Origin of the sequence: Lysinibacillus telephonicus (genome assembly GCF_039654155.1) — a bacterium.
Lineage (GTDB): Bacteria > Bacillota > Bacilli > Bacillales_A > Planococcaceae > Ureibacillus > Ureibacillus telephonicus.
The window spans coordinates 2999118-3056788 of the sequence record NZ_CP155468.1 but is presented as its reverse complement, the minus strand read 5'-3'; the positions used below and the strand labels follow the sequence as shown (position 1 = coordinate 3056788).

Here is a 57671-nt window from a genome sequence, read left to right as displayed (position 1 = left end):
ATATTGACAGCATTGCAGCATGAAATAAATGATTGCATTGATGATAACGGAGCAGTATTGGATTCGGCAAGTACAGTATTACGATCAATTCGACAATCTCTAAGATCTGAAGAAGCTAAAGTGCGTCAAAAGTTAGAAAGCTTAACCCGCGGCTCCAATGCTTCGAAAATGCTTTCAGATGCAATCGTTACCATTCGTAATGACCGCTTTGTTATTCCAGTTAAGCAAGAATATCGAGGTTATTATGGTGGCATCGTTCACGACCAATCTTCATCAGGCCAGACGCTTTTCATTGAACCGGAATCTGTTGTACAGGCGAATAATGAAATTGGTCGATTAAAAGTAAAAGAAAAAGCTGAAATTGAAAGAATTTTAGTAGAGCTTTCAACAAAAGTACAGGAAGTTAGCCACGACTTATTTGTGTTAGTACAAATATTAGGCGATATTGATGTCATTTTAGCAAAAGGAAAGTATGGCCAGGCAAACAAGTGCACGAAGCCAAAGATGAATGAGGAAGGCTATATTCGTCTTGTACGAGCTAGACATCCACTTATTCCGATTGATGAAGCTGTACCTAATACAATCGAATTTGGACGTGATATTACAGCAATTGTTATTACAGGACCAAATACTGGCGGTAAGACGGTTACACTTAAAACTGTTGGACTTTGCACATTGATGGCACAGGCTGGTTTACCAGTTCCAGCATTAGATGGCTCTGAATTAGCTGTGTTTAATCAATTGTTTGCTGATATTGGAGACGAGCAATCAATTGAACAGTCGTTATCAACCTTCTCTTCTCATATGGTGAACATTGTTGATATTTTAAGTAAATTTGATTCGCGTTCACTTGTATTATTTGACGAACTAGGTGCTGGAACAGACCCTCAAGAAGGTGCTGCACTTGCCATATCCATCTTAGACGAGGTAGTTGGTCGTGGTGCACGAGTTATGGCAACTACTCATTATCCTGAGTTAAAAGCTTATGGCTATAATCGGCCTGGAGTTGTGAACGCAAGTGTGGAATTTGATGTTGAAACTTTAAGTCCAACTTATCGCTTATTAATTGGTGTTCCAGGTCGGTCTAATGCGTTTGAAATTTCTAAGCGCCTTGGTTTAAAATCATCTATCATTGACCAGGCAAAATCATTTACCGGCTCTGATCGTCATGAGGTAGAAGCAATGATTGCTTCACTTGAGGAAAGCAGACGCCGTTCGGAACGTGAGGCGGAAGAGGCACATCTTCTTTTAGAGGAAGCTCAGCTATTGCGTGAAGAACTTGCAGAACGTCTGAAAACATATGACGATAAAAAGGAAAATCTTGAGAAAAAAGCAAAAGAAAAAGCTCGGAAAATTATAGATGAAGCAAAACAAGAAGCTGAAAAAATTATTACAGAGCTTCGAGAAATGCGAGAAAATGCGAGTAAAGTTGTTAAAGAGCATGAATTAATTGATGCTAAAAAACGATTAGAGGAAGCTGCTCCTCAGGAAAATCCAGTGTTAAAGAAACAAGCCCAAATTCGCGAACGTGCTCAAAATTTAAAAATTGGCGATGAAGTAAAAGTTTTAAGCTATGGTCAAAAAGGTTCGTTAATTGAAAAAGCATCTGATAATGAATGGGTTGTACAAATCGGTATTTTGAAAATGAAACTAGAAGAATCGGATTTACAATATATAAAACCGGAAAAAGAAAAGCAAACTGTCACAATGACCAATGTGAAAAATCGTAATAGTCATGTTAAATTAGAATTGGATTTACGTGGCGAACGATATGAAGATGCCATTCTTAGAACCGAGAAATATATTGATGATGCACTCCTAGCTAATTACCCCCGTGTATCGATTATTCATGGTAAAGGAACTGGAGCATTAAGACAAGGAATCCAAAACTTTTTAAAAGGTCACAAGCGTGTGAAGTCATTCCGCTATGGAGAGGCTGGCGAAGGTGGATTTGGAGTCACTGTAGTCGAGTTGAAATAAGAATAGTTTTTCTAACAATATAATGTAATCAGATGGACTAGAGAAAATAGAGGAGCTTTTTATATAAAGCTTTATAAGTATAGAGGGGATGACTGTGATGCTGGGTTCAAGTTTTTGGCAACATCCTTTAGTTGAAACAGCAGGTTACTTTAGTGTGGTAGTACTTTGTTTAATCGTGTCAATGATTTTATTCGAAATTGTAACAAAGTATAAAAACTGGGAAGAAATAAAAAATGGAAACCTAGCTGTAGCACTGGCAACTGGCGGTAAAATATTAGGGGTATGTAATATTTTTAGGTATTCGATCGAACGCCACTCAACCCTTCTAGAGATGCTTGGTTGGGGATTGTTTGGATTTGTATTATTAATTTTTGCTTATTTGTTATTTGAATTTTTAACGCCTCGCTTTAAAGTGGATGATGAAATTGCAGAAGATAATCGTTCGGTCGGTTTTATATCGTTTACTATTTCATTGGGGTTATCATTTGTAATCGGCGCAAGTATTACGTAGGAGCGATTGTATGAAAACTTTAGCTAAAATATTAGTGGGTGTTTGTGTAATATTTTTAATTATAGGGATTTATTATTTAGCGACAGTGTAAGATGACGGTGAAGCTAGTAGAGGGATTTACTTCTACTAGCTTCAAATATTTTGAATAAGTTTATTGTTTGTATCCTCATGCTGCTGACCTAAAGTAAAGCAAGATAAACGTCATCGCTTTTAGTACACTAGACGGCTGCACATGTGAATACACAATTAGTAAAACTTAATACATTATAAGAAGCTAGTAGAATCCATTTTCTGCTAGCTTTTTATATTACTAAATTAAATAAAGAATTCTATAGACATTTTTCTACAAAGTTCAACTCTGGAAAATATACATAAATGAAAGAAAAAATAACATTAAATAGCTAAAATGTGAAAGTTTTATAAAAATAGTTTGAAAGCGCTTTTCTTTTCAACTATAATAATTGTAAGAAAATTTAAAACTTTGAAACGAAGGGGAGTTGTTAATGACTGAGAAGGTTTGGCTTTCAAAATACCCGAAAGAAATACCTCACAGCTTGACTTATGAAAAAGTACCTGTTCAAAGATTTTTAACAAGGGCATATGAAAAATACCCGAGCAAAGTGGCGATTCATTTTACTGGGAGAGATGTTACTTATAAAGAATTGTATGAATCTTCACTAAAATTTGCGAATTATTTGCTTCGGTTAGGGGTGGAAAAAGGTGATCGAGTAGCAATAATGCTGCCAAACTGTCCGCAGGCAGTCATTGCATACTACGGTATTTTATATGCTGGAGGAATCGTCGTTCAAACGAATCCACTTTATACTGAGCGTGAGTTGCAATATCAAATGGCTGATTCGGGGTCAAAAATTATTGTATCAATGGATATTTTATATCCGCGTATTACCAAAGTATTAAAAGAAACGAATATTGAAAACGTTATTATAACAGCAATAAAAGATTATTTGCCATTCCCTAAAAACCTGGTTTATCCATTTATTCAAAAGAAACAATATGGGGTTAGTGTAAAGGTAGAGCATAAGGGGCTGACACATTTATTTACTGAAATTTTGCGGACTAGTGAGGCGCTGCCAATTGAAGTGCCATTTGATTTTGAAGAAGATTTAGCATTAATTCAATATACTGGTGGAACTACTGGTTCGCCTAAAGGGGTAATGCTGACACATAAAAATTTAATTGCAAATACAATGATGTGTGATGCGTGGATGTACCAATGCAAAAATGGTGAAGAAGTGATTCTAGGAGCATTGCCATTTTTCCATGTCTATGGAATGACAACGGTACTCTTATTGTCAGTAATGGCATGCAACAAAATGGTGCTGCTTCCGAAATTTGATACAGAACAAGTATTGAAAATGATTGAAAAGCAGAAACCAACTCTCTTTCCAGGTGCTCCGACAATGTACATTGGATTATTAAATCATCCTGATATAGGGAAATACGATTTATCTTCAATAAAGGCTTGTTTAAGTGGTTCTGCACCTCTGCCTGTTGAAGTACAAGATAAATTTGAAGCACTAACGGGTGGGAAACTTGTAGAAGGCTATGGTTTGACTGAAACATCTCCTGTAACACATGCCAATTTTATATGGGGCAACCGTGTAAAAGGATCAATTGGAGTACCTTGGCCAGATACGGAAGCGGTCATTATGCGTTCAGCAGACGGCGAAATTTTACCTCGCGGAGAAATTGGTGAAATTGCTATTAAAGGTCCACAGGTGATGAAAGGCTATTGGAAGAGACCGGAAGAAACTGCAATGTCTTTTGTTGATGGGTGGTTTTTAACCGGCGACTTGGGTTATATGGATGAAGAAGGATACTTTTATGTTGTAGATCGTAAAAAAGATATGATTATTGCTGGCGGTTTCAATATTTACCCTCGTGAAGTTGAAGAGGTACTTTATGAGCATGAGGCGATTCAAGAATGTGTTGTTGCCGGCATACCTGATCCATACCGCGGTGAAACTGTTAAAGCATATATCGTGGTTCGAGAAGGAAAAAATGTTTCTGAAGAAGAATTAAATAAATATTGCCGTCAACATCTAGCTGCATATAAAGTACCGCGTATTTATGAGTTCCGAAATGAATTGCCAAAAACTGCAGTTGGAAAAATTTTAAGACGTACTTTAGTAGAAGAAGAAAAACAAAAAATGAATGAACTGCAAGTAAAATAATAAGGGTGATATTTATTGACAGAATGTTTAATAAATAATAATATGAAAATATGAATGAATGGTCATTCATGTTTTCATATTTTTTTGGTGGTGAGCAGCATGAAACGGGATAAACCCAAATACAAACAAATAATAGATGCAGCTGTAATCGCAATTGCAGAAAACGGCTATCATCAAGCACAAGTATCGAAAATTGCAAAACAAGCAGGAGTTGCAGACGGTACTATCTATTTGTATTTCAAAAATAAAGAGGATATTTTAATATCTGTTTTTCAAGAAAAGATGGGTGTCTTCGTTGAAAATTTACAACTGATTATTCAAAAGGGCGAAACTTCAACAGAGAAGCTATCCCAAATGATAGATAACCATTTTAACGTATTAGCAAATGATCGCCACCTTGCAACTGTTACTCAGCTAGAATTAAGACAATCAAACAAAGAAATAAGACTAAAAATTAATTCAATCCTAAAAGAGTATTTAAAACTACTTGATGAAATTTTAGTAGAAGGCATGGTTAAGGGAGAATTTCATTCAGGCATGGATGTAAGGGTTGCACGTCAAATGGTTTTCGGAACAATCGATGAAACGATTACATCTTGGGTAATGAATGATTTTCGATATGATTTACTCGCAACTGCACCAAAGGTTAGACAACTATTGTTGAATGGCTTAAAAGGTTAAATTGCAATAAAGGGGAGTGGGAGAATGCAATACTTAAGATTGAATATTGAAGATGGAGTAGCAATTGCCACAATTCAGAGACCACCTGCAAATGCATTATCGCGCGAGTTAATTTCTGAAGTGGATGAATTGTTAACGACTGTTGAACATAATGATTCAGTACGCGTTATCCTTATACATGGTGAAGGACGTTTCTTCTCAGCTGGTGCAGACATAAAAGAATTTACTGAACTAGCGTCAGGCGAAGAGTTTTCTAAATTAGCAAGCAACGGACAACAAGTATTTGAACGTTTAGAGTCTTTCCCCAAACCAGTAATCGCAGCCATTCATGGCGCTGCATTAGGTGGGGGTCTAGAGCTTGCTATGGCATGTCATATCCGCTTAGTAGCTGAAGATGCAAAATTGGGATTGCCGGAATTACAGCTTGGTTTAATTCCAGGATTTGCAGGTACACAACGCTTGCCTCGTTATGTTGGTATAGCAAAAGCGGCAGAGATGCTCTTTACAAGCGAGCCATTAACTGGCAGCGACGCAGTACAATGGGGTCTTGCAAACAAAGCATTTCCTATAGATGAACTTTTGCCAAATGCACTTGAAATGGCGAAAAAGATTGCTCTAAAGAGTCCAATCGTATTAAAAGCTGCAATAGACATGCTGCAATATAGTAAACATCAAGCTTACTATGATGGTGTAAAAGCTGAGTCGCTTAGTTTTGGTACAGTATTTGAGTCTGAGGATGCAAAAGAAGGCATTCAAGCATTTATCGAAAAACGTCAGCCATCATTTACAGGTAAGTAATCTATTAAGTAAGAAGCTTCATCAAAATTAAAAGATTGGCTGCATACATTATGTAGTCCATTAGCTTATAGGAGGTTAGGGATATGAACATTTATGTTTTAGTAAAACGCACATTTGATACTGAAGAAAAAATAGTGATCGCAAATGGCAAGATTCAAGACGACGGGGCTGAATTCATTATTAATCCATATGATGAATACGCGATTGAAGAAGCAATTCAAGTGCGAGATGCAAAAGGTGGAAAAGTAACTGTAGTTACAATCGGTGGAGAAGATGCTGAGAAACAGCTTCGCACAGCTTTAGCAATGGGTGCTGATGAAGCAGTGCTTATCAATACAGAAGATGATTTAGATGAGCTTGACCAATACTCTACAGCATATATTCTAGCAGAATATTTAAAAGATAAAGAGGCAGACTTAATTTTAGCGGGAAATGTTGCAATTGATGGCGGGACTGGTCAAGTGGGTCCCCGTGTAGCAGACTTACTTGGAATTAACTATGTAACAACAATTACTAAGCTTGAAATTGATGGTACAAACGTAAAAATTGTACGTGATATTGAGGGAGATTCAGAGATTATTGAAACTTCTTTACCGTTGCTAGTTACTGCTCAGCAAGGATTAAACGAGCCGCGCTATCCTTCTTTGCCAGGTATTATGAAAGCAAAGAAAAAGCCGCTTGAAGAGCTTGAGCTGGACGATTTAGATATCGATGAAGATGATGTAGAAGTGAAAATCGAAACAGTGGAAATTTTCTTGCCAGCTCAAAAATCTGCTGGACGAATTTTACAAGGTGAGCTTTCAGACCAAGTAAAAGAGCTTGTTAACTTATTGCACTCAGAAGCAAAGGTAGTCTAAAACTATACGGTAACGGAGGGGTCTTATATGGCAAAGAAAGTTTTAGTGTTAGGTGAAGTTCGTGATGGAGCATTACGTAACGTTTCATATGAAGCAATTGCTGCTGCAAAAAAAATTGCGGATGGCGGTGAAATTGTAGGCGCACTAATTGGAGATGGAATCTCTCAATTAGCAAATAGTCTTATAGCTTATGGAGCAGACCGGGTGGTGACGGTTGAGCATCCTCATCTAAAATCATATACTTCAGACGGCTTTAGCCAGGCTTTATTAGCAGTACTAGATCAAGAAAATCCACAAGCAATTGTTTTTGGACATACATCTTTAGGTAAAGATTTATCGCCTAAAATTGCTTCAAGATTACAATCTGGCTTAATTTCAGATGTTACAGAAATTGAAGGTTCTGGGGATAGCGCATTATTCATCCGTCCTATTTACTCTGGAAAAGCATTTGAAAAAGTAAAAATAAAAGATGGTGTTGTTTTTGTGACAATTCGTCCAAACAACATTGCACCTCTTGAAAAAGATGAGAGTCGTTCAGGTGATGTTTCTTCAATTACAGTAGATATTCAAAATCTGCGTACAATTATTAAAGAAGTGGTACGCAAAGCATCTACTGGTGTCGACCTATCAGAAGCGAAGGTTGTTGTAGCGGGAGGTCGAGGTGTTAAATCAGAAGAAGGCTTTGAACCATTAAGAGAATTAGCTAACTTACTTGGTGGTGCAGTAGGAGCTTCTCGTGGGGCTTGCGACGCTGAATACTGCGATTATTCATTGCAAATTGGTCAAACAGGCAAGGTTGTAACACCAGATCTTTATATTGCTGCTGGTATTTCTGGAGCAATTCAACATTTAGCAGGTATGTCGAATTCAAAAGTGATTGTAGCAATTAATAAAGATCCAGAGGCAAATATTTTTAAGGTTGCAGATTATGGAATAGTTGGTGACTTATTCGAAGTAATTCCAATGTTAATTCAAGAATTTAAAGCGTTAAAAGTAAATTCATAATTCCATACTAAATAGTTCGATAAAGTCGATTTGCTCTATATTTTTAAGGCAAATCGGCTTTTTTTATGCTCTTCAAACTGTGAATTGACAATTGTGAAGCTATTTTTAATATTTCATTTTAACTAAGATTTTGTAAATTTTATGTTTTAATTTCAGTTCACTTTACTGTCACTCAATTTGCTATCATGCTATACTACATTCAGATGTTAGATTTAAGGAGGCTATAAAAATGGCAATTGTACATGCAACAGATCAAGACTTTTCACAACAAATCGCTTCAGGCGTTGTACTTGTAGACTTTTGGGCAACATGGTGTGGACCATGTAAAATGATTGCACCAGTTTTAGAAGAAATTGATGCAGAAATGAGCGATCAAGTAAAAATCGTTAAATTAGATGTTGATAACAACCAAGCAACTGCTGCAGAATATCAAGTAATGTCAATCCCATCTTTATTATTATTTAAAGACGGCGAGCTAGTTGCTAAAACTGTTGGATTCCAACCAAAAGAAGCTTTAGTAGAGTTCATTAACAACAATAAATAATGCTATTGCGATGTCCCAAAGGTGGCTTTAAGCTGCTTTTGGGTTTTTTTGCTTTATAAACAACCTCTTTTTTCTCGCATTTGTTCTTCTAATCGCCGTATAATAGTATAAAAGGTAAATTAAATTTAGGTGATAATAATGAATGATAACATTCAAAATAAATTAGCGATTTTGCCCGAGGAACCTGGCTGTTATTTAATGAAAGATCGTCAGGGGACAATTATTTATGTCGGCAAAGCAAAAATATTAAAAAATCGAGTTCGTTCGTATTTTACGGGCTCCCATGATGGGAAAACCCAGCGGCTAGTAAGTGAAATTGAAGATTTTGAATATATTGTTACTTCAAGTGATTTAGAAGCATTAATTTTAGAGCTAAACCTAATTAAGAAACATGATCCGAAATATAACGTAATGCTGACGGATGATAAAACATATCCTTATATAAAAATAACGAATGAAAAATATCCGCGTATTTTAACAACACGAAAAGTTAAAAAAGATAAAGCAAAATATTTTGGACCATATCCAAATGCATTTGCGGCAAATGAAACAAGAAAATTACTAGACCGCATTTACCCATTAAGAAAATGTGCAAGATTGCCTGATCGCGTCTGCTTATATTATCACCTTGGCCAATGCCTTGCTCCTTGTGTAAAGGAAATTGAGCCAAAAGTATATGATGACATGATAGAAGAAATAACAAAATTTCTTAATGGCGGCTATGAGGAAGTAAAAGAAGACTTGCAAAAGAAAATGATGGAAGCCGCAGAAAATCTTGAATTTGAACGTGCTAAAGATTTTCGTGATCAGATTGCACATATTGAAACGATTATGCAAAAGCAAAAAATCGTTTCAGCAGACTTATCAAATCGTGATGTATTTGGATTTACTGTCGAAAAAGGTTGGATGTGTGTACAAGTATTTTTTGTGCGTCAAGGGAAGCTGATTGAACGTGATGTTTCTATTTTCCCAATTTATCGTGATCCTGAGGAAGAGTTTTTAACCTTTATTGGTCGTTTTTATGATATTCCGGAACATATAAAACCAAAAGAAATTTTTATTCCAAATAATATAGAGACGGGTATTTTAGAAAAACTGCTTGATGTAAAAGTGATAATCCCAAAGCGAGGACCTAAGAAAGAGCTCGTTGAATTGGCAATGAAAAATGCACAAATTGCTCTTCATGAGAAATTTCAGCTAATTGAACGTCAAGAGGAAAGAACTATCGGTGCTTGTGAGGAGCTTGGAGATGCGATGAATATCGCTGCACCTCTTCGCATCGAAGCGTTTGATAATAGCCATATGCACGGTGCAGATGCTGTTTCGGCTATGGTCGTTTTTATTGACGGAAAACCAGCAAAAAAGGAATATCGCAAATATAAACTTCGAGAAACGGCGAAACATGATGATTACGGTGCAATGCAAGAAGTTATTCGCCGCAGATACACAAGAGTATTAAAAGAAAATTTACCTCTCCCTGATTTAATTATTATCGATGGTGGGAAGGGACAAATGGAAGTGGCACGCGAAGTAGTAGAGGATGAGCTAGGTCTTTACATTCCCATTGCGGGACTGGCAAAAGATGAAAAGCATAATACTTCCCAACTGCTATTTGGCGACCCGCCAGTACCTGTCGAAATGAAAAGAACAAGTGATGGCTTTTATTTATTGCAGCGTATTCAAGATGAAGTGCACCGATTTGCCATTACGTTTTTACGTCAACAACACCAGACACATGCGATTCAATCTGTTTTAGATGGAATTGAAGGTGTAGGCCCAAAACGAAAACAACAATTGTTAAAGCATTTTGGATCAATAAAGAAAATAAAAGAATCAACTATTGAACAACTAATAGAAGCTCATATTCCAAGTGCTACAGCAACCGCCATTTATAATTATTTCCATAAAGATACATTGTCAAAGGAATAATTGTATGATATTGTAAGCACATAACATCTAGTATATTTATGATAGAGGTGCAAGGTTTAATAGTAACTGATTGGAGGATGAACAATTCCTGAGATAGTTAGTGAAAGGAAAACTTGCCGAAGCGGTAAATCAATTGTTCAGGTTTACTTGCTGGTTTTACATTTAAGAAATGTAAGACTGTCAGAATCAAAATCAAGGTTCTGGAGGGCTATCTCGCAAAACGTTCCAATCTTGAGGTATGTTTAGAGGCAGCTTTTCACTTTTTCTGTGAGAAGTTGCTTTTTTATTTATAGCTAAACGAAATTCATCCTTGTTTGATGTAGAAAAGGTCAGCATCGATGTTAAAAAGGAGTGTGTGCCTATGACGAACATTGTTGTAAAAATCGACAGTTCTTCACTATCAACACCTGAAAAAATAGAGCAAATTGCTAAAAGAATAGTTGAAGAAAAAAAGCTTGGGCGAAATGTAATTGCCGTCGTACCATCTATGGAATTAATTGACGATATGTTCCTTCAACAAGCATATTTACTTTCAGATAAGCCCTCAAAACGAGAGCTTCATGTACTTGACTCAATTAATGCGCAGATTGCAAGCAGCTTATTAGCAATTGCAGTTCAAAAAAATGGATTTAAAGCAATCTCATTAACAGGCTGGCAAGCAGGAATTCAAACTGTAGAATCAAATAATAATGTACTCATTGACAATATAAATCAGAAATTCATTTTCGAGCGCATAAAAAAGGGAGAAATAGTCATTATTGCAGGGTCCCAAGGAATCGATAAGAAAAATGATATTTTGACATTAGGTGACGGTGGTCCAGAAACAATTGCGGTCGCAATCGGAGCAGCAATTCAAGCACAACGTATAGAAATTTATACAAATCAGGATGGCATTTACACAGCAGATCCCAATATAGTAAAAGAAGCTAGAAAGTTAAAGCAGATTTCTTATGATGAAATGCTTGAGCTGGCAAACCTTGGTTCACAAATTATCCATCCGCGAGCTGTCGAATTAGCCAAAAGATATAAAATGCCATTAATAGTTCGATCTAGTACAGAAAATGCCAAAGGGACTATGATAAAGGGAGAGGTTGACATGGAGAAAAATTTAGTTGTACGTGGTGTTGCTTATGAAGCAGACATTATTCGCTTAACAGTAGGGTATGATTCTTATGAGTATTCATCACTTGCTACTATTTTTTCTACACTGGCTCAGCATAACATCGATGTTGATATAATCGTACAAGCAGTAATTGATGGAGTTAAACCGACTGTCTCCTTTTCAATCGCTAAAGGAGATTTTGCAGAAGCAATTAAGGTATTGGAGAAAAATAAAGCAGCTTTAGGGTTTAGTTTTGCAGATTTCGAGGTAGGTTTAGCAAAAGTATCAATTGTAGGCTCAGGGATGGTTTCAAACCCTGGTGTAGCTGCACGCATGTTTGACCGACTACGAAAAGAAAACATATTAGTGAAAATGGTAAGTACATCGGAAATAAAAGTATCTGTTGTTGTGCCGCAAGATGAAATGGTTAAAGCAGCAAATGCTTTGCATGACGAGTTTAATTTAGTAGAGGAATTAGTTAATTAATAATAAAAGCCGTCCAAAAATAATTTTCGGATGGCCTTTTTATATTTAATGGAAGAAACTACAAATTTATTCAATCGTTTCTTTTTTATCCCATTTAACAGTAAATATAACTTGGTGCTGTTTTTCTCGTTTTTCATCATGGCATTCAGTTAAGCAGCCTTTGATTCCTTGTATCTGCTGTGCGATAAAGCCAGCCTCGAGTCGAAATGAACGTTCCTCGATATTTAGTAAATCAATATCATTTGTCAGATGAAAAATACAGCCGTCCTTTTCTTCTTTATCTAGTGTCAAAAAACCCCATCCTGCATCTTGGAAAAATGAGATAATAAGCTGAGTATCAGTACATGGAAATTTTCTTGCCAAGTCTTTACCTGCCCAATATAGAACTTCTTTCTCGTGTTTTCCTAATATTGTAGGAAGCAAGTAATCTCTTATTAAATCATAACCAAATGCTGGAACAGTTTTGTTCTGAAATGATGTCATCTAAAAATACCTCTTTCGTGAATTTTCTTATTTTTACTTAAAAAGAACATAAAAATTTCGTAAAGTAGAAAAAAACCTCTTGTGAGAGCAAATTCTTTATTTATTTGTATGTATAAAAAACTGGAAGCTACCTTGACGCTAATAGTTCTTGAGAGTACAATGGACATGTCATAATATTGTACCATGATGAAATCCGCAGTCAATGTAATATCGTTTACAAAATAGTGACGATATTGGCTCGCTTTTCAAAAGTACTAAGGGGGGTAACAGTCTTGTCGAAAAATCGAGAGTTTTACTGGCGCCGCTTACATTCCTTACTAGGTATTATCCCTGTAGGTCTGTTTTTGGTGTTCCACTTATCTTTGAACTTCACTGCGACAGGTGGAGAAGAGGCTTACAACAATGCTACTGGAGTAATGGATTTAGTTCCACATTCTCTACTACTAATTGTTGAATGGATCGTAATTTACATACCAATCCTATTCCACGGATTATATGGTGTGTATATTGCATTTACGGCTACTAACAATGTGAAACGCTTCGGCACATTCCGTAACTGGATGTTCGCACTACAACGTTTTACAGGAGTATTCCTTGTAATTTTCATTGCGTGGCACATCTTCCAAACTCGTATTCAAAAAGCACTTGGTGCAGAAGTTGAATTCAGTATGATGGAAGAAATCGTTCGTAATCCATGGATGCTTGCATTCTATATTGTAGGTATTTTATCAGCTACATTCCACTTATCTAATGGAATTTGGTCATTCCTAGTAAGCTGGGGGATTACACAATCGCCTAAATCACAAAAAATCGCATCGTATGTTACAATGGTATTCTTCGTATTGTTAAGTATTGTTGGTGTTGCGGCAATCTTAGCATTCGTGTAATTAACACAATAGAACATCCGCTATGTTTTTAGCAAATAAAGAGGAGTGAGGAGTAATCATGGCGAAAAGCAAAATCATCGTCGTAGGTGGCGGTTTAGCTGGCTTAATGGCTACGATGAAAGCTGCCGAAGAAGGCACTGAAGTTGAATTATTCTCATTAGTTCCCGTAAAACGTTCACACTCTGTATGTGCGCAAGGTGGAATTAATGGTGCTGTTAATACAAAAGGTGAAGGGGATTCTCCTTGGATTCACTTTGATGATACAGTTTACGGTGGGGACTTCTTAGCAAACCAACCACCAGTTAAAGCAATGTGTGATGCTGCACCTGGCATTATTCACTTATTTGACCGTATGGGAGTTATGTTCAACCGTACTCCAGAAGGTTTATTAGATTTCCGTCGTTTCGGTGGAACACTACATCACCGTACAGCATTCTCTGGTGCGACAACTGGTCAACAATTGCTATATGCACTTGATGAGCAAGTTCGCCGCTATGAAGTTGACGGTTTAGTTACAAAATACGAACACTGGGAATTCCTTGGCGTTGTTTTAGACGACGAAGGTCATTGCCGTGGTATCGTAGCTCAAAACATGCAAACTGAAGAAATTCAATCATTCCGTGCTGATGCTGTAATTATGGCAACAGGTGGTCCTGGTATTATCTTCGGTAAATCTACAAACTCAATTATTAACACTGGTTCTGCAGCATCTATCGTTTACCAACAAGGTGCTTCATATGCAAACGGTGAGTTCATTCAAATTCACCCTACAGCGATTCCTGGTGACGACAAAAACCGTTTAATGTCAGAATCTGCTCGTGGTGAAGGTGGACGTATTTGGACATACAAAGACGGTAAACCATGGTACTTCCTAGAAGAAAAATACCCTGCATACGGTAACTTAGTTCCTCGTGATATCGCTACTCGCGAAATCTTCGATGTATGTGTAAACCAAAAATTGGGTGTTAATGGTGAAAACGTTGTATATCTAGACCTTTCTCATAAAGATCCACATGAATTAGACGTTAAACTTGGTGGTATTATTGAAATCTATGAAAAATTCGTAGGTGACGATCCACGTAAATTACCAATGAAAATCTTCCCAGCAGTTCACTACTCAATGGGTGGTTTATGGGTAGATTACGACCAAATGACTGAAATTCCTGGTTTATTTGCAGCAGGTGAATGTGATTATTCACAACACGGTGCTAACCGTCTAGGAGCAAACTCATTATTATCAGCTATTTATGGTGGTTCAGTTGCTGGACCAAACGCTGTTAAATATGTAAAAGGCTTAAAGAAACATGCAGAAGATCTTCCTCAATCAATCTATGATGCTCGCGTTCAAGAAGAGCAAGAGAAATGGGACGCAATTCTTAAAATGGATGGTAATGAAAACGCATACTTACTGCATAAAGAGCTTGGTGAGATGATGACTGATAATGTAACAGTTGTTCGTTATAATGACCGATTAGAAGCTACTTATAATAAACTTGGTGAAATGTTAGAACGTTGGGAAAACATTAACATCAACGACACACAAAAATGGAGTAACCAAGGGGCTCACTTCACTCGTCAGTTGAAAAACATGTTATATCTTGCTCGCGTAATTACTAAAGGAGCACTTTTACGTAACGAATCTCGTGGAGCTCACTACAAACCAGAATATCCTAACCGTGATGACGAGAACTTCTTAAAAACAACAATGGCGAAGTTCAATCCACAAACTGGTGAACCGGAAATTACTTATCAAGAAGTTGACGTTTCTCTAATTCCGCCACGTAAACGTGACTATTCTTCATAAAACATAAGGGGGGTCATTAATCATGACAACAGCAGTAGGAACTGGAAGAACAATTAAACTTGAAATCCTTCGTCAAGACACTCAAGGTGGAGCAACACGTTGGGAGAAATTCGAAGTTCCTTACCGTCCAGGTATGAACGTTATTTCTGCTTTAATGTTCATTCAACAAAACCCTGTTACAGCTGATGGTCAAAAAACATCTCCAGTAACTTGGGACATGAACTGTCTTGAAGAAGTATGTGGTGCTTGTTCTATGGTAATTAATGGTCGTCCACGTCAATCATGTTCTACATTAATTGACCAATTAGAACAACCAATTCGTCTTGAACCAATGAAAACTTTCCCAGTTGTCCGCGACTTACAAGTAGACCGTAGCCGTATGTTCAACGCTCTTAAGAAAGTTAAAGCATGGGTTCCAATCGACGGAAGTTATGATTTAGGTGAAGGTCCACGTATGCCAGAACGCAAACGTCAATGGGCTTATGAATTATCTAAATGTATGACTTGTGGTGTTTGCTTGGAAGCATGTCCAAACGTGTCTGAAAAATCTTCATTCATCGGACCAGCTCCACTTTCACAAGTACGTTTATTCAACACTCACCCAACAGGTGCAATGAATAAAGATGAACGTCTTGAAGCAATTATGGGAGATGGTGGCCTTGCAAACTGCGGTAACTCACAAAACTGTGTTGCTGCATGTCCAAAAGGTATTCCACTAACTACTTCAATTGCAGCACTTAACCGTGCAACAACTGTACAAATGTTCCGTAACTTCTTCGGTTCAGATCATATGGTTGATTAATAGTAAAAGATAAATGTATTAGTATAATAAAAGGGTATCTAAGTCATAATTTATGACTTTTAGATACCCTTTTTATTTTACTTGCATAATATAGAATGGCAGCCAGTTTGGGCTGTTGCGTTCAAGCTTAAGGAAGCTTCTTCTTTCACTTTTCCTATAAACTATTTTAACAATAATTTGTAAGCTTTATCTTCACAGCATCTAAGATTTACCTTGCGAATCAATAACAAAACACTTATGCCATGGCTTTCATTTTTGTTATAATAAATGAACCACTATTCATTTTATCTTCTTTCAGTACTGAATGAAGATATAGCCTTCGGTGAGTCATGCAATTTCGTGATGGGTTTGGGGAGGGAAGTTAACCTAAGTGAGTTTCTGCCATAAGACAATGGTTAACTGGTTAAGCATTATGCTTGATCCTACACGAATCCGCAACTTGAATGCTTATTAGCCAAGGCGTAAATTGACAAAAGGGGATAGGGGAAATAGGAAAGGGGTTATGAAGATGAAAGCAAATTATATTGCAGATCCACAAGCTTGGGCAGAAGAATTTGAGTTTTATGTAGAAGTGAAGGTAAGATTTTCTGAAACGGATATGTTTGGACATCTTAACAATACCGTACCTTTTACTTATTTCGAGTATGCGCGTATTGAATTTTTAAAGCATATCGGGTTTTCAACAAAATGGTCTGCAGATGAAGTAACGAAAATTACTGTAGTGGCAGACCTGCAATGCGACTATTTAAAACAAGTATTTTTTGATGAAACACTTCGAATCTATGTAAAGGCAGCACGAATCGGTACTACATCAATTGATATTCATTATTTAGCAAAAAACGAACATGATGAGGCATGTTTTACTGGTCGAGGAACAATTGTTCAAATTGATAAACAAACTGGAAAAGCAATTCCATGGGATGAAAAAGAAATATTAATATTACATGGGAAATAGTAAAAATGCCCTCACAGCCTTTCAACTCTTATCATACTTTACATAGAAGAGGAGATAGGAGGGTGTTGCCTTATGAATAGCCCGCAGCATCGTTCGCTTTTGACGAAAAGAGAACGGGAAATATTCCAGTTATTAATCTTAGATTACTCTACAAAAGATATTTCGCAAAAGTTGGGCATTAGCGAAAAAACGGTGCGTAATCATATTTCAAACACGATTCAGAAACTGGGCGTATCCAGTAGATCACAAGCATTAATCGAATTACTGAGGCTAGACGAATTATCACTACATTAGAATGGATGCTTGCTATTTCGCTTAAAACACTTCAAAATAGAATTAACTTCATTTCAGCAAAAATTTTTTGTCCCTAAGTGTACACACAAGTTCAAAAGTAGCTGAGACGGATTTGATTCTTGAGGAGTGAATGCACTTAATGAGTAACAACGAAATGCGCAGCCATGGTACAGTAGCATTTTTAGAAAAAGAACTACGCTATATATCACATTTAATTAAACAAAAAGGCAGAGAAATATTAAGCAATTACACGATTACACCTCCACAATTTATTGCGCTTCAATGGTTACATGAATCGGGCGATATGACAATTGGGGAATTATCGAATAAAATGTATTTGGCTTTTAGTACGACAACTGATTTAGTTGATCGTATGGAAAAAAGTGAATTAGTAGTGCGCATTCGTGATGATCAAGACCGCCGAGTTGTACACATACATTTGCTTGAAGAGGGAGAAAGAATCATTCAAGAAGTTATCGAAAAAAGGCAGAACTACTTACATGAACTTTTAGTAGATTTTGATAATCAGGAAATAGAAATGTTATCAAAATTACTATATAAACTACATTTACAAATGGTAGAGGATTGAGGCGGTTTTTGTGAATGCACCGATTGGCGTTATTGATTCAGGTGTTGGCGGCTTAACAGTTGCAAAGCGAATGATGGAAGTTTTACCATATGAAACTATTTATTATATTGGTGATACTGCAAGATGTCCATATGGACCAAGAAACAGGCAAGAAGTATTAAAATTCACATGGCAAATGGCAAATGTATTACAAAAGATGAATATTAAAATGCTTGTCATTGCATGCAATACAGCAACCGCAGTAGCGTTAGATAGCTTGCAAAAAAATTTATCGATTCCTGTAATTGGAGTTATAAATGCTGGTGCACGTGCTGCTGAGAAAAAAACAAAACGAAACGAAATCGTCGTACTTGCAACAGAAGGTACAATTAAAAGTGGTGCATATGAAAATGCGCTGCTTTCTTTAAGTACGAAGGCGAAAATAATTCCTCTTGCATGTCCGACGTTCGTCCCACTTGTAGAAAGTGGAGAATATGAAGGACAATTTGCATTCGACTTAGTAGCAAAAGGTTTAAAGCCGCTAGCCAATAAAAAATTTGATACAGTTATATTAGGATGTACACATTATCCAATTATCCAGCATCATATCGAAAAAGTGGTTGGACCCGATGTTGTGGTCCTATCCTCAGCAGAGGAAACTGCAAGGGATGTAAAAGACTTATTAGAGTATAATGATCAGCTCTGTACTTCTACAAAAGAGCCGCATCATATTTTCTATTCAACAGGGTCAGTACCAATTTTTCGCTCAATCGCTGAAAATTGGCTTAAAAAATCAAATTTAGACATACGTCGTATAAAACTATAATCTACTAGGTATTCAAACTTTTTGAGTTTGAATACCTAGTTTTATTTTTTTATTCGAAAATAATAAAATCATTTGAGTGTGAGTGCAACAATTTTTTCCCAAACAAATCGTCTAGCGGAAGAGGCAAAAGGAACAAAAATACAATTATATTAGTGATGGTGGGCACAGTAAAATTTCCTGGGCAATTGAAGATTAAATGATTATTGGATTAGCTCCAGTTAATATTCAGATGATGCGAGGTTCGAGGGTGTAGGTGATTATGGCTAAACAAAAAATATATAGTTATTGGGAAATATTAACTAAACCAACCGATTTATTACATGTACAAGTGGTATTAGCTAATATTGTTATGTAGAAACAATATTATATAATAAGGATACCTCAATTAAGCGGTGTGTAGAAACTCTATATATCGTTTTTAATTGTGAAACAAGCTTGTGTTGGCGTTTTCGAAATAGTTTCAAATTAATGGTGTGTATGGTACTTTAATTTAAATTATGTTAATATGGGGGCGCGAAACAACGAGGAGGACAATTATGACAAGACATGATGGACGAGAGGTTGACCAATTAAGACCAGTAAACATCGAAAAAAATTATTTAATGCATCCAGAAGGATCTGTACTTATAAAAGTAGGGAATACAAAGGTTATATGTACTGCAACAATTGAAGATAGAGTGCCTGGGTTTTTACGAGGTCAGGGTAAAGGATGGATCACTGCAGAATATTCTATGCTGCCAAGAGCGACAGCTGAACGTACACAACGTGATTCTTCGCGTGGTAAAGTGAATGGCCGTACGATGGAAATTCAGCGTTTAATTGGCCGAGCTTTGCGCGCCATTGTTGATTTAGAAGCGCTGGGTGAAAAAACAGTATGGATTGATTGTGATGTTATTCAAGCAGATGGCGGCACTCGTACTGCATCAATAACAGGTGCATTTGTCGCTTTAACAATTGCCATTGCAAAAATCCATGAAATAAAACCGTTTGCAAAATTCCCCATTGTAGACTTTTTAGCTGCAACAAGTGTCGGGATCATTGATGAATTAGGCCCTATTTTAGATTTGAACTATGTTGAGGATGTTGCAGCAGCTGTTGATATGAATCTTGTCATGACAGGTGCAGGACGCTTTGTAGAAATACAAGGGACAGGGGAAGAGGCAACTTTCTCTCGTGATGAACTTAACACATTACTGGACTTGGGTGAGAAAGGTATTTCTGAACTAATTGCCATTCAAAAAGAGGTACTTGGAGAAGCAGCAAACCTTGTAGGTTCTTTGAAGGAGGAAGCATAAATGAAACAGGTAGTAATCGCAACGAAAAATAAAGGAAAAGCAAAAGATTTTGAAGCTCTTTTTGGTCCTCTAGGCTATGAAGTCGTAACAATGTTCGATGTGGCGCCAGATATGGAAATTGAAGAAACAGGGACAACCTTCGAAGAAAATGCCGTTTTAAAGGCTGAGACGCTTTCACGTGAGCTTAATAAGCTTGTTATTGCAGACGATAGTGGTTTAGCAATTGATGCATTAGGGGGGGAACCAGGCGTATATTCTGCCCGCTATGCAGGCGACCATGATGATGAAGCAAATATCGTAAAGGTACTAGAGAAAATGCAGGAGGTCCCAGATGATAAACGTACAGCTCGTTTTTGCTGTGCATTAGCCATTGCAGGACCTGGCATTGAAACATACACGGTTTTTGGAACATGTGAGGGCGTCATCTTACATGAGAAGCGCGGTACAAATGGTTTTGGTTACGACCCAATTTTTTACGTTCCAGAACTAGGGCGCGCAATGGCTGAATTGTCTCCTGAAGAAAAAGGAGCCATTTCACACCGTGGCAATGCTATTCGTAAACTTGCTGAAGAATTGCCGAATTTGTTAAAATAAACTAGTTGCACGGAATTTTACTCATTATTTAGCGAGAAATACCTGAAAGTTTAATAATTATTTGGTAAAATGAAATTAGCCCGGTACTTTTTGGTATCGGGTGGTTTTGATTCATTTAAAAGGTGCTAAGTTTTTGGAAGAAGTATTTGTTTAAGACATCAAGCTGCTTAAGAATGAGTGTATACTTGTAACAAGTGTCTATTTCACTGGTATAGGCGAAGAATGCTTCTTATTGGTAAACCATTTATTAAAGGAGACCTAAGTGTGAAATTATTAGTAATGAGTGATACACATGGGGATGCTGAGGTAATAAAGCGTGTACGGGATGCACATTTAGATGTCGATGCAATCATCCACTGTGGGGATAGTGAGCTGCCATTTGATCATCCTTATTTAGAAGGTGCAAAACGGGTGCGCGGCAATTGCGACCACGATTCCCGCTATCCTGAAAAGGAACTGTTCAATGTAGAGGGCTTAAAGATATTTGTTGCTCATGGTCATTTGCTAAATGTAAAGTCAACAACAATGAACTTGCTATATCGTGCCAAAGAGGTTGAAGCTGATGCAGCATTTTTCGGCCATTCACATGTATTAGGAACAGAATTAGTGGATAATATATTATTTGTGAATCCAGGAAGCCTCCTAAAGCCCCGAGGCATTGATGAAAAAAGCTATGCTATAGTTGAGTTTGCCGATCAATCTTGGAAAGTTACAGGGTATACGGATACAGGAGAAGAGATCTTTACGAAACGATTTCCTTTAGATGAGTAACAAAGATTAATGCTTTCAGAAAAAAATAAGAAAAATTTTCATTTATTTTTAAAATACCGTTGACATTCTCCTGTAATGCACATATAATAATAATTGTCTTTAATGGTTATTACCATGTTTGACCAATGTCTCAGTAGCTCAGCTGGATAGAGCATACGCCTTCTAAGCGTACGGTCGGGGGTTCGAATCCCTCCTGGGACGTCATAAGGTAGTTTTAGAAAAAGAAACTATCATTCGAAAACAGCCTTAAATCCTTTTATATAGGCTGTACAATTTATAACGTTGGTGAATGAAAATCACCTTCTCCCGAAAGTTGGAGAAGGTGATGGAATATCACTAGCGTTATTTTCTTTTATTTTAATAATAGAAAACAAGTGAGGTTCCCTGTAGAATTAAAGTCGACCAAAACCATCATTCAGGAGGGAATTCACTTGTCATATTCTAATAGTATTAAATCCTTGATTGATATTCAAGACTTGAATATTACATTCGATGAAGATTGTGTAAAACAAGGGACTTTTAAAGGAAAAGCTTGTAAATACATCACTGGAACATTAACCTACAACCCTACTCATTGCGTAAAGTGTGGTATTGAAAACAAAAATTTTACAGTTTTTAAGAACGGAACTCAATTATCGCGAATTACTTTACCTCTTACCGGGGTAAGTCCAACCTATTTACTACTAAGAAAGCAACGCTTTATGTGTACAGAATGCAACACTAGCTTTACTGCCAAAACACCAATCGTTGAACGTAATTGTTATATTTCTAAGAATGTTAAAGTTCAAGTAATGATTAAATCTGCAGAAGCTCAATCCTTAAAATCGATCGCTAAAGATTGTTCGATTTCACCTACAACGGTTCAACGAGTCATTAATGAAGTTGCAGTGCATCTTAAACCCCATCATACTAAGCTTCCGAAGCATCTTTCTTTTGACGAATTTAAATACGCAAAAGGGGCAATGGCTTTTGAATATATCAATGTGTTGAATGGTGATATCTTGGACATTCTTAATCGTCGCGATAACTTCGCAATTAAAAATCATTTCATTGTGAATTACAGCCTAAATGACCGACGAAATGTGGAAACGGTAACGATTGATATGAATGCAGGTTATGTAAGCGTCATTAAAGAGCTGTTTCCAAAAGCGAAAATAATTATTGACCGATTTCACTTAGTTCAATTAATCAATCGATCTATGAATAAGTGCCGAATCAGTGTGATGAATCAACTAAGAACTTCAGATAACGAAGACATGAAAAAGTACCGTCGATTGAAGCGTTACTGGAAGCTAATTCTCAAAAGGAAATCGGCTCTCTCTAGCGTTGAATACAAATATTATTCGCTATTCGGACAACGTCTTGAAACAAGCATCGTTGAAGAGATTTTAGCGTATGATCCAGTGCTAAAAGCGAATTATGAGCTTTATCAAGCCCTTTTGAAAGCAATGGAAGAGAAGGACTTTAAAATGTTAGAATCTTGTTTAATAAATCCTGTTCATCCTTTAATCTCTAGCTATATGAAGACTAGTATAAAAACGTTGAAAGAGCATCTTCCGTATATACATAACAGCTTTAATTATCCTTATAACAACGGCAAAATTGAAGGGATTAACAATAAAATTAAAGTATTAAATCGTGTAGCTTATGGATATAGAAATTTTATGAATTACAAAAAGCGAATTATTTTACACTTCAAACTCAAAACAACAGAACAAAAACAACCACGCTCCCAAACAGCCTAAGGCTAGTTAAGAGCATGGTAATAATCGATTAATATCCTTCACCAACGTTATTTGACAAAGAACCTTTATATAAAGGGTTTAAGGCTGTTTTGTTTATTTAAGAAAAAGATAAAAATAGTTAAAAAATAAATAGTAGGTACCTATTTGGTACCCAATTATTTGTTATTTGTACTTATACAGCTTGACTTTCATCTCGTTCCTGTATAGCAAGTGAGCGTAATGAACCAGTGTTGTTTGAAGATCCACTTGTGTAAGATTTTTGTAAAATTAGATTAAATCAAGCTATCCAGATCGATTAAATTTTTAGTATAGCTCAGGAATTAGTAATAACTGATGTATTTTGCAAGAAAAAAGTGCAGAGATTTGCAATTAATTATACAGAGTGTTGCCACCCAGTATTTTTACAATTTCTTCGATAAAGCATTTGTTAAACGGAAGCTTTGCCCCGTGTATGAAATAATGTGGGCATGGTGAATCAAACGATCCACCAGTGCTGCTGTTAAACGTGAATCTGCGAATATTCGATTCCACTGACTAAATTCTAGATTTGATGTAATTATCAAACTTTTTTGCTCATAACACTCTGAGATAATTTGAAATAGCAGCTCTGCACCATCTTTTCCAAATGGTACATATCCCATTTCATCTAAAATAATGACATCCACTTTTTCTAATTTTTTTCTAAAGCTTGTTAAACGACCACTACTTAAAGCATCCTCTAACTCTTCAACTAAATGAGAAACTCGATAGAATCGAACCTCAAACCCCATCTCACAGGCTCTTCGGCCTAAAGCGGAGGCTAAATGAGTTTTACCGGTTCCAGGTGCTCCGACTAAAATTATGTTCTCATGGCGATGTATAAAATCTAGGTTCATCAATTCCTCTTTCGTTAAATGTGAGGGGAGACAAATATCTTTATGCCATTCATAGTTTTCTAGTACTTTGTAATCTAAAAATCGTGCTTTTTTAATGTTTCTAGATGCTTTCGCCTGTTCACGGCCATCTCGTTCTTTTAGTAATAATTTATAGACAAATTCATCTGGTGTTGTAAATGGAATTTCCTCGAACCCCTCAGCGATATGAGCTAATCTAAGTTGCTTACATAAATGTTCGATCGTTTCATTCATTTTCACTCACCCCCGATGTTACTGGCTGTAGAGCATCATACTGTGACCACTCTACATCATAAGGATGAGAAGAAAGCTTATCATTATTGGCTATTAACTCATAAAATTGGCTATCAATTTCCTTCATATCATGCTGAAGTAGTAGGGTAATAACTTCTTCGATTCTCCGTTTCCGTAAAGATAAGGATGGGACTAATAAATATTCCCTTATACGTACCGGTAGGTACTCTGTATATCTTGAATGGCCAACTACTCTCGGTTTAAGTAGCCAGTCTTTGAATATATCAATCCAAGGTATAAACCTACGCTTTTTCATATATGGTCTTGAATCACTTAAAATTACTTCACCATTATTTGTTATGACCTTAAACTGATCCCAAAAAGTAACGCAATATAACTGCGAATAGTTCTTCGCCTTTGGCACATGAATGAGATGTTGATCCAATTTGAATTCGTTATATTTATTAAATTTGATTGGCATTTGTTTAAAAACTGGATAATCATTTTCAGGTAACTTTAATAATTGCTTCTGTTCACTCTCCCATAAAATTTCTATCATTTCACCCTTGCGATAGTGCATGCGTTTACGGTCTTCTACTAATCTCTCAGATAACTGATTTTCTAAATCTTCAAAGTCCTTCATTACAGGAGGGACACTAAAGAAGTTGTATCGAATATAACCAACTTTCCGTTCCACATTTCCTTTTTCATGACCGCTTCGGGGATTACAAACTTGAACTTTAAAGCCATAATGATTTTGAAAAGCAATGAATTCATCAGTTAACTGTGCTTCTCCTTCGGAACCACGCACTTTTTTCACCGCAGGTGTTAGATTATCGATTCTAATACTAAGTGGTACGCCTTCAGCTTGTTTAAAAAGTTTCTTCAGCCCACTTAAAAAGCACTCTTGGTTTTCAGAAGGAAGGGGGATTCCTAATGCGACATTACTTGCTGGAAATGACATTACTAGTGCATGTACATCTACTATTTCCCCTTCATGAACAGCTTCCATTATCCCAAAATCAACTTGAGCTTCTCCTTCAGGATGTGTTAATCGTTCAAATCCCTTGGAAATTTCATCATCTCTATTAGCTCTCCATTCCTCTATAAAGTTACAGACTGTTCGATAAGAACCTTTGAAGTCCATTTTTCCCAAGGCTTCATACATTTGCTTATTAGTTCTTCTTAATTTCTTCTTTACTTTTGAGTCCTCTTCAAGCCAATCACTTACGATTTCTCCCCATTTTTCGTCATACATCATTCCTTTCTTTATTTGTGTTTTTACTTGAGGTAGTTGATCCTTATCACCATATTTTTTTGCTGTTCTCCAATTGATGGATAAAGTTTCCGCAATTGTAGATATCGATAATCCTTTTTCATTTCTTAATGTTTTGATACAATTAATTTCAGACATTGCTAGCATCCTTTCATTCCTCCACTGCTAAAATTCGACACTTTAACAGTAGAATGACTTGGGGTGGCTGGCAAGTCTATTTTTTTGCACTAAAAAAGTGCTAGACTCTGTACAAATTCTTTGCACAAGTCTGCACTTTTATTTTGCAATAAACAACTGATTCAAAATAGCTTTTATTGGAAAATATGATTTTCTAATCAACAATAATTACTGGGTCAAATAACCAATCTTTTGATTTGTAATTATTATCGTACATATTTCTTACATCACGAGTGATTCCATTATCAATAAGTAGGTCTCGGAATCTTTTACTAAAAAAAATTGAATGATATGCCCATTGTCCATTAGACTTCCATTCTTGAAGGATATTTATATCTTTGATTGGATTCTTCTCAATATCAGTTTTATTATAGTGATAAGGGTAATCAATCCGACCTCTTATATTACATATAGAACATTGATCATCTGTTTCTGTAATAAAATAATAGTGCTTCATTACGGAGCTCCATGATGGGAGAATGTTAGTTGGAAGTATTTGAAATGCTGTTTGAGCTGTCTTTTTACCGCTATGTATCACTTCTTGTAATTTATAACCCGTTATATCCCACTTTTCCATTAGAAGGGCCATTTTCTCCGAAACAACCCAATAATCAACACCGACATTTACCATATATCTGTCTCTAATTTTAGAAGTATCTATAACTAAAGCAGATGTTTGAACTTTTGCTTGAAGTCCGCAATATTTACATAATGTAATCCATTCAACCCCATCTTTTTTATGTTCTAGAAAAACTTTTGGAGAATTACCGGTTGATCTTAACTCAAAAAAAGGAGATTGCTTAAAATCTTCATCATCAAATTTAAAGGATAAAGCCTCGCCACATGATAAATTGAATTCGCTCTCTAAAGTAGAAATGATTCTTGCGAGTGTATCAACAGTTAATCTCTCATTTAGATTAATTGGAACTTCGACATAAACTTCAGAACTGTGTTTTCGTTTCTCCGGAAAAGTCAATTGAATTCCATATTTATAAAAGAATTCTTCAAGCTTATTCTTTAGGTAGTAATCAGCATAAAAATCAACAATTACTCTTGTTTCCATGTTTTCCCCCTTTTTACAAGAAAGAGTGTCCCACTGTAGCGTAATAAAAATAAAAATACTTGTACTGTTTTTCTTTAGATGATTTATATAAAAATTCCATAACTCATCGCCTATATCTTCTCGTAATTCTTTTGATACGACGAATAAGAATGCTACTTGTTGCTATAGATTCGTTCTATGATTTTGTCAAAATCTTCTTGTGAAAGTGTTTCGTCTTGAGGGTATTCCACCATAAAACCTTGTGTGGCAGCAGGCAATTGGTAGGTTAACAATACGGTCATTTTATTAAGTTTGTTTTGTTGTTGCATGTTTAGAAGGTTTACTAAAGGGAGCATACCCTTTAGTAGAATCTACAAATATAATCGGTAGTTTTAAGCTTTCAAATCGTTCAATATAATCAATTTGAGTCACAGTATTAAAGTAATCATCCTCTATCATGATTATTGAATAATTATTTTTTAAATCGTCTTGAAGTAAATCCTCAACTTCTAATGATTCAAAATGAACATTTTCATATCGGAATTCTTCTAAAGTACCAACTACTCCTATATTCACAGGTTCTTCAAAGGTTATTTTATTATTCGAGCAACCACCGATTAAAAACACTAACACAGCAATTAACAAATACATAAATTTATTCATAGTAAATTATCCATTAATTTCTCTAAGATTTTCATTGTGAATATCTGTAAGGTCTTTTATATAAAATAATGAAAAATCATCCCTTATATCTACCTCAAAAAAATAAATATTTTCGGTTTCTTTATCTTTAACTTCTATTTCAAACAATCCCATTCCTATACGATATTTGATTTCTTTAGGGTTTAAGTTTTCCCTATTTACTCCATAGTTAGTTTCAATATTATTTTCAGCATAAAAGTATGCAACAGCTTTTTTAGATTTAGAATTATAATAATAGTTGCTAATTAAAATCACCAATATACAAAATAATACATTAAATATAATTAATTTTTTCATTTTCCTCCCCCTAATCCAATTCATAAAAAGTCAGCTGTATTTCGCAAGTAAAATTTGAGCCATTTATTAATTAAAAACTGAGCCACTTAAACCGAACTATTTTCTAGCCATTCTTTTGTATCTAATATTCGATAAGATGGTCCAACCATGTCTATCATATAAGCTCTATGTGTTAATCGATCTGTTAAAGCGGCTGTTAAAACTGGATCATGAAATATTTCTTCCCAGCGATCAAATGATAAATTACTCGTAACGATGGTAGATGCTCGTCCTGCACGAAGGGAAAGATGAGTAAACAATAATTCTGCACCTTCTTTATCAAAAGAAATATAACCTAGCTCATCGATAATCACTAAATCATACTTTTCAAACCGCAATTCAAATGAACGTAGCGTTCTTTCAGAACGGCTCTCCTTTAATTGATTGACCAGTGATGATACAGTTGTGAAATACACCTTATACCCAGCTAAACAAGCTTCAATTCCTAAACCGATCGCAATATGGGTTTTACCTGTTCCAGGTGATCCAATTAATAAGACATTCTGTTTTTCTTGAATAAAGTCTAATTTCTTTAAATGTGAGAGGCGAGAGGCCGCATTCTGCGGTAATCTCTCTATCTCTAGTTCAGTTAATAGTTTCTTTTCAGGAAAATTTGCCGAACGAATCCGATTCGCTTTTGCTCGCACTTCTCAATCTTGCATCTCTTGCACCAGTGCGTGATATAAAAAATCCTCTGCTGTTTGATGTTGTTTCCACATATCATCTTCTTGAATAAATGCTCGAATACTTGGTAGTCGAAGTTCTTTACACATTTCAATCATTTCTTGTCGCTTATCCATTAATGAAGCACCCCTGTCTTTTTAGTTTCGAATAATGCCGTAATCGCTGAAAGATTTTCGAGAGATTGGGTGGTGACCTCATTTTTGGGATGTACAGTTTTATGAATGTGTTCGCCTTGATTAGCTAAGAAAATAATCTTATCTGTTGATATTTGAACCATAGGGTTCTTCTCAAGTTGTTCAATCGCCGCTAAGACTTTTTCTAGATTGTTATGTTCTTTTAGATACATAAGTAACTCTAGAAAATCTCTCTCATTTCCAATATAATAATCTTTGTATAATTTTTTTATTTTTGTTGGTGCTTGACTCAAACATTCACTTTGAGCCAATGCACCTTTTTTCTTTTCAAATGTACGTAAGTAATGATATATATCCATTACCCATTGGTGACTCTGCCAACTCCGTTTATGGGTTGCGATACGCGCCTTTTCACTAAAAATAAGTATTTTTTCCGCACTTGCTTTTACTTTGACCCATTCTCCAACACGTCCTTCTGGGACAGAATAACGATTTTGTCTATAAGTAATTGTGCTGTATTTGTCTACTCTAAATTCAAGCAACTCAGATGCGTCAAACGGAATAATATCTGCACTTACTTGCCGAGCTGCACGTTCTTCTAGCATTAATTCATGGTGCGTTTGTTTTTTCTTATAATGTTTACGAGAGTTTAATTTCATGATGATTTCTGTTAGGTAGGCCTGAGCTTCTTCTATACTTGTAAAAGTATCTCGATGGGCAAGTGCTTTCCGGCGGATGTATTCTACACTCCGCTCCACATGCCCCTTCTGATTTCCTTTTCTCGGTTCACATAGTCGTATTTTAAAATGATAATGCATCGATAGATTTTTCATACCATCGGTAATCTCACGCTCAGTTCCAATAAAGTTCTTTACGACAGTTCGCATATTATCGTATGTGAATACCTCTGGTACAAAGCCCAAATAGTTAATACACTTTACATGTGCATCTTGTACACAAACCACTGTTTCTGATTCATACAAATAGGCAAATCTATCATTACTATATGGTAAGGTAAAGACCGCCATTGAAAGAGAACGTAACGTTTGATCAATGAATAATTTTACTTCTCCCCAGTCAAACTCAATTTCATGACCAGCAGTTGCCTTTTGACGAATAAAGACTTCTTTTTGACGTTTCTCCTCGCTATTCACAAAATTTCTAACAGTGGTGTAACTAATTTCAAAACCTTCATCTAATAACTTTTCATGAATATCAATCATTTTTAGTTGTTGCTTGTGCATTTGATGTTGTCGTTTATACTCGTTGTCTTTTAACATTTTTCGAATACGTTTCATAACAGTTGGTGTTAATGCACGTTTCTTTCCTTTCCGTTTTTTATACGACGGAGGCGTTAGATAGTTATCTGTAATTGGTATATCCCTAATATCTAGCTGTCTTTTTTCAAGATCTTCTTGAATATACTTTTTTACAGTATTGCGAGAGATCCCAAGCTCCTTTGCAATTTGACGTTGACTCTTATTTTCTTGATGAAAGGCAAGTAGCACTTTCTGTTTCTTCTCCAATGAAATCACCTCTATACGCTCCTAACTCTATGAAGTTAGGATTATTTTCATATAAAAGTGGCTCACTTTTCAATTGCTATGGTGGCTCAGTTTTAGCTTATCAAGTACAGTCAGCTGCTAAAATTACTTTCATTTCCCGAATCTGATACAAATTATGCATATTAATCATGGGGTATCTAGGTTAGGATATTTCGATTTTAATTTACATATCATTCTCTAATTATTTCATGGTGAGCTTAAAGTAGTTAGTTATGGAGAAATTTGATCCTGCAAGGGCATTACAACAATAATCATATTCATTAGTTGATAGAGTATGAATATTAAATAACCTTTTTAAAGAATAGAGAGAGGTAATTTCACCTCATCCCTGACTTAAAATTTTCTTTTTCTCTTTTTCGAATTCTTCTTCAGTTAAAATGCCTTGTTCTTTTAATTTTCCGATTTTTTCAAGTGCTGCGTATTTATCTGATACAGCAACAGTAGAAAATGAAACTGTTGTTGTTCTAAGCGTATCACGAACCATGTGGATTTGATTCATAACAATATTTATAAAATCTCTTAACCGTTCAAATGGCATTAAATTGTCGAATTTCTTACGGCTTATTCCTAGATCGATATAGAGTTCATTTTCAAACAAACCGTCTTTTGCTTGTGTTATGCCATTCATACTTCTATAATCGAATTCTTCATAAAAAAATTGTTTATTTCTACCACGACTACTAACGAATACTAATCGTTGATCGGTAGCTATTAACAATCCCTTAATTTCACGATCCACTGTTTTATCGTATTCTGCAATTATAGAAAGTAAAAATTTTTCATTGGAACGTAAGACGTATTTTTCGAAATAAACGATAGAATCTTTATAGAGAGAAAATAGGGAGCTTTTTCCAAAGCCTGTGCCAATGTATTTCTCTTGTAAAATTTTTTTATCTTCTTTTTCAATGACGTTAACTCCTAATTTTACTGCTAATTCCTCTTTTACTTGGCGTAGTTCCTCTTGTTTTTGTCTTTCTTTCTCTATTTGTTCAGGTGTTTTTTCATGTGTTCCTAATAATTTTTTAAAAAAACTCATTTTACCACCCCATTGTTTTATTTAAATAGGTAAGTTATTACATTACCCATAAATGAAAAAAATTTACAATATATTTTGCTAAATATTATAGCATAGGCGGAATCTGTTGTGAGAATGGGAGAGTTAAAAGTTTCCATAATAATATTCAAGAGACTGAACAGAGCTTGCCCTTGAATCTGGTACTCAAAATTACCGAAAAATCTTTCTTAGTATTGAATCTATTGTAAAATATAAGTACGTTGATTCTCTGTATTCATATGATGAAGGAGTCTTTTATGAAAGAGTATTTTACTATTGGGGAAGTATCGAAGCTATTTAAGGTGAAAATTGCAACACTTAGGTATTATGACGAGATTGGTCTTTTACGTCCAGAATTTATTGATAAAAAGACCAACTATCGATATTATTCGACGCAGCAGTTTGAAAGGCTGAATTCAATAAAATATTTGAGGGCTTTAGATTTGCCAATAAGTGAAATTATCGATTTTTTTAACTATAGGGAAGTGGACACGCTTATAGAAATGCTAAAGAAGCAGGAGACCGAAGTTGCTAAAAAGAAGCGGGAATTGGAGATCATTGAGACTAAAATTTCCCGCCGTTTATTGCAAATTCAAGACGCCATTAGTACACCTTTAGATAAAATATCGGAAGTAAAGCTTCCTAAAATGCGAGTAGCATATTTACGACAGGAATATGTTATTGGAGACGATATTGAAATACCTATTACAGAATTAAGGAATAGTTTTGGCATAAACGGGGAAATTTTCTTAGGGAAAATAGGACTCTCTATTTCGAGTTCTAATTTAATAGCTAATAAATTTGATAAATATTCAAGTGTTTTCATGGTGCTAGAAGAAGGAGACCAGATAGAGTCTTCTTCTATTGTTATACCAGAAAGAGAGTATTTAAGAATTCGATTTAAAGGAACCCATATGGATGCAGCAAAATATTATAAAAAATTGCTTTCATATATGAAAGAACATCAATATGAACTGATCGATGACTCGATGGAAATAACACTGATTGATTACGGTATTACAAATGATGTGGAAAAATATGTAACAGAATTATTATTACCGTTTGCCACTCTTAATCTTAGCATTTATTCAAAATAGCAACTTGACCCTCTAGTTACTAGAGGGTTTATTTTTATTTCTAGAAATAAAGTAAAGGAGAAATAAATAAATGTTTGGAACCATTTTTAACACGATGATGATAATAGTTGGAAGTATTGTTGGAAGTATCTTTAAAAAGGGAATAAAAGATGAGTATCATGATATTCTTATGCAAGCCATGGGATTAGTAGCCATGGGGTTAGGAATAAATGCAATCGTGCAGCATTTGCCTTCAAGCAAGTATCCAGTACTTTTCATTGTAAGTTTAGCTTTAGGGGGATTGATTGGTGAAAAGCTAAAGTTGGAATCAAGATTCAATGCTTTAGTTAATAAATACTCAAAGGGTAATTTAGCTGAAGGGCTATCGACTGCAATTTTATTATTTTGTATTGGAACACTATCGATTTTAGGTCCTGTGGAAGCAGCATTAAAGGGGGATTATACATATCTTCTCGCAAACGGCATGTTAGATGGCATTACTTCAATTGTACTAGCGTCCACTTTTGGCATCGGGATAGCGGTTGCAGGTATAGTTTTATTCGTATGGCAAGGATCCATCTATTTAATTGCTATTTTAATGGAGAATTCATTAAATAATGACCTTCTGAATGAAGTAACAATTGTAGGTGGAATTTTAATTTTAGCGTCAGGATTAAGTATTTTGGGGATTAAGAAATGTAACACTTTAAATCTTCTGCCCTCGTTAATCATTCCCCCTATTGTATTTTTTATAATTCATTTAGCCAATTAGCTTTTACTTCATTTTGAAGAGGAGATACTAAAAAATTTTATTAATTTTTTTGTCAAAATTACACGTTTATACTTACCTGTATTAAGAAATAGCCATAGATTATACTATCATGAGTTAAAGGGGGTGTACGTATGTCATATAACGTAGGAGGAAGTTACGACTATTGCAACAACTACAATGATGTAGCAGGCAGCTATGATTATTGCAATAATGTAGGTGGCGCTTACGATAGAAAAGACAACAAAAAGGACTTTGTGCTTATTGTTGTACTATTTATCCTATTAATTATTATAGGTACTGAATTTAAAAAATGGTGTTAGGCTAATTTATTTGTGCTAAAAAATTGAATTTAATTTGTCCACTTTAATAAACCCCTTCAAAAAATCCCCAAGCATAAATTACCGTATTTACGTAATTGTTTACGTGAATACGGTATTTTTTATTATCAGTCACTCTAATTTTGAGGAGCTATGACCCTAAATTACTAATATTGAGTCATCTTTCTTAAAAAGAACATTATTAAACTAGTCAATGTGAGAGCCGCCGTTAATATCGATTTCCTCACCAGTAATATATCCAGCATCCTCGCTGCATAAAAAAGCAATCGCACTAGCAACATCATTTACGTTTCCGATTCTTTTTGCAGGAATACCTTCGGAAATTTCTTTCAAAATGTTAGGATCATCTAGTAAGTTACCAGTAATCCCAGTACCAATCATGCCAGGTGCTACACTATTTACAGTAATACCGTGTTCGGCAACCTCTCGAGCAACGGCTTTAGCGAAGCTCATAACAGCACCTTTTGTTGCAGAATAATGTGATCCTCCGAAAACACCACCGCCACGTTTAGCAGAAACAGATCCTAAATTTACAATCCTGCCATATCTTTGCTGAATCATAGATGGTAAAACAGCTTGTGTCATATAGAAGGTTCCATTAACATTTACTTTGAAGAGAAGGTCAAATTCAGAAGTAGAAATATCTAAAATTCTTGTTGGTCTTGTAATCCCTGCGTTATTGACGAGAATGTCGATTTTTTCGTGCTCCTCAATTATTTTATTTACTATAGAATTTACAGCTTCTTGATTTGTAACATCCAATAAAGCGCCTTCAGCAGAATGTCCTTCGTTTACAAGGATATTTGCTGCATGTAATGCTGCTTTTTCATTAATGTCGGCAATAATTACATGCGAAAATTTAGCTAAATATTTAGCCGTAGCAAAACCAATCCCATTTAAGGTAGCTGCACCTGTAATAATAGCAACTCTTTTCAATACATCAAGCCCCCTTCTTTTATAAGAAAGGTTAAACGTTTAACTATAAAATATACCGAAATTTCTAATAAGTCAATTTCTTTTTGTTGAATTTCTTACTTTTAGTAAAAGTTCTACTTTTTCTTCTTGTTCAAAAGGGTGGTTATTCAATATATTAAATAACTTATGAGCAGCTTTTCTTCCAATTTCCTTATTTTCAACGTGGATAGCAGTAACAGATGGTTCAATCAGCTCAGCACTAGCAAAATCCCCGAAACTTACAACACCGATTTGTTCTGGGCATTTTAACTTTAATTCTTTTATCTTCATAAGACATCCAATTGCCATAAAGTCATTTAATGCAAATACTCCGTCTACATCTGGATGTCTTCTATAAATTTCTTCAAATGCCTTTGCACCGCCTTCTACAGTTGCGAATCCTTGTTCAAGAAATAGAGTATTAGTATTTGAGAATTCAAGGAGTGCCTGTTGACATCCTTTTATACGATCAAAGGTTGGATTGATTGTTTTTTTAGAGTATATGATGGCGATTTTTTTATAGCCTTGACTTAATAAATGTTTCGTTGCTAGATAACCGGCATTAAAATCATCAGCTGTCACTTTAGGTAAAGAGAGTGCCGTGTCATAGCGCAGAACTTGGACAATTGGTAATTCTTTAAACAAATCCTGATATTTAGATAAAGATGAACTATTGACAGGACTTATTATTAAACCCTCAACCCTTTGAGCAATTAAAAGTTTGATCGCTTCCTTTTCATAATCTAAATTTTCACTTGTATTAATAAAAAGCATTTCATATCCATTAGAACGTATTACATCGGATAATTCCATAATAATTCCTGAAACATAATGGTCTTGAATGCTCGAAACCATGACACCAATAGTTTTTGTGTGATCGTTCCTTAATTTTTTAGCATTTTCACTTGGAATGTAATTATATTTGTTAATAACATCCATCACTTTTTTTGTTGTGGATTCACTTAATTTTTTTGTCCCATTTAAGACATGTGAAACACTTGCTGTAGAAACCCCAGCTTCTTTAGCAATATCTTTAATTGTAATGCGCATTTTATTTACCTCCGATATAAGGAAAAATCGTATTTTAAGAGAAAATATTAAACTGAAAAGATAGAAAATTTTAAAAATTGTTGAAATTAAATTCTTGTTTTGGTATCTTATTCAAGAAAGGTTAAACGTTTAACTGCAATTTGAAAGGATGATTAGGATGTCAACCCAGACAGAATCTAAAATTCTATTAATTAATGAAAAGGCCAAAATGTCTCGTATTGAAACAGTACGCTTGATTGAAAAGGCGGGCAGTGGCCACTATGGTTCCTCTTTTTCATCTTCTGAAATCTTTGCAACACTATATTATCATGTTATGAACTTTGATGCTAAGAACCCTAAATGGCCAGATCGAGATCGATTTGTAATGGGAAAAGGGCATGCAGCAGTTGGCTTATATCCAATTTTACAAGATTTAGGATTTTATTCTAAAGAACTTTTAGATACGTATGTAAGCTTAGGAAGTCCGTTTGGTGATCACCCAGATATGAATAAAATTCCTGGAATTGATTTTAGTTCAGGTTCTATCGGACACGGATTGTCTGTTTGTGTAGGGATGTCATTAGGAGCTAGGATAGACGGAAAAAAATATCGTTCTTTTTGTTTAATGGGAGATGGGGAATTGCATGAAGGCCAAGTTTGGGAAGCAGCTATGAGTGCAGCTAATTTCAAGTTAGGTAACCTCGTAGCAATTTGTGACAATAATAAAGTTACGGTTGATGGAGTTATTTCGGAAATGATGAGTATTTATCCTATTCGGGAAAAATTTGAAGCTTTTGGTTGGCGGGTTGTTGAAGTAGATGGCCATGATGTTAAAGCTCTAATTGAAGTGTTTGATTCGTTACCAGATGTCGATTCAGAAGTTCCAACTTTAATTATTGCAGATACATTATCAGGAAAAGGTGTATCTTGGATGGAAAAAGGATATGAGTGGCATGTAGCAAATTTAGCACCAGTTGATATTGAACGGGCAATTAAAGAGATTGAGGAGATGGAATAGTATGGTGAATAAAAACTTGACTGAATATTATGGAAGTCTATCTCATTTGGATAATGAAAGTTGGGAGCTATATAGAAGTTTAGAGCTCGCAAAAGAATTAACTGCCGGGGAAACACTGGCAAAGCTTGGTGATGAACACCCAGAAATCGTAGCTTTATGTGCTGACCTAGGAAAACCGACACGTTTAATTGATTTTGGAAATAAGTATCCAGATAGATTCTTTAATTTCGGATTGGCTGAAAAAAACATGGTAACAGCAGCTGCAGGATTGGCTACAACAGGTAAAATACCCTTTGTGGCAACATACGCATCCTTCTTAGGTTTATTGTGTGCGGAACAAATTCGTACAGCTGTAGCATATCCAAATTTGAAAGTGCGCTTAATTGGAACCCATACCGGAATTGCAATGGGTTATTATGGATCTTCTCATCATGCGACTGAAGATATTTCCATTGTTCGGTCTATGGCGAATATGACGGTTATTTCACCTTGTGATGGTACATCTCTAGCAGATTTAATTGAAGAATCTGTAAAAACATATGACGGACCAATTTATTTCCGAGTTAGTAGAGGTCGGGAAGATTCAGTCTATAAAAATCGTAATATTAAAAGCAAGATTGGAAGAGCGAATGTTCTACGTGACGGAAATGACATTGCCATAATTGCCTGTGGAGTTACAGTTCAATGGGCACTAGAAGCTGCTGAAATTTTAGCAGCTGAAGGTATTCAAGCTAAAATTATCGATATGCATACGATTAAACCAATTGATGTGGATTGTATTTTACAAACGGCAAAAGAAGTTGGAAACATAGTAACAGTAGAAGAACATAATATTATGGGTGGACTCGGCAGTGCTGTTGCAGAAATATTAATGGAAAATGGTGCTCATTGTAAATTTAAACGTCATGGCTTAAATGATGAGTATTCAATTATTGGAAAACCGTATTATTTATATGGCTATTATAAATTAGATGGTAAAGGAATTGCAGAAGTTGCAAAAAAACAATTATAGAATTTGATACTGGAGGTATTGCTATGAAAGTTGCAGAATTTGATAAGATTCGCAGTATTGTAATCAAGCAAGGACAACCTCCAAAACATAGTGTAGGCGAAGTGCTAGTAAAAACATTATTAACTGGTATTTGCGGTTCCGAGGTACATGCGTATCTCGGTACACATCCTTTTCGCTTACCGCCTAGTGTTTTGGGACACGAGGTAATTGGTGAAATTATTTCAGTAGGAAAGGGATGTAAGGGCTTACAAGAAGGGGACTTAGTAGTAATTGAACCGCATTATGGCTGTGGTAAGTGCTTTGCCTGTGAAAATGGAGATTACAATTTATGTACAGAGAAAACGATATTGGGAACTGTAAAATGGCCTGGTTCTTTCGGGGAACAGTTTGTTGCCCCTGCCCAGTGTGTTTATAAAATTCCTAAAGAGTTTGACTCTCGGTATATTTTAGTCGAACCATTAGCAGTTGGATACCATGCTGTAAAAAAAGCTGAAATACAAAAAGGTGAAAATGTATTAATTATTGGTGGAGGTCCCATTGGTATATTAACAGGTGTTGCAGCAAAAGAAGCTGGTGCAGAAAAAATATATATTTCTGATATTGCAGAACTAAATTTAAAAACGGTAGAAGATTTAAATATTGGTGAAGCCATCAATTCGCTGAAAGTGGATTTAGAAGAATATTTAAAAAATCAAGTAATCCAACATGTATTTATTACAGTTGGTATTACAAAAGGGATTGAAGATGCTTGTAAATTAATAGTTAGAAAAGGAAAAATTATTTCAATTGCTTTATTTGAAAAATCTGTTCCACTTGATTTCAATCAAGTAATGATTAAAGAGATACAAATTTTTGGATCTTCAATGTACACACAAGATGATTTTGTAAATTCAATAAATCTAGTTAATAGTTCTAAATATCCTTTAGAAAAAATAATTACAAAAACTTATAAGTTTAATGATATACATCAAGCGATGGAAGACTGTGTTCTTAAATCTCGAGAAACCATTAAATCTGTTGTTGATTTTACAAAGTAATGAAATTTTTTAGTGTAAAAAAATTAGGGGTGATTATATGAGAAAGTTCTTAATGATTTTGTTTCTAATTACAGTTATAGGGGTATTAGCAGCTTGTAGTTCTAGTGAAGAGGATAGTGCTTCTGCAGATGGAAGTTTAACATTAAAATTTGCCCATGGAGCAGCTGAAGATAACCCCCGTCATTTAGGTGCATTGAAATTTAAAGAATTAGTTGAAGAAAAATCAGAAGGCAAAATAAAAGTTGAAGTATTTGGCAATGAAGTATTGGGCACTGAAAGCCAAATGGTAGAGAACTTAGAAATGAACGATTTAGATATTGTAGCTTCTTCAACATTTACACAATACGAACCAAAAATTAATTTATTTGGTTTACCATTTTTATTTGAATCAAGTGAAAAAGCATGGGAAGTATTAGATGGTGAATTGGGACAAGAGATTTATGGATCTTTAATTGATAAAAATATCAGAATAATCGGACACTTCGAAAATGGTATGCGTCATGTAACATCAAATAAAGAATTAGTAGAAAAACCTGAAGATTTAAAAGGGTTATCAATTCGTACACCAGAGATTCAAATTTTAATAGACATTTTCAACCAAGTTGGAGCAAATCCAACTCCAATGGCATTTGGTGAACTTTATATGGCATTACAACAAGGTACAGTTGATGCCCAAGAAAATCCAATAACAAATATTTATGCTAGTAAGTTTTATGAAGTACAGGATTATTTATCGCTAACGGGACATTCTTATAGTTCCACTGATATTGCTATTAGCGACCAGTTATGGTCTTCATTAACAGAAGAACAGCAATCATTAATTCAGGAGTGTATGGATGAAGCAGTAGCATACCAACGTGAGCTAGTCCGTACTCAAGAAGAGGAGTTTCTTAAAGAAATGGAATCAAATGGAATGCAAATAAAAGAACCAAGCAAAGATGAAATGCGTGAGGCTACAAAAGGGGTCTATGAAAAGTATTCAAACGAGTATGGAGAAGAACTTGTTAACCGTTTGATGGAAGCTGCACAATAAAGAGTTGGATGGTGATAAAAAATGGTGGTGTTGCGTTGGCTAGATAAGCATATAGAAGAAGTAATTTTAGTTATTTTAAGTATATTGACCGTCGTTATTGTATTTTTCCAAATTGCATCACGAAACCTTTTAAATTTCTCTTTAATTTGGGCAGAAGAATTAGCTCGATATGCTTTCATCTGGATGATTTATATAGGGGTAGCATATGGAGTGAAGAGAAAAAGACATATTAGTGTGGAAGTCTTAAATATGATCTTAGGCAAAAAGGGAAATAAAGTATTAGATATAGTAGCTAATATTTTATTCTTGGTATTTGCAGTAATTGTAACTTATTTAAGTTTTTTAGTTCTAGGAAAAGTAAATCGTGTATCTTCTGCCTTAAGTTTACCTATGGAATTTGTTTATGCTGCTCCATTAGTTGGCATGTTGTTGGCGAGTATTAGACTAATACAACAAATCGTAAGTCAAGTCAGGAATTTTAATAAGGAAGAGGAAGTAACAGAAGAGAAGGTGGTGCCAAAAGTATGACTACTTTAATTTTATTCGGGAGCTTTGCCATCTTATTATTCTTAAGTGTACCAATCGGTATCGCATTAGGAATGGCATCACTTATCACATTATTTTATTCTGAGATTACGTCATTGGAGTATTTGGCCCAAACATTAGTTTCTGCAACAGACTCTTTTACATTAATGGCAGTACCGTTCTTTATCTTAGCAGGGGAAATTATGGGGAAAGGTGGCATTTCCAAAAGATTATTTGAACTTGCTAATGTTTTTGTTGGAAGATTTACAGGTGGTTTTGCAATGGCCGCTGTATTAACATGTATGTTTTTTGCGGCCATCTCTGGCTCTGGACCGGCTACAGTTGCTGCAGTGGGTGGAATTATGATTCCTGCAATGGTGAGTTATGGATACGATAAAAAATTTGCAACTGCTGTTGTAGCTTGTTCAGGAGCTTTAGGAATTATTATTCCACCAAGTATTCCAATGGTTGTATATGGGGTTTCTGCTAGTCAATCAATCGGAGACTTGTTTATTGCAGGAGTTATTCCCGGAATTGTAATCGGTATTTTATTAATGGCATGGGCATATATTTATTCACGCAAGATGGGCTATACGGGAGTAAAGGAAAAAATGAGTGTGAAGGATAAATGGAAAGTAATTAATGACTCTAAATGGGCAGTATTTGTTCCTATACTAATTTTAGGAGGAATATATGGAGGTATTTTAACGCCCACAGAAGCTGCCGTTATCGCGGTAGTTTATGCACTCATCATTGGCATGTTTGTTTATAAAGAAGTAAAGATTAAAGATATTGCACCAATTATGTATGAATCTGCTTTAACATCAGCAACGATTCTACTAATTATTGGAACAGCAAGTACATTTGGGAAAATCTTAACGTTGGAGCAAATTCCTCAAATGGTTGCAGAGGGTATATTAAGTATTTCTGATAGTCCGTTTATAGTTTTATTGTTGATTAATCTTCTGCTTCTTTTTGTAGGTATGATAATGGATACAACGGCGGCTATTATTTTATTAACCCCAATATTATTACCGATCGCTACAAAAATTGGGGTCGATCCTATCCATTTTGGTATTATCATGATTGTAAACTTAGCTATTGGCTTCATTACACCGCCAGTAGGTGTAAATCTATTTGTTGGATCCAGTATTTCTGGTATAAGAATGGAGGTTCTTGCGAAAGCATCTTTACCATTTATGTTTTCTATGTTACTAGGTTTGACTTTAATAGTAGTCATACCAGAACTTTCATTGTTTCTGATAGATATTTTTAAATAATAATTTAAATGCGATAAAAGAATAAAATTGCGGCAGAAATTAAAAGAGTCTATTCCCGGGCTAAAAAGATAAAAAACTTTTAACTACTCTGGGTTATATCAGTGGCTAGAAGTAGTTTATTTTAATATATCACTAGGTCTTTTTGACCTAGTTTTTTATATTTTTATGGAAGTAAACACACTTCTGGGTTCCCTCCTCTGAGGAATTCCTGAAGCGGAAGATGTCAGCGGACATAGTGCTATTCCTTGCCCCTGATGAAGCAGATTTGTTACTGGTGCAGAAATAGCCTTTGACGGTGGACAAACTGTGAAGTAATTCAATATAGTGTGGTCAAACATGTAATTAAGCTCAGAGAGTACCCTCACTTTCTGAGCTTTTTATAATTGTAAGGTTACCATGTAAGTAAAAAAATGTAGGTATATAAAATTCAATCGGCGATTTCCTGAAACGAGAAACAGCGTTTTTTATTTTATGCCAGAAGAGTTTAAATTGGATAGCTACGGTATTAATAACAATAGTTTTTAAGGTATTTCCCTTGAAAATTTATCAGAGTTCATTCTAGATTAAAAGGTTTGTTTATATAAATAGTATTGTAGGTCTGAGTTTTCCATTTTTTCATTTTGTAAGCGATTACTTACATTGGGGGAGGAAAAGAAATGTTAAGCATGATTGGGTTAGTAGGTGGCCTTTTATTACTAATCGTCTTAACAATGAGAGGGATGAACCTTCTTGTTACTGGTCCACTAAGTGCATTATTTGTAGCAGTTTTAAGTGGGATGCCTTTATTTCCGCAATTAGCAGAAGAAGGACAAGCAAACTTAGTTGGTAGCTATATGGGCGGATTTACAAGCTTCGTAACTTCTTGGTATCTCATGTTCTTGCTAGGTGCAATTTTCGGAAAAGTAATGGAGGACAGTGGAGCAGCAAGCAGTGTATCACAGTGGATTGTTGACAAGCTTGGGATGAAACAAGCTGTGCTAGCAATTGTAGTGTCTTGTGCTGTATTAACATATGGTGGAGTAAGTTTGTTTGTTGTGGCTTTCTGTGTATATCCAATGGCCCTAAGCTTATTTAAACAGGCCGATTTGCCACGTCGATTTATTCCAGCAGCACTAGCTTTTGGGTCGGTTACATTTACTATGACATCTGCAGGTTCTCCAGAAATTCAAAACTGGATTCCTATTGAATATTTGGGCACAACTCCTTATGCAGGTTGGGAAGTTAGTTTAATTGTTGCTGTATTTATGATGATTTTTGGGTATTGGTGGCTAAAAAGGATGATTTCAAAAGCTGTTGCAAGAGGAGAGCGCTTCCTTACTAGAGATAATGATCCAATCGCTGAAAATCGTGATCTGCCAAATCCAATTATGAGTCTAATACCTCTAATCGTTGTATTAGCGATTTCGTTTATTTTCCATAATTCTTTACAACAATCAGCTTTAATTCTCGCTCTTTTAGGCGGGGTGATTGCAACTTATGTCCTTAATCGCAAATATTTTCAATCTTTTTGGAATGCAGTTTCGGACGGGACGATGGGAGCGCTTATTGCTATTGGTAATACAGCTGCCGTAGTAGGTTTTGGCGGGGTTGCCAAGGCAGTACCTGCATTTGAAGTTGCAGTTAATGCAATGACCAGCATACCTGGAAGTCCCTTAATCGGTGGAGCCATTGCAGTAAGTGTTATTGCGGGAATGACCGGATCTTCATCCGGCGGTCAGGCCATTGCATTGCCGCTTCTTGCTCCACATTATATGGATATGGGAGTAAATCCAGAAGCGTTGCACCGGGTTGTTTCGATATCATCAGGTGCTCTGGATTCACTTCCTCATAACGGATATGTTGTCACAACAGTCAGAGCGATTTGCGGTGAATCACATCAAGATGCCTATAATCCAGTTGGTGCCTTAACTGTTATTGTACCTGCACTTGGAACAATATTAGCCATTATTTTATTCTCACTTGGAATAGGAATTTAATAAATAGGAGGTCCACTCTTTTGGTAAAAGATAAAGTTGTTTTTGTTACTGGGGCAGCACAAGGAATAGGGTTTAAAATTGCAGAAGCCTTTGCAAAAGAAGGGGCGAAAATTGCTCTAACTGATCTAAATTTGAAAAAAGTACAAGAAGCTGCAAATAATCTTAGTGATCGAGGATTTGAAGTGATTGGAATTGCTTGTGATGTATCAAAAGAGCATGAAATAATTGAAGCCATTAATCAGACAAAAATCCACTATGGAAGCCTAGAAATATTAATTAACAATGCAGGCTTACAGCATGTATCGATGATTGAGGATTTTCCAACCGAAAAGTTTCAACAGTTGATTCAAGTCATGCTTGTTGGTTCCTTTATGACAATAAAACATGCACTGCCAATTATGAAAGAAAATCGTTTCGGCCGTATTATTAATATTGCATCCATTAACGGTTTAATCGGCTTTGCCGGTAAAGCTGCATATAATAGTGCTAAACATGGTGTCATTGGCTTAACGAAAGTAGCGGCGTTGGAAACAGCAGAATATGGAATTACGGTTAATGCACTATGCCCGGGTTATGTAGATACACCCCTTGTAAGAGGACAATTTATGGACCTTGCCGAAACGCGAAATATATCTGTGGAAAAAGTATTAGATGAAGTACTATATCCGTTAATTCCGCAAAAAAGATTATTAGATGTTTCTGAAATAGCGGATTATGCACTCTTTTTAGCTAGTGAAAAAGCTAAAGGAGTAACTGGTCAGGCGGTTGTGTTAGATGGAGGCTATACAGCCCAGTAGTATTCCTATTTTACTACCTTATAAATAAAGCTCAGAGAGTCGATTCACTTTCTGAGCTTCTTGTAATTCACTCAATCGAATAAATTTAAATAGTTATCTTTCAATTACTTTAGGATTAATTACAATGGAAATCTTGAGAAGTCATTAAACTTGGATAACTTGATTTTTAGAGGGTTGTTTCAAAGGGATATTTCTAAAGTTATTTGAATTTTATTCCTTAACCATTTCTATGCCTAATACAAATTTAGAGCTGTCATTATAAACTTGTTCTTCCGCTATAACTATGTCTATGGGGAGTAGATCCGTCTACAGTAGTAACACCACTAAATTCATGATAATGTCCGCCGTTAGGAAGAGGAATTGCTGGACCGGTAACTCCACGAATTTCATGTCTATGTCTTTCATCAACAGATGTAAAGGTGAAGTATCTGTGTGTATGTGGTACACCACTTGGCGCTGGTTCTGTAGTTCCTGCATATCTGTGGTTATGTCCTACATCAAAAGAAGTAACACCTCTAAATTCATGGACATGGGCAGGGACGGGTCTTCCATCCCAGGAAGTGATATAAAGGTGATGGGAATGCATTGGATCTGAATCGTCTGAATGATACATAAATCCAGAAATAGGAATTTCCAAAAGTACGTCTCCTTTTATCTTTTTCTATACTTTATGTTAATAGCCTAAATAACGATACAAATTAAAAAACTACTTAATTCTCTCTAAGGTATTGTTGGAAGTTGCCCTAGAAGAAATCAAATTAAACATTTCACAAATTATTCCTTTAGTGTAGATACCTAATTATAAAGACATCTAATTTTTTGATTTTATTGGTTATATACATAGAAGGTTATAATTGCTAATTTAGGCGAATGTGTAGACTGTCAACCCTTGCTTTGCATAACCTATACCGAATTCGGAAGGAGGAAAAAGTTATGCAACAATTTGATTACGATCGAGATGACAGATACGACGATGACTACGACTATGACAGTTATGGAAGACGTCGTAGAAGAAGACGTCCTCGATATCCATATCCGTTTTTCCCAATATATCCCGTATATCCATTTTATCCTTTCTACCCAATTTACCCGCCATACTACCGCCCACCATATTACCGTCCATACGGCTACTAGATAAGGAACCCACTATTAGTGAATAGAAACGGCAGAATCTCTAATAACAGATTCTGCCGTTTTATTGAATTCGACATTCCTTGTATTCATGCCATTTATTATGAATTGCTTAAATAATAATTGATTTTATAAAGATATAACCCATACCTATGAGCATTGCTTGTTTTAAGTAAAAAAAAGATTTGTCACCTGTCGTTAAATTGAAGTTGACCGTTTTCGTTATTCAAAGCTTCTTGTTTATAGTCATTTTTAGAAAATATAAACGTCCAAGGCATACTGACATTAGGTAGTATCGTTAATGCTGGAAGGGTAAATTCTTTTTCTGCAACGACCTTCTCATGTGTACTATATACTAATCGCGTGTTATGAAACGTCAAAATCGTATCAGTAAAGTTATGTACTAATACCGTAACTAAAAGCTCATTTTTGTAGTTAATTGATTTTCGGATAGGGATGAATAGTACACCGGAAGTTTTCTGCCCCTTTGTCTCATTAAAAATCTTTTCAATCAGGCAGCGGTCATGGGCAGATAATGCTTTGTTCCAAGATGCTTCATATTGTAGCTGTTGCATATTGAAAACCTCCTATTTAAGCTAAGTGTACCATAAGTAGTTAAAGTAAAGAGAATCATAATAAATTCAAACTAATTGTGATAAAAATATAGTATAATAATATTTTGAAACTATCAGGATATCCTGTAAATATGTATGATAGGTGGAAAGTAAGATGAATTACCAAGTTTTATTATATTATCATTACACAACAATAGAAAATCCGGAAGCTTTTGCGGAGGAGCATTTACAAGCATGTAAAGATTTAAACTTAAAAGGCCGTGTTCTAGTTGCGGCAGAAGGCATTAACGGCACCGTTTCAGGTACAGTACAAGATACAAATGCTTATATGGATATGATGAGAAATAATCCTTTATTTGAAGGCATTGTGTTTAAAATTGATGAAGCAGAAGGACATGCTTTCAAAAAAATGAAATGTCGACTACGTCCTGAGCTTGTAAACTTAAGTTTAGAAGATGATGTGAATCCAAAAGAAATAACTGGCCGTTATCTTTCTCCTGCTGAATTTATGGAAGAAATGCAACGCGAAGATACCGTTGTGTTAGATGTGCGGAACACATATGAATATGATGTTGGTCATTTCCGCGGTGCTATTCGTCCTGAAGTGGAAACATTCCGTGATACACCTGCATGGGTACGTGCAAACCGGGAATTATTTGAAGGGAAACGTGTGTTAACCTATTGTACGGGTGGAATCCGCTGTGAAAAATTTTCAGGCTGGTTAAAAAGAGAAGGCATTGGAGAAGATGTCGGTCAATTACACGGGGGCATTGCCACTTATGGAAAGGATCCCGTTGCAAAAGGCCAGCTTTGGGACGGTCAAATGTATGTATTTGATGAACGTATTACCGTACCAATTAATCAAGTAGAACATGTTGTTGTTGGTAAAGACCATTATGATGGTACACCATGTGAACGTTATATTAAATGTGCCAACCCTGAATGCAACAAACATATCCTTGCTTCAGAAGAAAATGAAGCCAAGCATCTTGGTGGTTGTTCACTTGAATGTGCGAAACACCCTCGCAATCGCTATATTGCCAAACATAATCTTTCAGAAGAATATGTGATAGAAGTTATGGAACAGTTAGAAGTGCGGTTTGGGACTTCCGTTTAATTAACAACTGAGTAGAACCTTAAATGTAGAGCTAATAAATTAATTTGGGAACAAATTAGTTTATTAGCTTTTTCTAAATTTCGCAACTACAGTTATGATGTCGATATATCGGGAATATAATAGGTTGTACTGTTATCGTCTAATTTTGTCTTGCATTATTTGTGCTGCTTCTTAAATAGGTGAAGGATAGAAAATGATGCGAAGGAAGTGTAATGTTGGCGATTTTAAATCCTCAATATGCATTTTTAGAGGCTGATTACCTTAATCCTAACTTGAAACAAGTAAAATCGAAATTTGAAGATCTAGAAATAGTAAAGGATTGTGAGCTAGTAGCAAGCGCTCACTCAAACTCAATCTTAAAAATCATTCCACCGAACTTATACTTAAAAGTAAACTCGTTGTCTTATTTTGTTACATGTAGATATTTATTGCATTGCAATTCTGTTGATCGGAGAGGTATTTTCCTGTTAAAGTCCCTCAATCTCTTGCCAAATTAGATCATTCATCAATAGTAAAAAAATTATTCTAAGAGAATAAGTAAACAGATGTAAAAGGACATTAAACTTCAAAACATTTTCGCTGTATTTTTTTTTAATTTGATTGCAATGAGTGTTTTTTGCTTAGAGGCAGTCCCAGAAGTATATATTCCAAACTTCTGGGACTGTTTTCTTTATTGGAAATTTCCTTGATACTAGGATTTTTGCGCGTTTCCGATACAGAAACAAAGACATCTCACTCCTTATGAAGAAGAAGTAACGGATAAGTTATGACGCTATTAAATTAGGAATATAATACATTAAAGGTTATCGGCTAATTTCGTAATGCATTACTTGTAGCTGCTTCTGAAAGGTTAAGGAACAGAAAATGATGCGAAGGAAGTGTAATTTTGACGATTTTAAATCCTCGATATGCATTTTTAGAGGCTGATTACGCGAATCCTAACTTAAACCAAGCATTATGGAATCTTGAAGATTCATCAGAAATAGAAAACGAAAGTGGGCTTATTGCTAATGCTCACACGAACACAATGTCAAAAATCATTCCACCGAACGTATATCTAAAAATAAGTCCGTTGTTACCATTTCTTAATTCGTTGCCTGTAGATATTTATTGTATTGCTATTCTATTGTTAGGAGAATTCTTTTACAAATAAAGGGCTGAAAAACCATTTTAAATTTATAGGTTTTAAAGTGGTTTTTAATTTCTTAATTCAGGAGTATACAAAAACTGCTTGCATGTTTGTGTACAAACATATATTATTTGTATACAAAGAAAATGTTTCCAGAACAGTAAGGGTGGTTAGTATGTCACAAACTGTAACAATTCGTTTTTCAGATGAAGAATATGACTATTTAGAAGATGTAGCAAAGGAAGCAGAGCAATCACTTGGAGCGGTAATTAAAGATTTAGTACTTCAAGAGTTAGGGTATGAAACGACTGGTGTAAAAGTCTCGATTTTCGCTATTCATGAAAAAGCAAAACATTTACAAGCAGGAACAGAATTTAAAATTCGCGATTTATTTTCGAAAATTGAATGGTCTAATTTCACAAAAAGTTCTCGTCTCTCGGTTGGAAGGGAATTTCTTAAAAAAGTAAAAACAGATTTATATTTTTCCGACGAGTATGAATTTGTAAGAAAAGATTCAGATAATGCTGTAGTTTACAGAAAAAGATAATAAATATTTTATTAGCTCGAACAAAGAAATGTGTCTTTTGGCATAAACTGCAAGATTTACAAATTTTAACCTTCATGGTTTACTTATAATAACAGCAAAGATTAATAGAGGGTGATTATATGAATGAAAAGTTAAATCCGTTTTTATCCGTTTGGTTGCATCCGAAAAAAACAGCTCGGTTTGTTATAGAGAATAAGGGTTTTCCTTATGCGCTTTTAACGGTAGCTGTTAGTTATATCGGAGTTTTCTGTGCTTCCTTGATCGATACAGAACTTTATCCATTGCTTCCATTATGGGGAGTATTATTAATACTTCTTATCCTTTCACCAATATTCGGAATTATTTCAAATGCAATTTATGCTTTAATTGTTTGGCCAATGGGAAAGCTTTTTAACGGTGTTGGTACATACCAAGACATGTTTAAAGCATTATCACTAATTGCCATTCCTTATATTATATTAATTCCTTTTTATATCATTTGGATGTTTACAGATCCATTAAGTTTGTTCTACACTGATATGGAAGGTAGTTTAGTTCTTCCAATTATTACATTATTGTTTACAGTTGTTGTTACGATTTGGTGTATGGTCATTTCAATCGGGGTAGTTGCAGAAGCACATAAAATACCGAATTGGCAAGCTTTCTTGACAATCGTAATTCCTACTATTATATTTACATTTTTGATTATTATTGCAATAATCGTTTTAGCTTTAATTATAGTAGCGATAGGCGCAATTTTTGGATACTAGCAGAGAAATTCTGCTAGTTTTTTTGTATAAATGAAAACCCCCTGCTATGTAGGGGGTTCCGGAAAGCTTATAGCTATGGACATAAAAAAAACTCCAGTCGTACAATAAAGTCAGGTCTGGTCAACCGACTTCGTACGAAAGGAGCTCCAAAATGGATAAGAAAAGTTTAGCACATACAACGTGGAATTGTAAGTATCACATTGTGTTTGCACCGAAATATAGAAGACAAGTGATTTATAGTCAAATAAAGGCTGATATAGGAAGAATCCTGCGACAATTGTGTGAAAGAAAAGGCGTGGAAATCATAGAAGCAAGTGCATGTCCCGATTATATTCATATGTTAGTAAGTATTCCACCGAAGTTAAGTGTATCAGGATTTGTAGGTTATTTAAAAGGAAAGAGTAGTTTAATGATTTTCGATCGACACGCCAATCTGAAATATCGATATGGAAACAGGAAGTTTTGGTGCAGAGGATTTTATGTGGATACAGTAGGAAGAAATAAAAAAACAATACAAGAATATATTAAAAATCAATTACAAGAGGATATCCTGGAAGATCAAATGACAATGAAAGAATTCATTGACCCTTTCACAGGAGAAGAAATCAATCGAAGAAAGAAATAAAAAAGCCGCTTTAGCGGCAAAGTGAGGAAGCGAAGTGCGGTTGGCGGACCTTTCAGAATGTCTTTAGACAGGAGCCAGTAACCCAGCGTTTCACGCGAAGAGCAAACCACCAGTTATACTGGTGGTTTTGACTTATATTCAGCAATGTCTAAGCCTATAACTAGTAGCCTTGGAAGACATTTAAGAAAGGGCATCGGCTGTTGAAAACTATGAGCTCTTTTGTGAAGAACGAGACATTTGTCGAGATGTCAATGTTTGAAATGAATTGATAGAATATTTATATTCTTATAGAATTAAGAGAAAAATGAATAAAAGGATGTTGTTTTATGGGGAGAGTATCACTGCAAACAAAAATTTTGGCGTTAACATTATCATTAAGCTTCTTTATAATTCTCCTATTAACATCTTATTTTACCTATATGAATGGTAAACAAATAGCAGATGATCGTGGTCGATTAGCCTTAGAGCTATCTAAATCAATTTCTTTTATGCCCACTATTATCGAAGCGTTTGAATCAGAAAATCCATCCGAAACGATTCAACCAATTGTCGAGAAAATTCGTCAAAAAACAGGCGCTGAATTTATCGTGGTTGGAAATCGGGAAGGGATTCGTTATTCTCACCCTCAAGTATCGGAAATTGGAAAGAAAATGGTAGGCGGGGACAGTAAAAGAGCGATCGAAAACGGTGAGTATTATATTTCGGAAGCACGTGGTTCCCTTGGTCTTTCCATGAGAGGAAAATCACCTATATTTAACGACAACGGAGACATCATTGGGGTCGTTTCTGTCGGTTTCTTAGTAGAGGATATAGAGCGACAAATATATAAGGATGTGTCAAAGGAGCTTGTTATTTCTCTTGCAGCTCTTATTGCATCTATCATTGGGAGTTTTTTACTTGCAAAAAGTATACGAAAAGATACTTTAGGGTTAGAGCCATATGAAATTGTTAATTTATATAAAGTAAAAAATGCTGTACTGCATTCTGTGCAAGAAGGCATCTTGTCTGTTGATAAAAATGGAACGATTACTTCGATGAATCAGCGAGCAAAAAGTTTACTTGGAATAAATGGTTCAGTCCGACATTTAAAGGTTGATGGGTTGTTTCCTTCAAATTACTTATATGATGTGTTGAATTCGGGAGAACCTCAATTCGATAAGGAAATGACGTGGAAACGTAAAACAATCATTGTAAGTTGTACACCGATCTTCGATGAAAAAAGTGTAAGTGGTGTCGTCGCTGTATTTCGAGAAAAGACGGAAATAGAGCAAATGATTAACAAATTGTCTGAAATGAAAACTTATTCAGAAGAGCTGAGAGCACAAACTCATGAATTTACTAATAAATTATACGTGCTGTCCGGGTTGCTGCAACTAGGTGAGTATAAAGAGGCAATAGAGATGATTCAAGGTGAAACGTCTGAGCTGAAATTCCAGAATCAAATTGTGTTCGAGCAGATTAAAGATACAAAAGTTCAAGTAATCTTATTAGGGAAATTAGGGAAGGCGTCTGAGAAAAAGATTTTGTTTGAAATTGATCCAGAAAGCTACATTAATAAACTCCCTAAGCATATCCGGTTGTCCCAATTAACGCTTATACTTGGTAATATAATAGATAATGCCTTTGAGGCTGTTTCTGCCACAGATAAACCATTAATTAAGTTTTTTGCCACAGATATAGGCGAAGATATTATATTTGAAGTAATTGATAATGGAAAGGGAATAGCAGATGAAGACATGCACTCACTTTTTGAACGAGGCTTTACTTCAAAAACTGGAGATAATCCAAGAGGATATGGACTGTCGAACGCTGATAGTGCAGTAAAAGAACTGGGCGGCATTATCGAGGTGCAAAACGGAAAAGAAAACACTGTTTTCACAGTGTATCTTCCAAAAACTGTTAAGGGGGAAGGGCATTGAAAATAAAAGCAGTTATAGCAGAAGATGACTTTCGAGTAGCCGCTATCCATGAAAAATTTTTAGGGAGCTTTGAAGGAATAGAAGTAGTTGGGAAAGCACTAAATGGCAAAGACACTATCGAAATACTGAAGCAAGAAAAACCTGACTTGCTTCTTCTAGATGTGTACATGCCGGACCAGCTCGGTACCGATTTGTTGCCAGTTATACGTCAACAATTTTCAAATTTAGATATCATTATGATCACAGCTGCTACTGATAAAGAATTATTTGTAAAAGCACTTCATTACGGGGTAGAGTATTTTTTGATAAAACCAGTAAAGATGGAACGGTTCAATCAAACAATTGAAGAATATCTAAATAAGTCTCAGCTTATACAATCCAAACAGGAGGTAGACCAGGATTTTGTAGATCTTATCTTAAAAAAATCCGCTCCTTCTAATGACACGAAAGAACACTCATTGCCAAAGGGAATCGACGAAATTACACTAGTCAAAGTAAGAAAAGTTCTTGACGCTAGTAGTACAAGCCTATCAGCAGAACAAGTAAGTGAGCAAATCGGTGCTTCGAGAATAACAGCAAGACGTTATTTAGAATATTTGATCACTGTAAAAGAATGTAAAGCTGAAGTTGTATATGGTGTTGTAGGAAGACCTGAGAGAAGGTATTGCAAAATTAAATAGGAACTTCATTACATGGGCACTCAATTTTTGAGTTGCCCACTTTTTTATTGGAATTGTTTCCGGCTTACTTTAAAAAGGACGTAAAGAAAATTCCGTGAACACAATGAACAAAAGTTTCTAAATGTTCTTAAAATACATTATTTTGCAATCGCTTACAAATTGAATATTCTAATCTACAATTTATTTAAAGGGAAAATAACAGAATGTTATTTAACTTTTTAAGGGGGAGGAATAATTAATATGCTAGCTTTATTAGGATTTTTAATGATTATTGTATTTATGGTTTTAATCATGTCCGGGCGGCTTTCTGCAATGATAGCTTTGATCACTGTACCAATTGTCTTTGCAATCATTGGCGGGTTCGGAAGTGAAATGGGACCTATGATGTTAGAAGGAATTAAAAGTGTCGCTCCAACAGGAATTATGATTTTATTTGCAATCCTGTTTTTCGGTACGTTAATTGATGCAGGAGTTTTTGATCCGATTATTAATACAATTCTAAAGATTGTAAAGGGTGACCCTGTAAAAATTGCAATAGGTACAGCAGTTTTAGCCCTTCTTATTTCCTTAGATGGTGACGGTACTACTACATATATGATTACAATTTCAGCAATGCTTCCACTTTATAAAAGAATCGGGATGCGGCCAATTATATTAGCGGGGATTGCTGTCTCAGCTTCAGGTGTAATGAACCTTCTTCCTTGGGGCGGGCCAACAGCAAGGGTAATGACAGCTCTGAATCTTGAAATGTCTGATGTTTTCACACCAGTTATTCCTGCTATGATTGGCGGGGCAATCTTCGTTCTGTTTATGGCGTTTATGCTAGGAAGACAAGAAAGAAAAAGAATCGGTATAATAGAAGTCGATTATAAAGCAATGATTCAGATTGCAGCTACAGCGGAAGATGCACATCTTAAGCGACCTAAATTAATCATTTTTAACTATGCCTTAACGATTATTCTTTTAGTGGCATTAATTACTGAGCTATTCCCACCTGTTGCATTGTTTATGCTTGGTTTTGCAATTGCTATTACTGTAAACTATCCAAAACTAAAAGACCAAAAAGAACGTGTGGCAAATTATGCTGATAATGCATTATCTGTTGTATCCATGGTTTTTGCAGCAGGTATTTTCACGGGGATTCTTTCGGGGACTACAATGGTAGATGCGATGGCAAATACGGTCATTCAATATATTCCAGAATCAATGGGATCGCATTTTGCTATTATAACAGCGCTTATTAGTGCACCATTTACTTTCTTTATGTCCAACGATGCTTTTTACTATGGAGTACTTCCGTTGCTTGCCAAGGCAGGAGCGGTATATGGCATTGACCCATCCTTCATTGGAAGAGCTTCTCTTTTAGGTTTGCCAGTACACTTATTAAGTCCACTTGTTCCATCTACTTATCTACTAGTAGGGATGGTTGGCGAAGACTTTGGGAAATTACAGCGCATCTTCTTAAAATGGGCATTCGGTTCCACAATTGTTATGATCGTTGTTTGTGTAATTTTAGGAATTATTCCTCTATAAGCTAGAGGGAAATAAAAGAAACCTCTCCATCACTACATCTACAAATTGGTTGTACAAAGGAAGGATATTATTATATAATAATATAAGAATACAAGTGATTCGAATAAGATAACCGTTTCCGATAAGTGCTGGTAACACTTATTAATAGGAAACGGTTATTTTTTTATAGGATTTTCTAAAGATCTTTCCATAAAATCTTTATTATTTTTACAGCTCCTCACGCAAAATTAGTTGAACAAGTAGCTATTAATAATAAAAAAGAAGATATTCAAATACCTTTTATTATTAAGGAACAAGCTTACAGTAAATCGAAATGCTGAAATAAGTTGGACTTGGCTCTTTTTGCAGCAAGAATTGTGCTTTTTCTTCATGAAAAGGGCTATAATCTTGAATAATACTCTGTAATCAAATTGGATATTTATGTTAAAATAGAGGCGTAAAGGGATGCACTTAACATAACTGGGAGGATACTTGAGAATTATAGGGGGAGTTACTGATAGATTTAAAAGTTAATAAAAATTATAATTGGTATATTTCGCAATAATTAAAAGAATAATAGGTTGAAAAAGTTCTATTGACATAATTATATTTTAAATAGTTTTTAATAAAAAGAAGGATGGTCGAGTGAGTGGATGTAATTGGTGAATATATAATTTGGTGCTTTAGGGAAGAAAACTTTAATATCTTTATTCAGTTAATTTTCCCATTTATTGCAGGTACTATTGGGGGTTGGCCTCATATGCTATTATGAAGAGAGATGGTGAATCTTTCGATCCAAAAAAACTAGATGGTAGCAAATCCTTACACGTTTGGTTAGGTGGTTTAGCTGGATTTCTTGCTGTCAATCTTTTAAATCCTAGTGGAAATATCGGGCAGGTACTTGTACTTGGTTTCGTGGCTGGATTAAGTGGAGTTACTTATTTGAAAAGAAATGCATTGGTTGAGTCACTAGAAGAAAAGAGGATGTTTGGTAAAGAAAAAAGTAAGTTAATTCAAACTGTACGTAATTTGAATCAGGGTGAGGTACCTACGCCGGATATTGATAATGAGGAAGAAGAATCTTTATTGAGAGAAATCGATGCTGAAGATGACTTTTCAAACGATGTATTAAAAAGAGAATGTGAACCAAAAGCCAATGATTTAAAATGTGATGAACAACCAGATGATGGTGAAACAAAATCTAGTGAACAATCAGAAGAGCAAACAGAAAATGGTGAACTAAAAGCGAATAATTTAAAACCTAGGGAACAACCAGATGATAAAAAAGAAAAAATAATGAATTAAAGATGAAAAATTTTGTGTTTTTAGGTTAAAATGAAGTTATAGGAAGGGGAGATGTTTAAATGACAGTTTTAGAAAAAGAAAAACCAACATTTAAGCCTTCAAAATATCTTTCAAACAACGATAGAGAAAAACTAAGACTACTTGAACTGGCTATTTTACAAAGTGAAAGTCTTAGTGAACTTAAGCAATATGAGAAAGAATTAGAGCGGTTAATTAAAAAGGCGTATTTAAGAAAAAAAAGACGTATTTCGGAATAGGAAAAGCATTAGGTTTTAGATTAATTAATAAACTATAAAAAGAATCCGTCTACTTTATAAAATTAAAGATAATGTACATCACATATATTAGTGGTGTACTTTTTATTTTGTACTTGATAAGCTAAAACTGAGCCACCATAGCAATTGAAAAGTGAGCCACTTTTATATGAAAATAATCCTAACTTCATAGAGTTAGGAGCGTATAGAGGTGATTTCATTGGAGAAGAAACAGAAAGTGCTACTTGCCTTTCATCAAGAAAATAAGAGTCAACGTCAAATTGCAAAGGAGCTTGGGATCTCTCGCAATACTGTAAAAAAGTATATTCAAGAAGATCTTGAAAAAAGACAGCTAGATATTAGGGATATACCAATTACAGATAACTATCTAACGCCTCCGTCGTATAAAAAACGGAAAGGAAAGAAACGTGCATTAACACCAACTGTTATGAAACGTATTCGAAAAATGTTAAAAGACAACGAGTATAAACGACAACATCAAATGCACAAGCAACAACTAAAAATGATTGATATTCATGAAAAGTTATTAGATGAAGGTTTTGAAATTAGTTACACCACTGTTAGAAATTTTGTGAATAGCGAGGAGAAACGTCAAAAAGAAGTCTTTATTCGTCAAAAGGCAACTGCTGGTCATGAAATTGAGTTTGACTGGGGAGAAGTAAAATTATTCATTGATCAAACGTTACGTTCTCTTTCAATGGCGGTCTTTACCTTACCATATAGTAATGATAGATTTGCCTATTTGTATGAATCAGAAACAGTGGTTTGTGTACAAGATGCACATGTAAAGTGTATTAACTATTTGGGCTTTGTACCAGAGGTATTCACATACGATAATATGCGAACTGTCGTAAAGAACTTTATTGGAACTGAGCGTGAGATTACCGATGGTATGAAAAATCTATCGATGCATTATCATTTTAAAATACGACTATGTGAACCGAGAAAAGGAAATCAGAAGGGGCATGTGGAGCGGAGTGTAGAATACATCCGCCGGAAAGCACTTGCCCATCGAGATACTTTTACAAGTATAGAAGAAGCTCAGGCCTACCTAACAGAAATCATCATGAAATTAAACTCTCGTAAACATTATAAGAAAAAACAAACGCACCATGAATTAATGCTAGAAGAACGTGCAGCTCGGCAAGTAAGTGCAGATATTATTCCGTTTGACGCATCTGAGTTGCTTGAATTTAGAGTAGACAAATACAGCACAATTACTTATAGACAAAATCGTTATTCTGTCCCAGAAGGACGTGTTGGAGAATGGGTCAAAGTAAAAGCAAGTGCGGAAAAAATACTTATTTTTAGTGAAAAGGCGCGTATCGCAACCCATAAACGGAGTTGGCAGAGTCACCAATGGGTAATGGATATATATCATTACTTACGTACATTTGAAAAGAAAAAAGGTGCATTGGCTCAAAGTGAATGTTTGAGTCAAGCACCAACAAAAATAAAAAAATTATACAAAGATTATTATATTGGAAATGAGAGAGATTTTCTAGAGTTACTTATGTATCTAAAAGAACATAACAATCTAGAAAAAGTCTTAGCGGCGATTGAACAACTTGAGAAGAACCCTATGGTTCAAATATCAACAGATAAGATTATTTTCTTAGCTAATCAAGGCGAACACATTCATAAAACTGTACATCCCAAAAATGAGGTCACCACCCAATCTCTCGAAAATCTTTCAGCGATTACGGCATTATTCGAAACTAAAAAGACAGGGGTGCTTCATTAATGGATAAGCGACAAGAAATGATTGAAATGTGTAAAGAACTTCGACTACCAAGTATTCGAGCATTTATTCAAGAAGATGATATGTGGAAACAACATCAAACAGCAGAGGATTTTTTATATCACGCACTGGTGCAAGAGATGCAAGATTGAGAAGTGCGAGCAAAAGCGAATCGGATTCGTTCGGCAAATTTTCCTGAAAAGAAACTATTAACTGAACTAGAGATAGAGAGATTACCGCAGAATGCGGCCTCTCGCCTCTCACATTTAAAGAAATTAGACTTTATTCAAGAAAAACAGAATGTCTTATT

General features: G+C 35.3%; 56 protein-coding genes, 1 tRNA gene, 2 pseudogenes and 1 riboswitch (2 of these 60 cut by a window edge). Of the genes and pseudogenes, 46 read left to right on the top strand and 13 right to left on the bottom strand.

Annotated elements, in window-relative coordinates; translation table 11 throughout:
• The 10 genes from MKY04_RS14760 to MKY04_RS14715 all read left to right on the top strand — a co-directional run.
• A protein-coding gene (locus MKY04_RS14760; protein ID WP_126293626.1) for an endonuclease MutS2 crosses the window boundary here: on the top strand, positions 1-1980 show its 3' portion. Its footprint begins 387 nt before the window's first position; the window shows 1980 of its 2367 coding nt (coding positions 388-2367); the start codon falls outside the window, past its left edge; the stop codon is at positions 1978-1980.
• A 97-nt stretch (positions 1981-2077) separates the two neighbouring features.
• Entirely contained in the window at positions 2078-2491 is a 414-nt protein-coding gene (locus MKY04_RS14755; protein WP_126293655.1) for a DUF350 domain-containing protein, read from the top strand.
• A 503-nt stretch (positions 2492-2994) separates the two neighbouring features.
• Positions 2995-4686: a long-chain-fatty-acid--CoA ligase gene (locus MKY04_RS14750; RefSeq protein WP_346234636.1), complete on the top strand. Its 1692-nt coding sequence runs from the start codon at positions 2995-2997 to the stop codon at positions 4684-4686.
• Between the two features lie 99 nt (positions 4687-4785).
• Positions 4786-5367: a TetR/AcrR family transcriptional regulator gene (locus tag MKY04_RS14745; protein WP_126293625.1), complete on the top strand. Its 582-nt coding sequence runs from the start codon at positions 4786-4788 to the stop codon at positions 5365-5367.
• Between the two features lie 24 nt (positions 5368-5391).
• The gene (locus MKY04_RS14740) at positions 5392-6165 is read left to right on the top strand and encodes an enoyl-CoA hydratase (protein WP_126293624.1); all 774 of its coding nucleotides are present in this window, start codon (positions 5392-5394) and stop codon (positions 6163-6165) included.
• 83 nt (positions 6166-6248) lie between these two features.
• Positions 6249-7022 carry an electron transfer flavoprotein subunit beta/FixA family protein gene (locus MKY04_RS14735; RefSeq protein WP_126293623.1) on the top strand — a complete coding sequence of 258 codons (774 nt, stop codon included), beginning with the start codon at positions 6249-6251 and terminating at the stop codon, positions 7020-7022.
• 27 nt (positions 7023-7049) lie between these two features.
• On the top strand, positions 7050-8027 hold the full coding sequence (locus tag MKY04_RS14730) for an electron transfer flavoprotein subunit alpha/FixB family protein (protein ID WP_126293622.1): 978 nt from the start codon (positions 7050-7052) through the stop codon (positions 8025-8027).
• Positions 8028-8217: 190 nt separating this feature from the next.
• On the top strand, positions 8218-8571 hold the full coding sequence (gene trxA, locus MKY04_RS14725; protein WP_281274596.1) for a thioredoxin: 354 nt from the start codon (positions 8218-8220) through the stop codon (positions 8569-8571).
• A gap of 138 nt (positions 8572-8709) precedes the next feature.
• Entirely contained in the window at positions 8710-10500 is a 1791-nt protein-coding gene (gene uvrC, locus MKY04_RS14720) for an excinuclease ABC subunit UvrC (protein ID WP_126293620.1), read from the top strand.
• A gap of 34 nt (positions 10501-10534) precedes the next feature.
• Positions 10535-10719, top strand: a riboswitch (Lysine riboswitch).
• 142 nt (positions 10720-10861) lie between these two features.
• Positions 10862-12088, top strand: a complete 1227-nt coding sequence (locus tag MKY04_RS14715; RefSeq protein ID WP_126293619.1) for an aspartate kinase — start codon at positions 10862-10864, stop codon at positions 12086-12088.
• Positions 12089-12154: 66 nt separating this feature from the next.
• On the opposite strand, the gene MKY04_RS14710 is transcribed toward MKY04_RS14715, so the two are convergent.
• Positions 12155-12571, bottom strand: coding sequence for a YslB family protein (locus MKY04_RS14710; protein ID WP_126293618.1), 417 nt, complete (start codon positions 12569-12571; stop codon positions 12155-12157).
• Positions 12572-12843: 272 nt separating this feature from the next.
• Between MKY04_RS14710 and MKY04_RS14705 the strand changes: the two genes are divergently transcribed.
• From MKY04_RS14705 to MKY04_RS14650, 12 genes are all read left to right on the top strand, one after another.
• Entirely contained in the window at positions 12844-13458 is a 615-nt protein-coding gene (locus tag MKY04_RS14705; RefSeq protein ID WP_126293617.1) for a succinate dehydrogenase cytochrome b558 subunit, read from the top strand.
• A 58-nt stretch (positions 13459-13516) separates the two neighbouring features.
• Positions 13517-15262 (top strand): succinate dehydrogenase flavoprotein subunit, encoded by a 1746-nt coding sequence (gene sdhA / locus MKY04_RS14700; protein WP_126293616.1) that lies wholly within the window; start codon positions 13517-13519, stop codon positions 15260-15262.
• Positions 15263-15284: 22 nt separating this feature from the next.
• The gene (gene sdhB, locus MKY04_RS14695; RefSeq protein ID WP_126293615.1) at positions 15285-16064 is read left to right on the top strand and encodes a succinate dehydrogenase iron-sulfur subunit; all 780 of its coding nucleotides are present in this window, start codon (positions 15285-15287) and stop codon (positions 16062-16064) included.
• A 508-nt stretch (positions 16065-16572) separates the two neighbouring features.
• A complete protein-coding gene (locus tag MKY04_RS14690) occupies positions 16573-17019 on the top strand; it encodes an acyl-CoA thioesterase (RefSeq protein WP_185807663.1) in 447 nt (148 codons plus the stop codon).
• A 72-nt stretch (positions 17020-17091) separates the two neighbouring features.
• Positions 17092-17313: a helix-turn-helix domain-containing protein gene (locus MKY04_RS14685; protein ID WP_097072809.1), complete on the top strand. Its 222-nt coding sequence runs from the start codon at positions 17092-17094 to the stop codon at positions 17311-17313.
• A gap of 139 nt (positions 17314-17452) precedes the next feature.
• The gene (locus MKY04_RS14680) at positions 17453-17902 is read left to right on the top strand and encodes a MarR family winged helix-turn-helix transcriptional regulator (RefSeq protein WP_126293613.1); all 450 of its coding nucleotides are present in this window, start codon (positions 17453-17455) and stop codon (positions 17900-17902) included.
• Positions 17903-17912: 10 nt separating this feature from the next.
• Positions 17913-18707: a glutamate racemase gene (racE, locus tag MKY04_RS14675; protein WP_126293612.1), complete on the top strand. Its 795-nt coding sequence runs from the start codon at positions 17913-17915 to the stop codon at positions 18705-18707.
• A gap of 536 nt (positions 18708-19243) precedes the next feature.
• A complete protein-coding gene (gene rph / locus MKY04_RS14670; RefSeq protein WP_126293611.1) occupies positions 19244-20002 on the top strand; it encodes a ribonuclease PH in 759 nt (252 codons plus the stop codon).
• Positions 20003-20596, top strand: coding sequence for an XTP/dITP diphosphatase (locus MKY04_RS14665; RefSeq protein ID WP_126293610.1), 594 nt, complete (start codon positions 20003-20005; stop codon positions 20594-20596).
• Between the two features lie 264 nt (positions 20597-20860).
• A complete protein-coding gene (locus tag MKY04_RS14660; protein WP_126293609.1) occupies positions 20861-21367 on the top strand; it encodes a metallophosphoesterase in 507 nt (168 codons plus the stop codon).
• Between the two features lie 127 nt (positions 21368-21494).
• A tRNA-Arg gene (locus MKY04_RS14655) sits at positions 21495-21568 on the top strand.
• A 230-nt stretch (positions 21569-21798) separates the two neighbouring features.
• Complete coding sequence (locus tag MKY04_RS14650; RefSeq protein ID WP_346234635.1) at positions 21799-23112, top strand: ISL3 family transposase; 1314 nt, start codon at positions 21799-21801, stop codon at positions 23110-23112.
• 401 nt (positions 23113-23513) lie between these two features.
• On the opposite strand, the gene istB (MKY04_RS14645) is transcribed toward MKY04_RS14650, so the two are convergent.
• The 8 genes and pseudogenes from istB (MKY04_RS14645) to MKY04_RS14605 all read right to left on the bottom strand — a co-directional run bounded on the left by istB (MKY04_RS14645) (position 23514) and on the right by MKY04_RS14605 (position 31191).
• Positions 23514-24239, bottom strand: coding sequence for an IS21-like element helper ATPase IstB (gene istB, locus MKY04_RS14645; RefSeq protein ID WP_346234634.1), 726 nt, complete (start codon positions 24237-24239; stop codon positions 23514-23516).
• Positions 24232-25662 carry an IS21 family transposase gene (gene istA / locus MKY04_RS14640; protein ID WP_036176596.1) on the bottom strand — a complete coding sequence of 477 codons (1431 nt, stop codon included), beginning with the start codon at positions 25660-25662 and terminating at the stop codon, positions 24232-24234. Before istA (MKY04_RS14640) ends, istB (MKY04_RS14645) begins: the two co-directional genes overlap by 8 nt.
• 184 nt (positions 25663-25846) lie before the next feature.
• Positions 25847-26755: a hypothetical protein gene (locus tag MKY04_RS14635; protein WP_346234633.1), complete on the bottom strand. Its 909-nt coding sequence runs from the start codon at positions 26753-26755 to the stop codon at positions 25847-25849.
• Positions 26756-27040: 285 nt separating this feature from the next.
• Positions 27041-27397 (bottom strand): hypothetical protein, encoded by a 357-nt coding sequence (locus tag MKY04_RS14630; RefSeq protein ID WP_346234632.1) that lies wholly within the window; start codon positions 27395-27397, stop codon positions 27041-27043.
• Between the two features lie 6 nt (positions 27398-27403).
• Positions 27404-27733, bottom strand: coding sequence for a histidine kinase (locus tag MKY04_RS14625; RefSeq protein WP_346234631.1), 330 nt, complete (start codon positions 27731-27733; stop codon positions 27404-27406).
• Between the two features lie 86 nt (positions 27734-27819).
• Positions 27820-28572: pseudogene (gene istB, locus MKY04_RS14620) on the bottom strand (IS21-like element helper ATPase IstB).
• A complete protein-coding gene (gene istA / locus MKY04_RS14610; RefSeq protein ID WP_428833907.1) occupies positions 28572-30116 on the bottom strand; it encodes an IS21 family transposase in 1545 nt (514 codons plus the stop codon). Before istA (MKY04_RS14610) ends, istB (MKY04_RS14620) begins: the two are co-directional and overlap by 1 nt.
• Positions 30117-30477: 361 nt before the next feature.
• Positions 30478-31191, bottom strand: a complete 714-nt coding sequence (locus MKY04_RS14605; protein WP_346234630.1) for a PH domain-containing protein — start codon at positions 31189-31191, stop codon at positions 30478-30480.
• 275 nt (positions 31192-31466) lie between these two features.
• Between MKY04_RS14605 and MKY04_RS14600 the strand changes: the two genes are divergently transcribed.
• The 3 genes from MKY04_RS14600 to MKY04_RS14590 all read left to right on the top strand — a co-directional run bounded on the left by MKY04_RS14600 (position 31467) and on the right by MKY04_RS14590 (position 33377).
• On the top strand, positions 31467-32306 hold the full coding sequence (locus tag MKY04_RS14600) for a MerR family transcriptional regulator (RefSeq protein ID WP_126293606.1): 840 nt from the start codon (positions 31467-31469) through the stop codon (positions 32304-32306).
• Positions 32307-32376: 70 nt separating this feature from the next.
• Positions 32377-33057, top strand: a complete 681-nt coding sequence (locus MKY04_RS14595; RefSeq protein WP_126293605.1) for a DUF554 domain-containing protein — start codon at positions 32377-32379, stop codon at positions 33055-33057.
• Between the two features lie 131 nt (positions 33058-33188).
• On the top strand, positions 33189-33377 hold the full coding sequence (locus tag MKY04_RS14590) for a YjcZ family sporulation protein (protein ID WP_126293604.1): 189 nt from the start codon (positions 33189-33191) through the stop codon (positions 33375-33377).
• Between the two features lie 204 nt (positions 33378-33581).
• On the opposite strand, the gene MKY04_RS14585 is transcribed toward MKY04_RS14590, so the two are convergent.
• Both MKY04_RS14585 and MKY04_RS14580 read right to left on the bottom strand, forming a co-directional pair.
• Positions 33582-34331, bottom strand: coding sequence for an SDR family NAD(P)-dependent oxidoreductase (locus MKY04_RS14585; RefSeq protein ID WP_126293603.1), 750 nt, complete (start codon positions 34329-34331; stop codon positions 33582-33584).
• A 72-nt stretch (positions 34332-34403) separates the two neighbouring features.
• Positions 34404-35399 carry a LacI family DNA-binding transcriptional regulator gene (locus MKY04_RS14580; RefSeq protein ID WP_126293602.1) on the bottom strand — a complete coding sequence of 332 codons (996 nt, stop codon included), beginning with the start codon at positions 35397-35399 and terminating at the stop codon, positions 34404-34406.
• A gap of 157 nt (positions 35400-35556) precedes the next feature.
• On the opposite strand from MKY04_RS14580, the gene MKY04_RS14575 reads away from it, so the two are divergent.
• The 8 genes from MKY04_RS14575 (at position 35557) to MKY04_RS14540 (ending at position 44056) form a co-directional block, all read left to right on the top strand.
• Complete coding sequence (locus MKY04_RS14575) at positions 35557-36396, top strand: transketolase (protein ID WP_246020220.1); 840 nt, start codon at positions 35557-35559, stop codon at positions 36394-36396.
• 1 nt (position 36397) lies between these two features.
• The gene (locus MKY04_RS14570) at positions 36398-37408 is read left to right on the top strand and encodes a transketolase family protein (RefSeq protein WP_126293600.1); all 1011 of its coding nucleotides are present in this window, start codon (positions 36398-36400) and stop codon (positions 37406-37408) included.
• Positions 37409-37431: 23 nt separating this feature from the next.
• Entirely contained in the window at positions 37432-38445 is a 1014-nt protein-coding gene (locus MKY04_RS14565; RefSeq protein WP_126293599.1) for a zinc-dependent alcohol dehydrogenase, read from the top strand.
• Between the two features lie 37 nt (positions 38446-38482).
• Entirely contained in the window at positions 38483-39478 is a 996-nt protein-coding gene (locus MKY04_RS14560; protein WP_126293598.1) for a TRAP transporter substrate-binding protein, read from the top strand.
• A 21-nt stretch (positions 39479-39499) separates the two neighbouring features.
• On the top strand, positions 39500-40006 hold the full coding sequence (locus MKY04_RS14555) for a TRAP transporter small permease (RefSeq protein WP_126293597.1): 507 nt from the start codon (positions 39500-39502) through the stop codon (positions 40004-40006).
• On the top strand, positions 40003-41283 hold the full coding sequence (locus MKY04_RS14550; RefSeq protein ID WP_126293596.1) for a TRAP transporter large permease: 1281 nt from the start codon (positions 40003-40005) through the stop codon (positions 41281-41283). The genes MKY04_RS14555 and MKY04_RS14550 overlap by 4 nt, the downstream gene beginning before the upstream one ends.
• A gap of 656 nt (positions 41284-41939) precedes the next feature.
• Entirely contained in the window at positions 41940-43259 is a 1320-nt protein-coding gene (locus tag MKY04_RS14545) for a GntP family permease (protein WP_126293595.1), read from the top strand.
• Between the two features lie 20 nt (positions 43260-43279).
• Positions 43280-44056 carry a 3-hydroxybutyrate dehydrogenase gene (locus MKY04_RS14540; RefSeq protein ID WP_126293594.1) on the top strand — a complete coding sequence of 259 codons (777 nt, stop codon included), beginning with the start codon at positions 43280-43282 and terminating at the stop codon, positions 44054-44056.
• Positions 44057-44312: 256 nt separating this feature from the next.
• Here MKY04_RS14540 and MKY04_RS14535 read toward each other — a convergent pair whose 3' ends face one another.
• The gene (locus MKY04_RS14535; protein WP_346234629.1) at positions 44313-44693 is read right to left on the bottom strand and encodes a YmaF family protein; all 381 of its coding nucleotides are present in this window, start codon (positions 44691-44693) and stop codon (positions 44313-44315) included.
• 296 nt (positions 44694-44989) lie between these two features.
• Between MKY04_RS14535 and MKY04_RS14530 the strand changes: the two genes are divergently transcribed.
• Positions 44990-45190, top strand: coding sequence for a hypothetical protein (locus MKY04_RS14530; protein ID WP_346234628.1), 201 nt, complete (start codon positions 44990-44992; stop codon positions 45188-45190).
• A 185-nt stretch (positions 45191-45375) separates the two neighbouring features.
• On the opposite strand, the gene MKY04_RS14525 is transcribed toward MKY04_RS14530, so the two are convergent.
• On the bottom strand, positions 45376-45762 hold the full coding sequence (locus MKY04_RS14525) for an SLAP domain-containing protein (RefSeq protein ID WP_346234627.1): 387 nt from the start codon (positions 45760-45762) through the stop codon (positions 45376-45378).
• 154 nt (positions 45763-45916) lie between these two features.
• On the opposite strand from MKY04_RS14525, the gene MKY04_RS14520 reads away from it, so the two are divergent.
• From MKY04_RS14520 to istB (MKY04_RS14460), 12 genes and pseudogenes are all read left to right on the top strand, one after another.
• The gene (locus MKY04_RS14520; RefSeq protein ID WP_346234626.1) at positions 45917-46879 is read left to right on the top strand and encodes a rhodanese-related sulfurtransferase; all 963 of its coding nucleotides are present in this window, start codon (positions 45917-45919) and stop codon (positions 46877-46879) included.
• Positions 46880-47765: 886 nt separating this feature from the next.
• The gene (locus tag MKY04_RS14515; protein ID WP_126293589.1) at positions 47766-48032 is read left to right on the top strand and encodes a hypothetical protein; all 267 of its coding nucleotides are present in this window, start codon (positions 47766-47768) and stop codon (positions 48030-48032) included.
• Positions 48033-48183: 151 nt separating this feature from the next.
• A complete protein-coding gene (locus MKY04_RS14510) occupies positions 48184-48555 on the top strand; it encodes a DUF1413 domain-containing protein (RefSeq protein WP_185807662.1) in 372 nt (123 codons plus the stop codon).
• A 119-nt stretch (positions 48556-48674) separates the two neighbouring features.
• Positions 48675-49304 carry a YIP1 family protein gene (locus MKY04_RS14505; RefSeq protein ID WP_346234625.1) on the top strand — a complete coding sequence of 210 codons (630 nt, stop codon included), beginning with the start codon at positions 48675-48677 and terminating at the stop codon, positions 49302-49304.
• Between the two features lie 151 nt (positions 49305-49455).
• The gene (gene tnpA / locus MKY04_RS14500; protein ID WP_346234624.1) at positions 49456-49929 is read left to right on the top strand and encodes an IS200/IS605 family transposase; all 474 of its coding nucleotides are present in this window, start codon (positions 49456-49458) and stop codon (positions 49927-49929) included.
• Between the two features lie 326 nt (positions 49930-50255).
• Positions 50256-51848, top strand: coding sequence for an ATP-binding protein (locus tag MKY04_RS14495; protein WP_126293585.1), 1593 nt, complete (start codon positions 50256-50258; stop codon positions 51846-51848).
• The gene (locus tag MKY04_RS14490) at positions 51845-52528 is read left to right on the top strand and encodes a response regulator (protein WP_246020218.1); all 684 of its coding nucleotides are present in this window, start codon (positions 51845-51847) and stop codon (positions 52526-52528) included. Before MKY04_RS14495 ends, MKY04_RS14490 begins: the two co-directional genes overlap by 4 nt.
• A 240-nt stretch (positions 52529-52768) precedes the next feature.
• Positions 52769-54061: a CitMHS family transporter gene (locus MKY04_RS14485; RefSeq protein WP_126293584.1), complete on the top strand. Its 1293-nt coding sequence runs from the start codon at positions 52769-52771 to the stop codon at positions 54059-54061.
• A 729-nt stretch (positions 54062-54790) separates the two neighbouring features.
• The gene (locus MKY04_RS14480) at positions 54791-55345 is read left to right on the top strand and encodes a hypothetical protein (RefSeq protein ID WP_126292621.1); all 555 of its coding nucleotides are present in this window, start codon (positions 54791-54793) and stop codon (positions 55343-55345) included.
• A gap of 59 nt (positions 55346-55404) precedes the next feature.
• Positions 55405-55602, top strand: a complete 198-nt coding sequence (locus MKY04_RS14475) for a hypothetical protein (RefSeq protein ID WP_126292622.1) — start codon at positions 55405-55407, stop codon at positions 55600-55602.
• Positions 55603-55819: 217 nt separating this feature from the next.
• Positions 55820-57364 carry an IS21 family transposase gene (istA, locus tag MKY04_RS14470; protein WP_428833907.1) on the top strand — a complete coding sequence of 515 codons (1545 nt, stop codon included), beginning with the start codon at positions 55820-55822 and terminating at the stop codon, positions 57362-57364.
• Positions 57364-57671 (top strand): annotated as a pseudogene (istB, locus tag MKY04_RS14460) (IS21-like element helper ATPase IstB) (it continues 445 nt past the right edge of the window). Before istA (MKY04_RS14470) ends, istB (MKY04_RS14460) begins: the two are co-directional and overlap by 1 nt.

Bases quoted from the DNA above. Each gene is read 5' to 3' on its own strand.
- MKY04_RS14475 (WP_126292622.1), top strand. From the start codon at position 55,405: ATGACAGTTTTAGAAAAAGAAAAACCAACATTTAAGCCTTCAAAATAT.
- MKY04_RS14550 (WP_126293596.1), top strand. From the start codon at position 40,003: ATGACTACTTTAATTTTATTCGGGAGCTTTGCCATCTTATTATTCTTA.
- istB (WP_346234634.1), bottom strand. From the start codon at position 24,239: ATGAATGAAACGATCGAACATTTATGTAAGCAACTTAGATTAGCTCAT.
- sdhB (WP_126293615.1), top strand. From the start codon at position 15,285: ATGACAACAGCAGTAGGAACTGGAAGAACAATTAAACTTGAAATCCTT.
- MKY04_RS14715 (WP_126293619.1), top strand. From the start codon at position 10,862: ATGACGAACATTGTTGTAAAAATCGACAGTTCTTCACTATCAACACCT.
- rph (WP_126293611.1), top strand. From the start codon at position 19,244: ATGACAAGACATGATGGACGAGAGGTTGACCAATTAAGACCAGTAAAC.
- MKY04_RS14530 (WP_346234628.1), top strand. From the start codon at position 44,990: ATGCAACAATTTGATTACGATCGAGATGACAGATACGACGATGACTAC.
- MKY04_RS14575 (WP_246020220.1), top strand. From the start codon at position 35,557: ATGTCAACCCAGACAGAATCTAAAATTCTATTAATTAATGAAAAGGCC.
- MKY04_RS14545 (WP_126293595.1), top strand. From the start codon at position 41,940: ATGTTAAGCATGATTGGGTTAGTAGGTGGCCTTTTATTACTAATCGTC.
- sdhA (WP_126293616.1), top strand. From the start codon at position 13,517: ATGGCGAAAAGCAAAATCATCGTCGTAGGTGGCGGTTTAGCTGGCTTA.
- MKY04_RS14755 (WP_126293655.1), top strand. From the start codon at position 2,078: ATGCTGGGTTCAAGTTTTTGGCAACATCCTTTAGTTGAAACAGCAGGT.
- MKY04_RS14665 (WP_126293610.1), top strand. From the start codon at position 20,003: ATGAAACAGGTAGTAATCGCAACGAAAAATAAAGGAAAAGCAAAAGAT.
- MKY04_RS14505 (WP_346234625.1), top strand. From the start codon at position 48,675: ATGAATGAAAAGTTAAATCCGTTTTTATCCGTTTGGTTGCATCCGAAA.
- MKY04_RS14520 (WP_346234626.1), top strand. From the start codon at position 45,917: ATGAATTACCAAGTTTTATTATATTATCATTACACAACAATAGAAAAT.
- MKY04_RS14555 (WP_126293597.1), top strand. From the start codon at position 39,500: ATGGTGGTGTTGCGTTGGCTAGATAAGCATATAGAAGAAGTAATTTTA.
- MKY04_RS14510 (WP_185807662.1), top strand. From the start codon at position 48,184: ATGTCACAAACTGTAACAATTCGTTTTTCAGATGAAGAATATGACTAT.
- MKY04_RS14485 (WP_126293584.1), top strand. From the start codon at position 52,769: ATGCTAGCTTTATTAGGATTTTTAATGATTATTGTATTTATGGTTTTA.
- MKY04_RS14680 (WP_126293613.1), top strand. From the start codon at position 17,453: ATGAGTAACAACGAAATGCGCAGCCATGGTACAGTAGCATTTTTAGAA.
- MKY04_RS14740 (WP_126293624.1), top strand. From the start codon at position 5,392: ATGCAATACTTAAGATTGAATATTGAAGATGGAGTAGCAATTGCCACA.
- MKY04_RS14745 (WP_126293625.1), top strand. From the start codon at position 4,786: ATGAAACGGGATAAACCCAAATACAAACAAATAATAGATGCAGCTGTA.
- MKY04_RS14685 (WP_097072809.1), top strand. From the start codon at position 17,092: ATGAATAGCCCGCAGCATCGTTCGCTTTTGACGAAAAGAGAACGGGAA.
- MKY04_RS14730 (WP_126293622.1), top strand. From the start codon at position 7,050: ATGGCAAAGAAAGTTTTAGTGTTAGGTGAAGTTCGTGATGGAGCATTA.
- MKY04_RS14580 (WP_126293602.1), bottom strand. From the start codon at position 35,399: ATGCGCATTACAATTAAAGATATTGCTAAAGAAGCTGGGGTTTCTACA.
- istA (WP_036176596.1), bottom strand. From the start codon at position 25,662: ATGCTAGCAATGTCTGAAATTAATTGTATCAAAACATTAAGAAATGAA.
- MKY04_RS14570 (WP_126293600.1), top strand. From the start codon at position 36,398: ATGGTGAATAAAAACTTGACTGAATATTATGGAAGTCTATCTCATTTG.
- uvrC (WP_126293620.1), top strand. From the start codon at position 8,710: ATGAATGATAACATTCAAAATAAATTAGCGATTTTGCCCGAGGAACCT.
- MKY04_RS14495 (WP_126293585.1), top strand. From the start codon at position 50,256: ATGGGGAGAGTATCACTGCAAACAAAAATTTTGGCGTTAACATTATCA.
- MKY04_RS14750 (WP_346234636.1), top strand. From the start codon at position 2,995: ATGACTGAGAAGGTTTGGCTTTCAAAATACCCGAAAGAAATACCTCAC.
- MKY04_RS14565 (WP_126293599.1), top strand. From the start codon at position 37,432: ATGAAAGTTGCAGAATTTGATAAGATTCGCAGTATTGTAATCAAGCAA.
- tnpA (WP_346234624.1), top strand. From the start codon at position 49,456: ATGGATAAGAAAAGTTTAGCACATACAACGTGGAATTGTAAGTATCAC.
- MKY04_RS14625 (WP_346234631.1), bottom strand. From the start codon at position 27,733: ATGAAAAAATTAATTATATTTAATGTATTATTTTGTATATTGGTGATT.
- MKY04_RS14560 (WP_126293598.1), top strand. From the start codon at position 38,483: ATGAGAAAGTTCTTAATGATTTTGTTTCTAATTACAGTTATAGGGGTA.
- MKY04_RS14525 (WP_346234627.1), bottom strand. From the start codon at position 45,762: ATGCAACAGCTACAATATGAAGCATCTTGGAACAAAGCATTATCTGCC.
- MKY04_RS14595 (WP_126293605.1), top strand. From the start codon at position 32,377: ATGTTTGGAACCATTTTTAACACGATGATGATAATAGTTGGAAGTATT.
- MKY04_RS14630 (WP_346234632.1), bottom strand. From the start codon at position 27,397: ATGAATAAATTTATGTATTTGTTAATTGCTGTGTTAGTGTTTTTAATC.
- MKY04_RS14735 (WP_126293623.1), top strand. From the start codon at position 6,249: ATGAACATTTATGTTTTAGTAAAACGCACATTTGATACTGAAGAAAAA.
- MKY04_RS14690 (WP_185807663.1), top strand. From the start codon at position 16,573: ATGAAAGCAAATTATATTGCAGATCCACAAGCTTGGGCAGAAGAATTT.
- MKY04_RS14605 (WP_346234630.1), bottom strand. From the start codon at position 31,191: ATGAGTTTTTTTAAAAAATTATTAGGAACACATGAAAAAACACCTGAA.
- MKY04_RS14710 (WP_126293618.1), bottom strand. From the start codon at position 12,571: ATGACATCATTTCAGAACAAAACTGTTCCAGCATTTGGTTATGATTTA.
- MKY04_RS14600 (WP_126293606.1), top strand. From the start codon at position 31,467: ATGAAAGAGTATTTTACTATTGGGGAAGTATCGAAGCTATTTAAGGTG.
- MKY04_RS14635 (WP_346234633.1), bottom strand. From the start codon at position 26,755: ATGGAAACAAGAGTAATTGTTGATTTTTATGCTGATTACTACCTAAAG.
- MKY04_RS14590 (WP_126293604.1), top strand. From the start codon at position 33,189: ATGTCATATAACGTAGGAGGAAGTTACGACTATTGCAACAACTACAAT.